The 55,456-nt window shown below is 65.3% G+C and carries 55 protein-coding genes and 1 tRNA gene (2 of these 56 cut by a window edge); 34 read left to right on the top strand and 22 right to left on the bottom strand.

Going from position 1 to position 55,456, the window contains the following annotated elements:
- The 7 genes from D5301_RS04555 to D5301_RS04525 form a co-directional block, all read right to left on the bottom strand.
- A protein-coding gene (locus D5301_RS04555; protein ID WP_032129732.1) for a DMT family transporter crosses the window boundary here: on the bottom strand, window positions 1-505 show its 5' portion. Its footprint begins 383 nt before the window's first position; only the first 505 of its 888 coding nucleotides appear in the window; its start codon is at window positions 503-505; its stop codon lies off the left edge, out of view.
- A gap of 32 nt (window positions 506-537) precedes the next feature.
- A complete protein-coding gene (gene murB, locus D5301_RS04550; RefSeq protein ID WP_153854962.1) occupies window positions 538-1,599 on the bottom strand; it encodes a UDP-N-acetylmuramate dehydrogenase in 1,062 nt (353 codons plus the stop codon).
- Window positions 1,600-1,607: 8 nt separating this feature from the next.
- Complete coding sequence (locus D5301_RS04545; RefSeq protein WP_153854961.1) at window positions 1,608-2,663, bottom strand: quinone-dependent dihydroorotate dehydrogenase; 1,056 nt, start codon at window positions 2,661-2,663, stop codon at window positions 1,608-1,610.
- Window positions 2,664-2,671: 8 nt separating this feature from the next.
- Window positions 2,672-3,442: a class I SAM-dependent methyltransferase gene (locus D5301_RS04540; RefSeq protein WP_153854960.1), complete on the bottom strand. Its 771-nt coding sequence runs from the start codon at window positions 3,440-3,442 to the stop codon at window positions 2,672-2,674.
- Window positions 3,443-3,447: 5 nt separating this feature from the next.
- Complete coding sequence (locus D5301_RS04535; RefSeq protein ID WP_010484694.1) at window positions 3,448-3,732, bottom strand: DUF4190 domain-containing protein; 285 nt, start codon at window positions 3,730-3,732, stop codon at window positions 3,448-3,450.
- Between the two features lie 179 nt (window positions 3,733-3,911).
- Window positions 3,912-4,697, bottom strand: coding sequence for an SDR family NAD(P)-dependent oxidoreductase (locus D5301_RS04530; RefSeq protein WP_153854959.1), 786 nt, complete (start codon window positions 4,695-4,697; stop codon window positions 3,912-3,914).
- A gap of 17 nt (window positions 4,698-4,714) precedes the next feature.
- Complete coding sequence (locus D5301_RS04525; RefSeq protein ID WP_153854958.1) at window positions 4,715-6,247, bottom strand: aldehyde dehydrogenase family protein; 1,533 nt, start codon at window positions 6,245-6,247, stop codon at window positions 4,715-4,717.
- A 422-nt stretch (window positions 6,248-6,669) separates the two neighbouring features.
- Here D5301_RS04525 and D5301_RS04520 point away from each other — a divergent pair, with 422 nt between their 5' ends.
- The 8 genes from D5301_RS04520 (at window position 6,670) to D5301_RS04485 (ending at window position 17,158) form a co-directional block, all read left to right on the top strand.
- Window positions 6,670-8,127, top strand: coding sequence for an undecaprenyl-phosphate glucose phosphotransferase (locus tag D5301_RS04520; protein WP_153854957.1), 1,458 nt, complete (start codon window positions 6,670-6,672; stop codon window positions 8,125-8,127).
- 152 nt (window positions 8,128-8,279) lie between these two features.
- Entirely contained in the window at window positions 8,280-8,714 is a 435-nt protein-coding gene (locus D5301_RS04515) for a low molecular weight protein-tyrosine-phosphatase (protein ID WP_324187264.1), read from the top strand.
- Between the two features lie 58 nt (window positions 8,715-8,772).
- Window positions 8,773-10,983 carry a polysaccharide biosynthesis tyrosine autokinase gene (locus D5301_RS04510; RefSeq protein WP_153854956.1) on the top strand — a complete coding sequence of 737 codons (2,211 nt, stop codon included), beginning with the start codon at window positions 8,773-8,775 and terminating at the stop codon, window positions 10,981-10,983.
- Between the two features lie 92 nt (window positions 10,984-11,075).
- Complete coding sequence (locus D5301_RS04505) at window positions 11,076-12,515, top strand: lipopolysaccharide biosynthesis protein (RefSeq protein ID WP_194936606.1); 1,440 nt, start codon at window positions 11,076-11,078, stop codon at window positions 12,513-12,515.
- Window positions 12,516-12,573: 58 nt separating this feature from the next.
- On the top strand, window positions 12,574-13,680 hold the full coding sequence (locus tag D5301_RS04500; protein ID WP_153854954.1) for a glycosyltransferase family 4 protein: 1,107 nt from the start codon (window positions 12,574-12,576) through the stop codon (window positions 13,678-13,680).
- A gap of 91 nt (window positions 13,681-13,771) precedes the next feature.
- On the top strand, window positions 13,772-15,151 hold the full coding sequence (locus D5301_RS04495) for an O-antigen ligase family protein (RefSeq protein ID WP_153854953.1): 1,380 nt from the start codon (window positions 13,772-13,774) through the stop codon (window positions 15,149-15,151).
- A 31-nt stretch (window positions 15,152-15,182) separates the two neighbouring features.
- Window positions 15,183-16,337 carry a DUF1972 domain-containing protein gene (locus D5301_RS04490; RefSeq protein WP_180854723.1) on the top strand — a complete coding sequence of 385 codons (1,155 nt, stop codon included), beginning with the start codon at window positions 15,183-15,185 and terminating at the stop codon, window positions 16,335-16,337.
- The gene (locus D5301_RS04485; RefSeq protein WP_153854952.1) at window positions 16,334-17,158 is read left to right on the top strand and encodes a hypothetical protein; all 825 of its coding nucleotides are present in this window, start codon (window positions 16,334-16,336) and stop codon (window positions 17,156-17,158) included. The genes D5301_RS04490 and D5301_RS04485 overlap by 4 nt, the downstream gene beginning before the upstream one ends.
- Window positions 17,159-17,278: 120 nt before the next feature.
- Here D5301_RS04485 and D5301_RS04480 read toward each other — a convergent pair whose 3' ends face one another.
- The 6 genes from D5301_RS04480 to D5301_RS04455 form a co-directional block, all read right to left on the bottom strand.
- The gene (locus D5301_RS04480) at window positions 17,279-19,456 is read right to left on the bottom strand and encodes a YjbH domain-containing protein (protein WP_283102592.1); all 2,178 of its coding nucleotides are present in this window, start codon (window positions 19,454-19,456) and stop codon (window positions 17,279-17,281) included.
- A complete protein-coding gene (locus D5301_RS04475; RefSeq protein WP_153854951.1) occupies window positions 19,453-20,214 on the bottom strand; it encodes a capsule biosynthesis GfcC family protein in 762 nt (253 codons plus the stop codon). The genes D5301_RS04480 and D5301_RS04475 overlap by 4 nt, the downstream gene beginning before the upstream one ends.
- A gap of 3 nt (window positions 20,215-20,217) precedes the next feature.
- The gene (locus tag D5301_RS04470; protein WP_180854722.1) at window positions 20,218-20,898 is read right to left on the bottom strand and encodes a YjbF family lipoprotein; all 681 of its coding nucleotides are present in this window, start codon (window positions 20,896-20,898) and stop codon (window positions 20,218-20,220) included.
- A gap of 19 nt (window positions 20,899-20,917) precedes the next feature.
- A complete protein-coding gene (locus D5301_RS04465) occupies window positions 20,918-22,024 on the bottom strand; it encodes a polysaccharide biosynthesis/export family protein (protein WP_153854949.1) in 1,107 nt (368 codons plus the stop codon).
- Between the two features lie 77 nt (window positions 22,025-22,101).
- Entirely contained in the window at window positions 22,102-22,425 is a 324-nt protein-coding gene (locus D5301_RS04460; RefSeq protein WP_153854948.1) for a hypothetical protein, read from the bottom strand.
- A gap of 109 nt (window positions 22,426-22,534) precedes the next feature.
- Window positions 22,535-23,125, bottom strand: a complete 591-nt coding sequence (locus D5301_RS04455; protein WP_153854947.1) for a phosphatase PAP2 family protein — start codon at window positions 23,123-23,125, stop codon at window positions 22,535-22,537.
- Window positions 23,126-23,234: 109 nt separating this feature from the next.
- Between D5301_RS04455 and D5301_RS04450 the strand changes: the two genes are divergently transcribed.
- A tRNA-Arg gene (locus tag D5301_RS04450) sits at window positions 23,235-23,311 on the top strand.
- A 161-nt stretch (window positions 23,312-23,472) separates the two neighbouring features.
- Window positions 23,473-24,675 (top strand): acyltransferase, encoded by a 1,203-nt coding sequence (locus D5301_RS04445; RefSeq protein WP_194936605.1) that lies wholly within the window; start codon window positions 23,473-23,475, stop codon window positions 24,673-24,675.
- Window positions 24,676-24,760: 85 nt separating this feature from the next.
- On the opposite strand, the gene D5301_RS04440 is transcribed toward D5301_RS04445, so the two are convergent.
- A complete protein-coding gene (locus D5301_RS04440; protein ID WP_153854945.1) occupies window positions 24,761-25,660 on the bottom strand; it encodes a dihydrodipicolinate synthase family protein in 900 nt (299 codons plus the stop codon).
- 117 nt (window positions 25,661-25,777) lie between these two features.
- On the opposite strand from D5301_RS04440, the gene D5301_RS04435 reads away from it, so the two are divergent.
- Window positions 25,778-26,242, top strand: a complete 465-nt coding sequence (locus tag D5301_RS04435) for a GNAT family N-acetyltransferase (protein ID WP_153855224.1) — start codon at window positions 25,778-25,780, stop codon at window positions 26,240-26,242.
- A gap of 7 nt (window positions 26,243-26,249) precedes the next feature.
- On the opposite strand, the gene D5301_RS04430 is transcribed toward D5301_RS04435, so the two are convergent.
- The gene (locus tag D5301_RS04430) at window positions 26,250-26,807 is read right to left on the bottom strand and encodes a GNAT family N-acetyltransferase (RefSeq protein WP_153854944.1); all 558 of its coding nucleotides are present in this window, start codon (window positions 26,805-26,807) and stop codon (window positions 26,250-26,252) included.
- 144 nt (window positions 26,808-26,951) lie between these two features.
- On the opposite strand from D5301_RS04430, the gene D5301_RS04425 reads away from it, so the two are divergent.
- Entirely contained in the window at window positions 26,952-27,845 is an 894-nt protein-coding gene (locus tag D5301_RS04425) for a helix-turn-helix domain-containing protein (protein ID WP_153854943.1), read from the top strand.
- Here the strand turns inward: D5301_RS04425 and D5301_RS04420 are convergent.
- Window positions 27,793-28,623, bottom strand: a complete 831-nt coding sequence (locus D5301_RS04420; protein WP_153854942.1) for a universal stress protein — start codon at window positions 28,621-28,623, stop codon at window positions 27,793-27,795. The two genes, D5301_RS04425 and D5301_RS04420, sit on opposite strands and share 53 nt — an antisense overlap.
- A gap of 171 nt (window positions 28,624-28,794) precedes the next feature.
- Here D5301_RS04420 and D5301_RS04415 point away from each other — a divergent pair, with 171 nt between their 5' ends.
- Window positions 28,795-29,361, top strand: coding sequence for a TetR/AcrR family transcriptional regulator (locus D5301_RS04415; RefSeq protein ID WP_153854941.1), 567 nt, complete (start codon window positions 28,795-28,797; stop codon window positions 29,359-29,361).
- Between the two features lie 31 nt (window positions 29,362-29,392).
- Here the strand turns inward: D5301_RS04415 and D5301_RS04410 are convergent, their stop codons facing one another.
- Window positions 29,393-29,752, bottom strand: a complete 360-nt coding sequence (locus D5301_RS04410) for a response regulator (RefSeq protein WP_057500964.1) — start codon at window positions 29,750-29,752, stop codon at window positions 29,393-29,395.
- On the bottom strand, window positions 29,742-30,878 hold the full coding sequence (locus D5301_RS04405; protein WP_324187263.1) for a PAS domain S-box protein: 1,137 nt from the start codon (window positions 30,876-30,878) through the stop codon (window positions 29,742-29,744). The genes D5301_RS04410 and D5301_RS04405 overlap by 11 nt, the downstream gene beginning before the upstream one ends.
- 177 nt (window positions 30,879-31,055) lie before the next feature.
- Between D5301_RS04405 and D5301_RS04400 the strand changes: the two genes are divergently transcribed.
- The 5 genes from D5301_RS04400 to D5301_RS04380 all read left to right on the top strand — a co-directional run bounded on the left by D5301_RS04400 (window position 31,056) and on the right by D5301_RS04380 (window position 37,204).
- Window positions 31,056-34,166 carry a response regulator gene (locus tag D5301_RS04400; protein ID WP_153854940.1) on the top strand — a complete coding sequence of 1,037 codons (3,111 nt, stop codon included), beginning with the start codon at window positions 31,056-31,058 and terminating at the stop codon, window positions 34,164-34,166.
- Window positions 34,163-34,987: a CheR family methyltransferase gene (locus D5301_RS04395; RefSeq protein WP_153854939.1), complete on the top strand. Its 825-nt coding sequence runs from the start codon at window positions 34,163-34,165 to the stop codon at window positions 34,985-34,987. Before D5301_RS04400 ends, D5301_RS04395 begins: the two co-directional genes overlap by 4 nt.
- Window positions 34,987-35,562, top strand: coding sequence for a chemotaxis protein CheB (locus D5301_RS04390; protein WP_153854938.1), 576 nt, complete (start codon window positions 34,987-34,989; stop codon window positions 35,560-35,562). The genes D5301_RS04395 and D5301_RS04390 overlap by 1 nt, the downstream gene beginning before the upstream one ends.
- Window positions 35,559-36,692: a hybrid sensor histidine kinase/response regulator gene (locus D5301_RS04385; protein WP_153854937.1), complete on the top strand. Its 1,134-nt coding sequence runs from the start codon at window positions 35,559-35,561 to the stop codon at window positions 36,690-36,692. Before D5301_RS04390 ends, D5301_RS04385 begins: the two co-directional genes overlap by 4 nt.
- Before the next feature lie 83 nt (window positions 36,693-36,775).
- A complete protein-coding gene (locus D5301_RS04380) occupies window positions 36,776-37,204 on the top strand; it encodes a BLUF domain-containing protein (RefSeq protein WP_153854936.1) in 429 nt (142 codons plus the stop codon).
- A gap of 3 nt (window positions 37,205-37,207) precedes the next feature.
- Here D5301_RS04380 and D5301_RS04375 read toward each other — a convergent pair whose 3' ends face one another.
- Window positions 37,208-37,528 (bottom strand): metalloregulator ArsR/SmtB family transcription factor, encoded by a 321-nt coding sequence (locus D5301_RS04375; protein ID WP_153854935.1) that lies wholly within the window; start codon window positions 37,526-37,528, stop codon window positions 37,208-37,210.
- Window positions 37,529-37,614: 86 nt separating this feature from the next.
- Here D5301_RS04375 and D5301_RS04370 point away from each other — a divergent pair, with 86 nt between their 5' ends.
- From D5301_RS04370 to D5301_RS04360, 3 genes are all read left to right on the top strand, one after another.
- Window positions 37,615-38,052 (top strand): YeeE/YedE thiosulfate transporter family protein, encoded by a 438-nt coding sequence (locus tag D5301_RS04370; protein ID WP_153854934.1) that lies wholly within the window; start codon window positions 37,615-37,617, stop codon window positions 38,050-38,052.
- Window positions 38,049-38,462 (top strand): DUF6691 family protein, encoded by a 414-nt coding sequence (locus D5301_RS04365; protein ID WP_032127422.1) that lies wholly within the window; start codon window positions 38,049-38,051, stop codon window positions 38,460-38,462. Before D5301_RS04370 ends, D5301_RS04365 begins: the two co-directional genes overlap by 4 nt.
- 67 nt (window positions 38,463-38,529) lie before the next feature.
- Window positions 38,530-39,582, top strand: coding sequence for a linear amide C-N hydrolase (locus tag D5301_RS04360; RefSeq protein ID WP_153854933.1), 1,053 nt, complete (start codon window positions 38,530-38,532; stop codon window positions 39,580-39,582).
- Here D5301_RS04360 and D5301_RS04355 read toward each other — a convergent pair.
- Complete coding sequence (locus D5301_RS04355) at window positions 39,579-40,358, bottom strand: DUF6491 family protein (protein ID WP_153854932.1); 780 nt, start codon at window positions 40,356-40,358, stop codon at window positions 39,579-39,581. The genes D5301_RS04360 and D5301_RS04355 overlap by 4 nt on opposite strands.
- An 81-nt stretch (window positions 40,359-40,439) precedes the next feature.
- Between D5301_RS04355 and D5301_RS04350 the strand changes: the two genes are divergently transcribed.
- Both D5301_RS04350 and D5301_RS04345 read left to right on the top strand, forming a co-directional pair.
- On the top strand, window positions 40,440-41,138 hold the full coding sequence (locus tag D5301_RS04350) for an AraC family transcriptional regulator (RefSeq protein WP_153854931.1): 699 nt from the start codon (window positions 40,440-40,442) through the stop codon (window positions 41,136-41,138).
- A gap of 209 nt (window positions 41,139-41,347) precedes the next feature.
- A complete protein-coding gene (locus D5301_RS04345; protein WP_153854930.1) occupies window positions 41,348-42,298 on the top strand; it encodes a DMT family transporter in 951 nt (316 codons plus the stop codon).
- Window positions 42,299-42,307: 9 nt separating this feature from the next.
- Here the strand turns inward: D5301_RS04345 and D5301_RS24005 are convergent, their stop codons facing one another.
- On the bottom strand, window positions 42,308-42,628 hold the full coding sequence (locus tag D5301_RS24005; RefSeq protein ID WP_180847209.1) for a hypothetical protein: 321 nt from the start codon (window positions 42,626-42,628) through the stop codon (window positions 42,308-42,310).
- A gap of 27 nt (window positions 42,629-42,655) precedes the next feature.
- Here D5301_RS24005 and thrA point away from each other — a divergent pair, with 27 nt between their 5' ends.
- The 3 genes from thrA to thrC are packed head-to-tail and all read left to right on the top strand — an operon-like array spanning window position 42,656 to window position 47,387.
- Window positions 42,656-45,160, top strand: a complete 2,505-nt coding sequence (thrA, locus tag D5301_RS04340; protein WP_153854929.1) for a bifunctional aspartate kinase/homoserine dehydrogenase I — start codon at window positions 42,656-42,658, stop codon at window positions 45,158-45,160.
- Window positions 45,157-46,071 carry a homoserine kinase gene (locus D5301_RS04335; RefSeq protein WP_324187262.1) on the top strand — a complete coding sequence of 305 codons (915 nt, stop codon included), beginning with the start codon at window positions 45,157-45,159 and terminating at the stop codon, window positions 46,069-46,071. Before thrA ends, D5301_RS04335 begins: the two co-directional genes overlap by 4 nt.
- Before the next feature lie 29 nt (window positions 46,072-46,100).
- Window positions 46,101-47,387: a threonine synthase gene (thrC, locus tag D5301_RS04330; RefSeq protein WP_153854928.1), complete on the top strand. Its 1,287-nt coding sequence runs from the start codon at window positions 46,101-46,103 to the stop codon at window positions 47,385-47,387.
- A gap of 100 nt (window positions 47,388-47,487) precedes the next feature.
- Here thrC and D5301_RS04325 read toward each other — a convergent pair whose 3' ends face one another.
- On the bottom strand, window positions 47,488-48,240 hold the full coding sequence (locus D5301_RS04325; RefSeq protein ID WP_032127414.1) for a helix-turn-helix domain-containing protein: 753 nt from the start codon (window positions 48,238-48,240) through the stop codon (window positions 47,488-47,490).
- Window positions 48,241-48,368: 128 nt separating this feature from the next.
- Here D5301_RS04325 and hisS point away from each other — a divergent pair, with 128 nt between their 5' ends.
- The 8 genes from hisS to hisH all read left to right on the top strand — a co-directional run.
- A complete protein-coding gene (hisS, locus tag D5301_RS04320) occupies window positions 48,369-49,766 on the top strand; it encodes a histidine--tRNA ligase (protein ID WP_324187261.1) in 1,398 nt (465 codons plus the stop codon).
- A gap of 20 nt (window positions 49,767-49,786) precedes the next feature.
- Complete coding sequence (locus D5301_RS04315; protein WP_228756315.1) at window positions 49,787-50,059, top strand: hypothetical protein; 273 nt, start codon at window positions 49,787-49,789, stop codon at window positions 50,057-50,059.
- 470 nt (window positions 50,060-50,529) lie between these two features.
- Window positions 50,530-50,856, top strand: a complete 327-nt coding sequence (locus D5301_RS04310; RefSeq protein ID WP_153854926.1) for a YerC/YecD family TrpR-related protein — start codon at window positions 50,530-50,532, stop codon at window positions 50,854-50,856.
- Between the two features lie 34 nt (window positions 50,857-50,890).
- On the top strand, window positions 50,891-51,802 hold the full coding sequence (hisG, locus tag D5301_RS04305; protein WP_010482592.1) for an ATP phosphoribosyltransferase: 912 nt from the start codon (window positions 50,891-50,893) through the stop codon (window positions 51,800-51,802).
- Entirely contained in the window at window positions 51,799-53,094 is a 1,296-nt protein-coding gene (gene hisD / locus D5301_RS04300; RefSeq protein ID WP_153854925.1) for a histidinol dehydrogenase, read from the top strand. The genes hisG and hisD overlap by 4 nt, the downstream gene beginning before the upstream one ends.
- Window positions 53,091-54,185 carry a histidinol-phosphate transaminase gene (hisC, locus tag D5301_RS04295; protein WP_153854924.1) on the top strand — a complete coding sequence of 365 codons (1,095 nt, stop codon included), beginning with the start codon at window positions 53,091-53,093 and terminating at the stop codon, window positions 54,183-54,185. Before hisD ends, hisC begins: the two co-directional genes overlap by 4 nt.
- Window positions 54,182-55,255 (top strand): bifunctional histidinol-phosphatase/imidazoleglycerol-phosphate dehydratase HisB, encoded by a 1,074-nt coding sequence (hisB, locus tag D5301_RS04290; RefSeq protein ID WP_153854923.1) that lies wholly within the window; start codon window positions 54,182-54,184, stop codon window positions 55,253-55,255. The genes hisC and hisB overlap by 4 nt, the downstream gene beginning before the upstream one ends.
- Window positions 55,252-55,456 carry the 5' end (the start) of an imidazole glycerol phosphate synthase subunit HisH gene (gene hisH / locus D5301_RS04285; RefSeq protein ID WP_008268504.1) on the top strand. 398 nt of this gene lie beyond the right edge of the window, so 205 of the gene's 603 nt are visible here — the first part of the coding sequence; its start codon is at window positions 55,252-55,254; the stop codon falls past the right edge of the window. The genes hisB and hisH overlap by 4 nt, the downstream gene beginning before the upstream one ends.

Here is a 55,456-nt window from a genome sequence, read left to right as displayed (position 1 = left end):
TGTCGATGCGGGTCAGCTGCTTGATCTGGATCGCCACCAGCGAACTCAGCACTGCAGCGGCCACCGCGACCAGACTGCCAGCGGTGAAACCGGCGGTGCCGGGACGCACGATCACCAGTACACCGATGAAGCCGACGACGACGGCGGCCCAGCGGCGCACGCGCACGGTCTCGCCCAGCCACAGCACGGCGGCAATGGTGACGAACAGCGGCGTGGAGTAGGAGAGCGACACCGCCTGCGCCAACGGCAGGTGGCCCAGGGCCCAGAACGCGCACAGCATCGATCCCAGGCCGATCGCACTACGTACGAAATAGCGTGGCAGCTGTTGGGTCTTCAGCGGCGCGTGGCCTGGCCGCAGCAGCATCGGCAGCAACGCCAGCAGGCCGAAGGCGTTGCGGAAGAACGCCACTTCCTGGGTGGGCACGTAGCGCGTGGCATAGCGGATCGCCACCGCCATCAGGCCGAATGCCATCGTGCTGCCGAGCATCAGCAGCGCCGCCCGCATCGGGGTGGCGCTGGGGGAGAGGGCGGGGGTGTTCACCACTGTGCGCCGAGCAGGCGGGGCTCCGGTTCGATTGGCACGCCGAACTTCTCCAGCACGGAAGCAGAGATGCGTCGCGCCAGCGCCAGCAGTTCAGCGCCGGTGGCGTTGCCGTGGTTGACCAGCACCAGTGCGTGGCTCGGCGCAACGCCGGCATCGCCTTCGCGGAAGCCCTTCCAGCCGCAGGACTCGATCATCCATGCCGCCGAGACCTTGCGCTTGCCGTCCTGGTCGGACGGGAACACCGGCAGCTCGGGGAAGTGCTGCAGCAGTACGTCGACCTGTTCCAGCGGCAGCACCGGGTTCTTGAAGAAGCTGCCGGCGTTGCCCAGTACATCCGGGTCGGGCAGCTTGCGGCGGCGGATCGCGATCACCGCATTGGCCACGTCCACCGCACTGGGCAATTCCACACCCTGCGCCTGCAGTTCCTCGCGGATGCCGGCGTAGTCCATGCGCAGGTCATGCAGCAGTGGCAGCTTCAGTTCGATGGCGGTGATCAGGTAGCGGTCCATCTGCTGCTTGAACACGCTGTCGCGGTAGGCGAAGCCACACTGTTCGTTGTCCAGCCGCACCCAGGCCTGCTCCTGGCAGTCCCAGGCTTCGACGGCCTGGATGAACTCGCCGACCTGCGCGCCGTAGGCGCCGATGTTCTGGATCGGCGCGGCACCGGCGGTGCCGGGAATCAGGGCCAGGTTTTCCAGGCCGGACAGGCCTTCCTGCAGCGACCACATCACCAGGCCGTGCCAGGGTACGCCGGCACCGGCGCGGATCACGGCATGGTCGGCGCGATGCTCGAGGAAGCTGATGTCACGGTTGCCGAACACCAGCACGGTGCCCGGCAGATCCTCGGCGATCAGCACGTTGCTGCCGGCACCCAGCACCAGCAGCGGGCCGCTGGCCACCTCGGGCAGTGCCAATACCTCCGGCAGCAGCGCGGGATCGTGCAGTTCCAGCAGCTGAGCGGCGCTGGCCTGCACATGGAAAGTGTTCAGGGCCTGCAGCGGCGCATTGCGGGTGAGCGTCCAGCGCAGCGGGGCGTTGCCGTCGACGGTATCCATGGGCGCGCTCACAGCGGCGCCACCGCGCCGCGGCTCGGCGCTTCGCGACGGCGACGGATCGCCTCCACGCATTCGGAAACCAGCGCCGGGCCACGGAAGATCAGGCCGCTGTAGCACTGCACCAGTGCCGCGCCTGCAGCCATCTTGGCCACGGCATCGGCGCCGGACAGGATGCCGCCGACGCCGATCAGCGGCACCGATTCGGGCAGGCGCGAGCGCAGGCGGCGCAGTACCAGGGTGGACTGCTCCAGCACCGGCGCGCCGGACAGGCCACCGGCTTCGTTGGCCAGCGGGTCGCCAGCCACCTTGCTGTGGTCGATGGTGGTGTTGGTGGCGATCACGCCGTCCACCTGCAGTTCGCCCAGTACGCGGGCGGCGGCATCGATGTCGCGCTCGCTGAGGTCGGGTGCCACCTTGACCAGCATCGGCACGCGGCGACCGTGGCGGGCCACGAGATCTTCCTGGCGGTCGCGCAGCTGGCTGACCAGCTGGCGCAGCGCGGTTTCTTCCTGCAGTTCACGCAGGCCGGCGGTGTTGGGCGAGGAAATGTTGACAGTGATGTAGTCGGCCAGCGGGTACACCTTGTCCAGGCAGGCGATGTAATCGTCCACGGCCTGTTCGTTCGGGGTGTCCTTGTTCTTGCCGATGTTGATGCCGAGCAGGCCGCGGCGGTTGCGCGCGCGCTCGACGTTGCGCACCAGCGCGTCCACGCCCGCGTTGTTGAAGCCCATGCGGTTGATGATCGCGTTGTGTTCCGGCAGGCGGAACAGGCGCGGCTGCGGATTGCCGGCCTGTGGGCGCGGGGTGATGGTGCCGATTTCGACGAAGCCGAAACCCAGCGCGAACAGCGCATCGATGTGCTCGCCATTCTTGTCCAGGCCGGCGGCCAGGCCGACCGGATTGGGGAAGGTCAGCCCGAACACCGTGCTGGGCATCGGCGCGATGCGTGCGGCCAGCAGCGGCGTGGTGCCGGTGCGATAGGCCAGGTCCAGTGCGGACAGGCCGAGGCCGTGGGCGCGCTCGGCGTCGAGCGAGAACAGGAAGGGGCGGGCAAGCGAATACATGCGTCGGTTCAGTCCAGCGTGCCGAGGAAGGCTCGGGTTCGATATTCAAAAGCGACCTGGCCGTCGACCGCGTGGGCGGCGAACAGGTCCTGCAGAGCGTCGATCATCGGCGCGTGGCGCGGATGACCGGCTTGCGGGGCATAGGAGGAGGACAGCAGGCGCCCGCGCAGGGCATCGAAGTCCAGATGCTGTACGTTCGGCAGCTCGACCATGCCGCGCAGGCCGGGGCCGAACCAGGCCTGCATGGTGGCATCGTCCTGGTAGCGCTCGGCCACGGCGGAGTAGTCGGTGCCGTAATCCAGCAGCAACTGTTCGTAGCCGACCAGGAACGGACTGGCATCGAGCAGGCGCGAATTCCAGTAGATCAGTGCCAGGCCACCCGGGCGCAGGATGCGCTGCCACTCGGCGCGCACCGCCACGGTGTCGAACCAGTGGAAGGCCTGCGCGACACTGACCAGATCGATGCTGGCGTCGTCCAGACCGGTGGCCTCGGCGCGGCCGTCCACCGCACGGAACTGCGGGTACTGCGGCGCCAGCCATTCCTCGGCCGCGCCCCGCATGGCGGCGTTGGGTTCAACCGCGACTACCGGATGGCCGCTGGCCAGGAACAGGCGACTGGAAATACCGGTCCCGGCGCCGATGTCGGCGACCAGCGCCTCGCGGCTGACGCCCATCGGGCCGTGCAGCCATTCCAGCAGTGCGGGTGGGTAATCGGGCCGGTAGCGGACGTAATCGGCGACGCGGCTGCTGAAGCGTTCAGTGCTGTCGGAGGCGGTCATGGCAGTCAGTTTGACATCGCAGCGAGCCAGGCCAGGCCGCCGAAGAACAGGATGAAGACCAGGATGGCGGCGATCACGGCGCCGACCATCACCCAGCCCAGTACCAGACCGGTGACGGCCAGGCCATCGCCTTCCAGTTCATGCGGGCGGCGGCGGATCTCGGCGCGGGCCATGTGGCCGGTGATGATGGCCACGATGCTGGCCACGAAGGGCAGGACGGTCCAGCTGGCGATGCCCATGACCAGGCTGACCACGGCCAGGGCGCTTGTCTGTCGGGGTGCCACGCTCATCGGGGTCCTCCTTGGCAGTGTGCACATGATAGTGCCTCTGCCCGGGCAATCCCATGCCCGGCGGATGCGATGGCAGGCGTCGACCTTGGTAGACGAAAGGCATTTCAGCCACGGTAGGCGTCGACCTTGGTCGACGAAAGGCATGCCAACCAAGGTTGGCAGCTACCGGAGTGCCGGTGTCAGCCCATCAACACCTGGCCACCATCCACGTTGAGCACATGGCCGGTGATCCAGCGCGCCAGCGGCGAGCACAGGAACAGGGCGGCATCGGCGATCTCACGCGGGTGGCCGAAGCGACCGAACGGAATCTTCGCCAGCGTGCCGTGGTACAGCGCGGGGTCTTCGGTGCGGCGGCGGTCCCAGAGGCCGTCATCGAACTCGATCGAGCCCGGCGCGATTGCGTTGACGCGGATCCGGTCCTTGGCCAACGCGAGGGCCTGCGAGGTGGTGTAGTGCGAAAGCGCGGCCTTGGCGGCGGCGTAGGGTGCGCCACCGGGGCGCGGCTGCTGCGCGGCGATCGAAGAGAGATTGAGAATGCAGGCGTCGCTGGACGCACGCAGCCACGGCAGTGCCAGGCGCGATGCACGCACGGCCGCCATCAAGTCGACCTGCAGGCTGGCGGCCCAGCCGTCCTCGTCGTCGGCCATGCCGTAGCCGGTGGCGTTGTTGACCAGCACATCGATGCCGCCGAGCGCGTCGGCGGCGGCCTGCAGCCACGCCTGGATCTGGCCGGGATCGGCCAGATCGGCGGAAAATGTGTGCAGTTCGAAGCCCTGCGCCCGTGCATCGGCGCGCAGGCCATCCAAGCCGGCCTGGCCGCGGGCGCAGGCCGAGACCTGCGCACCGGCGCCGGCAAACGCCAGCGCCATTTCACGGCCAATGCCCTTGCTGCCGCCGGCGATGAGTACGCGGCGGCCGCTGAAATCGAGGGTCGGAGCCCCTGCGGGGATCCGACCCGCGGACATGGTCGGGTCCATTGCCATCACAGATCGAACTTGATGCCCTGGGCCAGCGGCAGCGAGTCCGAATAGTTGATGGTGTTGGTCTGGCGGCGCATGTAGACCTTCCACGCATCCGAGCCGGACTCGCGGCCACCGCCGGTGTCCTTCTCGCCACCGAAGGCACCGCCGATCTCCGCACCGGACGTGCCGATGTTGATGTTGGCGATGCCGCAGTCGCTGCCGGCCGCCGACAGGAACTTCTCGGCGGTCTTCAGGTTCTGGGTGAAGATCGAGGACGACAGGCCCTGCGGCACGCCGTTCTGCATGTCGATGGCATCGTCGATGCTGTCGTACGGCATCACGTACAGGATAGGCGCGAAGGTCTCATGCTGGACCACGGCGTCGCTGTTCTTCAGGCCGGAGACGATCGCCGGCAGCACGAAGTTGCCGGCGCGGTCGATGCGGGTGCCACCGGTTTCGATGGTGCCGCCGGCGGCCTTGGCCTGGGCGATGGCATCGAGGAACTGCTGCACGGCGCCGTCGCTGTTCAGCGGGCCCATCAGGTTGGCGGCGTCGGTCGGGTCGCCGATCTTGCCTTCGACCTGCTTGTAGGCCTTGACCAGCGTGGCCAGCACGTCGGCATAGATCGAGCGGTGCACGATCAGGCGGCGGGTGGTGGTGCAGCGCTGGCCGGCGGTGCCGACGGCGCCGAACACGATGCCCGGCACGGCCAGCTTCAGGTCGGCGGTTTCGTCCAGGATGATGGCATTGTTGCCGCCCAGCTCCAGCAGGCAGCGGCCGAGGCGGCGCGCGACCTTCTCGTTGACGGTGCGGCCGACCTGGGTCGAGCCGGTGAAGCTGATCAACGGCACGCGGCGGTCATCGACCATCTTCTCCGACAGCGCGGTGCCGGCATCGTTGATCAGGAAGAAGATGTCCGGGAAGCCGGCCTCGCGCAGCGCGTCGTTGCAGATCTTCAGCGAGGCGATGGCGGTCAGCGGCGTTTTGTTGGACGGCTTCCAGATGCACACGTCGCCACAGATGGCGGCCAGGAACGAGTTCCAGCTCCACACCGCAACCGGGAAGTTGAAGGCCGAGATGATGCCGACCAGGCCCAGCGGGTGGTACTGCTCGTACATGCGGTGGCCGGGGCGCTCGGAATGCATGGTGTAGCCGTACAGCATGCGGCTCTGGCCGACGGCGAAATCGGCGATGTCGATCATCTCCTGCACTTCGCCATCGCCTTCCGGCTTGCTCTTGCCCATTTCCAGCGCAACCAGCGAGCCCAGGGCGTCCTTGTGCTTGCGCAGCGCTTCACCGCACAGGCGCACGGCTTCACCGCGGCGCGGGGCCGGCGTGGTGCGCCAGACCTTGAAGGCTTCCTGGGCGCGGGCGACGACGGTCTCGTACTCGGCCTCGGTGGTCGCGCGGACCTGTGCGATCGGCTCACCAGTGGTCGGGTTGACCGGGGTGATCAGCTCACCAGCGGTCGCGCTCGACCACTCCCCGTTGCCCAGGTACGTGCCAGCGTTGATCGCGTCCAGGCCAAGGGACTTGAGCAGCTCGGAAGACATGCAGACTCCTGTGTTTCGTTACGTTGTTTGGCGCCATCGCGGGCAGGTGGGGGACGCGATGAACAGAACCGCCGATGGTAGCAGAGGGAGGTAGCTGGGCTTTGGTGCGGTGCGGGGTGGAGTGGGACGTCAAAGAACCGACGTTGAGCCCGTTGGGAAGGTTCAAGCTTGACGTGAAATGACCCATTTTGATGCAGATTGACACATTTAAAATTCGTAATAGTTGCAATGACTTACATGCCGATAAGGTCGTACGGTCAGGTGCCTGCCCTGTCGAAATTCCTATCTTTTGGTCCAGACATCATTCACAATTCAGTCACGCCTGATTGACAAACCTTTGACAATCACGTGCTGGCTGGGGAGTCCATGCGCGTGAAGACGAACAATTCAGCGTTCGGTCGAGTCGTGAATGGAGAAGTGCTTTGCTACATGGATCAGTAGAAGACCTCCCCGCAGCGCGGGCCCGGGCAGGCCGCCGCCGCGTCGAAGCCCGGGCGGCCCTTGAGTTGGGGTTGCGCCTGGGCGATCTGTTGCTGCTGCCGGGCATGGCGGTGCTCTCCCACATCGTGTTGTATGGCGCGGCTGCGCCGGATTCTTCCCAGCGAATCGTGTTTGGCGCGGTGATTCTCAGCGCCATCGTCTGCTTCTCCGTTGCGCCGCTGTATCGGAACTGGCGGATGCGTGGGTTGCTTGCCGATCTCTGGCTGCTGCTGTTGGCGTGGTCTGCCACCTTCGCGTTGTTCTCGCTCTACGTCGTCCTGGTCGGACTTGCCGATGCGGTCCCCTCTACCTGGCTGATTGGCTGGTATGCCTTTGGCCTGGGCTCAATGGCTGCATTGCGCGTATTGCTGAGGGTGCAGTTGCACCGCCTGCGCTCGCGCGGGATGGACCATGAGCGGATCCTGCTGGTCGGACTGCGGGCCCCTGCTTTGAGGTTGCATCGCCTGCTGCGTGGAAAGCCAGAGCTTGGCAAGGACGTCATCGGCTATTTCGCCAGTGCGGGCGATATCGCCACCCGTCGCGGTGGGGACGCGCCGTGCCGGCTGGGGCGGCTGGAAGACGTTCCGCAGTACATGGATCAGCACCGCGGCGAATTCGACCAGGTCTGGGTGTCGATGCCGATGGGGCACGCGGCCGCGATCAAGGACATGCTCAAGCAGATCGAGCGATTTCCGGTGCCGGTGCGCCTGATTCCCGATACCACGGGTTTGGGGGCGCTTAATCCGGGCGTGCACCAGGTGGGTGATGTGCCGATGATCGGCGTACGTCAAGGCTTGGTGGATCATCGATTCCGCGTGTTCAAGCGGGTCGAGGACATTGTCGTCGCGGGTGCAGCGGTGATCCTGCTGGCGCCGTTGTTTGCCGTGCTGGCCATCGGCGTGAAGCTGAGTTCGCCGGGGCCGGTGCTTTTCCGGCAGAGGCGTCACGGACTGGGCGGCAAGGAATTCTGGATGCTCAAGTTCCGCTCCATGCGTGTGCATGCAGAGGGCGCGGGGCAGATCACCCAGGCAACGCGCGGTGATCCGCGCGTCACGCGGTTTGGCGCCTTCCTGCGCCGCAGCAGCCTGGACGAGCTGCCGCAGTTCTTCAATGTACTGGGTGGGAACATGTCCGTGGTGGGGCCGCGACCGCACGCGATCCAGCACAACAACCACTACGAGCGGGTGATCGAACGCTACATGCACCGCCACTACGTCAAGCCGGGAATCACAGGCTGGGCGCAGGTGCACGGATTGCGTGGCGAGACCCCGGAGCTGCGCTCGATGAAGAAGCGCGTCCAGTACGACATCGACTACATCCGACGCTGGAGCCCGACGCTGGACGTGCGGATCATCGTGCTGACGGCGTTGAAGGTGCTGGGGCAGAAGTCGGCGTACTAGGATGGTCGATTTCTGAAACTGCGACGTAATCCCATGAATCTGTTGGTGATTTCATCGCCTGTAATGCGTTTGTAAGGTATGCTGTGCGGCTGCCGCCGACTCCGGATGCTCTGGTCGCGTGCGCCGCAAGGAATGCCACAGGATCCAGATCAGTGTTCAAGAACGTTCTATTTGTATGTGTCGGCAACATCTGTCGCAGCCCCTCCGCAGAAGTGATGCTGCGCCAGGCGATCGAGGGCAAGGGGATCCAGGTGTCCTCCGCGGGTCTCGGTGCGCTGGTTGGGCATGGCATTGATGCCACGGCGCAGGAGCTGCTGGTCGAGCAGGGCATGGATGGCCTGGCCCATCGCGCGCGCCAGATCGATGACGCCATCCTGGGAGCCGCTGATCTGGTGCTGACCATGGAGCGCAAGCACGTGCGCCGCATCGCCGAGATCGCGCCGCAGGCGTCCGGGAAAACCTTCCTGCTGGGCAAATGGCAGCAGGATCGGGAGATTCCCGATCCATACCGCCAGCAACGCCCGGCGTTCGAGCATGTCTACAAGTTGATGGCCGAGGGTGTGGAGAGTTGGGCGCGTCATCTTTGATTGCTGCCTGCACCTGTATGTGTCGCCGTCCGGCAAATCGCATAACTGAATAGAAAGAATGAAAACCAATTCCCGCACCACCCAGGAAGACGGAAGCGACGAGCTCGATCTGCGACAGCTTCTGGGAACACTTCTCGATCATCGCTGGTGGATTCTGGCAAGCACGCTGCTGTTCTTTGCGGTGGCCGCAGCCTACGCCCTGCTTGCTGCTCCGATCTATCGGGCTGACGCGGTGATCCAGGTGGAATCGAAGATGCCGTCGATTCCAGGTTTGACCGATCTGAGCAAATCCCTGGGACTCGGATCCGGATCCGGCGAGGCCACTACTGAAATCGCCTTGATCAAGTCACGGGCGGTTGTCGGCAGTGCCGTCGATGCGCTGAAGCTGGATATCGAGATTGCTCCGAAGCGTTTTCCGTTGATTGGTGGATTTCTCGCACGTCGCGCAGAGGCGGTCGATCCTGCTGGCCTGGCGTCGCCGATTCTTGGGCTGAGCCGTTATGGTTGGGGTGGGGATACTCTTCAGATTCACCGTCTTGACGTGCCACGCGGACTGGTTGAAGAAGCGCTGACGCTGGTCGCCGGCGAAAAAGGTGCGTTCGAGCTGCTGGGCCCAGACGGTGAGAAGATCCTTGGCGGTCAGCTGGGACAGCCTGCAAAAGCAAGGGGAGTGACTCTGGAGGTCGCCGCACTGCGCGCTAACCCGGGAATGCGTTTCACGGTGATCAAGCGGCGCCAGCTGGCCGTCATCAATGAGTTGCAGGAGCGAATCGGTGTTGCCGAGATCGGCAAGGATTCGGGCATCCTGGGCCTCTTCTACGAGAATCGCGACCCTGTGGCGGCGGAGACATTCCTGCATCAGGTTGCGCTAGCCTATGTTCGCCAGAACGTAGAGCGGAATTCTGCCGAGGCATCGGCCCAGCTGAGCTTCGTGAAGGAGCAATTGCCCGGTATCCGGATGCAGGTGGAAACTTCGCAGAAAGCGTTGAGCGAGTTCCAGATGCGCGAGAACTCGGTGGACCTCTCTCTGCAGACGAAGGGTCTTCTTGATCAGGGGGTGGCCGTTGAGACCAGTATCCAGCAGTTGCGGCTGCAGCAGGCAGAGATGGATCGCAAGTTTACCCGTGACCATCCGGCCTATCAGGCGCTGATGCGTCAGATCGGTGACCTTGAGGCCAGGAAGAACGGCTTCCAAGGTGAAGTGAAACAGCTTCCCAAGGCACAGCAGGAGCTGTTGCGACTGACCCGAGATCTTACGGTTGCAAACGAGATGTACACCGTCATGTTGAGCCAGGCCCAGCAACTGGATGTGGCGCGGGCGGGCACGGTTGGCAATGTACGCATCGTAGATGCTGCACGTGTTGATGACAGCACGCCCGTCAAGCCGAAGAGGCAGGTAATCGCGTTGATCGGCGCATGCGCTGGTTTCCTGCTGGCTGTGCTTGCGATTCTGTTGCGCCAGATGATTAACCGTGGCATCGAGGATCCAGGCCTGATCGAGGAACTGGGCATCCCGGTGTACGCCTCTATCCCAGCGAGCGAGAACCAGGCCAAGGACTCTGTCCGTGGCAAGTTCAGGCAGGATGGCAATCTGCACCTACTGGCCGTAAAGGATCCTGCGGATCTGGCCATCGAAGCGCTGCGCAGCCTGCGGACGAGTCTCCACTTCGCGCGATTGGAAGCCAAGAACAACATCGTACTGATCTCAGGCGCGAGCCCGAATGCCGGCAAGACGTTCGTTTCTACGAACTTGGCCACGGTCGTTGCCCAGTCCGGTCAGCGCGTACTGATTATCGATGCCGACATGCGCAAGGGCACCATGCACAGGGCCTTCGGCGTCACTCAGACGCCAGGCCTGTCCGAGGTAATCGTCGGTGCGGCACAGATCAGCGATGCCATCCGCTCCTTTGGTCCTGTCGATGGTCTGGATTTCATCGCCCGCGGTGAGGTCCCACCCAATCCGTCCGAGTTGCTGATGCATCCGAACATGACGCGACTGCTGGAGGAAGTCTCCTCCCGCTATGACCTGGTCATCGTGGATACGCCGCCGATCCTGGCTGTCACCGACGCAGCCATCCTCGCCGCCCAGGCGGGAACGTCGCTGCTGGTGGCCCGATTTGGTCTGAACCAGCAGAAGGAAATCGCACTGGCCAGGAAGCGGTTCGAGCAGAACGGCGCGGTCATCCGTGGTGCGATCTTCAATGCGGTACAGAAGCGCGCAACCGGCTACTACAGCTACGGTTACTACGAGTACAAGTCGACCGAGTAACTGCCGGACCGGCAGGTGCCTGGACGCGCCTTGAGCCCATGATCTGCAATTGGCAGGAGGGCATAACCGAACACGCCCCGAACGATCTATCCATGAAGCTTGGTCACAATCTGAAGTGGACATCACTGGCGCAGATCTCCAAGCTCTGCGCACAGTTCGTTGTCGTCTTCATGCTCGCGCGGCTGCTTGAGCCGAGCGAGTACGGCGTTGTGGCCATGGCAACCGTGGTGGTCAATTTCTCGCTGATGTTCCGTGACATGGGGCTGGGCGCGGCGATCATCCAGAAGCAGGATCTTGGCCGCGGCGACATCGACGCTGCGTTCCGCGTCTCGCTCGTTGCCGGTAGTCTGGTGTGCCTGCTGGTGCTGCTCGCAGCCGTTCCGCTCGCTACGTATTTCTCTGCCCCAGGGCTGGCGCCATTGCTGGCGGTGCTGTCACTGAGCTTTCCCATTGCGGGCTGTGGAATCGTCCACCAGGCCTTGCTCGAGCGAGCAGGGCATTTCCGCAGGATTGCCCGCATCGAAGGAAGCAGCAACCTAGTGGGTGGGGCGCTCGGATTGGTGTCCGCGCTGGAGGGTGCAGGTGCCTGGAGTCTCGTTGTCCAGCTCGCGTTCGTTTCGATTGCAACCAGTGTCCAGCTTTGGCTTGCCTCGGAATGGCGGCCGACTGCCTCGCGCGGGCTCGGGTACCGCGGGTTGGCAGAGTTCGGCTCGGGCGTGCTCGGCTTCAATCTGGTCAACTACTTGTCGCGCAATCTGGACAGCATCCTTGTCGGGCGCTTCTATTCCTCGACCGTGCTGGGAAACTACTCGCTGGCCTATAGGCTGATGCTTTTCCCGTTGCAGAGCATCACGCTGGTGGTCTCGCGATCGCTTCTTCCGGTCCTTTCGCGTCTCCAGTCAGATCGCAGGGGCAGGGTTGAGGTCTATCAGATCGCGGTAGGCGGAATCACTCTGGTCGTCGCTCCCATGATGGTCGGGTTGTACGTACTACGCGAGCCGTTCATCAGGCTGGCTTTTGGCGAAGGCTGGGATCTGGCGGTGCAGCTGCTTGCCTGGTTCGCTCCCACCGCCCTGCTGCAGTCGGTCATGAGCGTCACAGGTGTGGTTCTGATGGCCGCGCGTCGCACCAGGACACTGCTTCACCTTGGAGTGATCGGCGCAATGCTGCAGGTAGGCGCCTTCGCGTTGGGCATCACGCACGGTGTCGTGGTGATGGCCGCACTGTATCTGCTGGCCAACCTGCTCAACTTCATTCCCGTCATGCTGGTCTGCGCGCGGGTGCTGGGGGCCCGCCCGTCTGAGGTGACTCAGCCGATGATCCCACCACTCATTGCGGCGCTGATCATGGGAGGCACGCTCGAACTGTACATGCGGTACGGAGATTTCGCGCAGGACGCGGTCTCGCTGACACTCGCCATCATGGCATCGGCAGCATGGTACGTAGTTCTGGCGCTTGCATTCTCCCGGGAGTGGCGGCGACGGGCGCTCTCCGCATTGAGTGTCTTCAGGCGCGCCACGAAGGCGGCCTAGCGGGCAGCATGTTGCTGCCGATGCGATCTCACTACATGGACGTTCCTGGACCACACTCATGAAGATTGTCTGCGTACACCAGAGTGCCGAGTTGTACGGCTCTGACCGGAGCTTCCTGGCCGCCGTCGAGGCGATTGTCCAACACGCGCCGACGCCTGCGGAGGTTGAAGTCATTCTTCCCGAGCATGGGCCGTTGGCGGCTCGTATTTCAGAGGCCGGTGGCTCGGTGCACTTCGAATCCGAAGGTTACCTGAGAAGAAGCCTGCTGCGCAGGCCTTTCTCGTTCGCTGCGGGGCTGCTGGCTGCCACACGGCGCCTTCTGCATCGCTTCCGTGGCGCCGATGTGATCTATGTGAACACCCTGGTCTGTGCGTCTGCCCTGCTGGCATGCGCGCTGTCCACGCGCCGCGCACGCCGCATTCTGCATGTCCGGGAAATCCCCGGGCGCAAGGAGCTTGCCTTCTTTCGCGTGTTGATCAGGCTGTCTGGTGTGGAGGTCGTGTACAACTCGCAGGCAACCCGGCTCGCCATTGGCCTGCCCGGCACTGTCGTCTACAACGGCGTTCCTGGTCCTGCGGCATGCATGCAGGAGCTTGGCGGGAATGATGGGGTGCGGTTGCTGATGATCGGCCGCATCAATGCCTGGAAGGGACAGAAGTTCCTTCTCGAGGCCTTGCTGCGCAGTCAGAGGCGCATCCGGCTGAGAATCGTCGGGTCGGCGATCGATGCGCAGGTACACCTGGTGGAAGAGCTCCATCACATCGCCCGTTCGCTGCCGGATGGCGTGACCTGCGAGTTCTTCGGCTTCTGCGAGGACCCCTCGGAGCACTATCGCTGGTGCCATTACGTGGTCGTTCCCTCCACCAGTCCCGAGCCTTTCGGGCGGGTGGCAATCGAGGGGTTCTCGTATGGTAAGCCGGTGATTGCGGCCGCGCATGGGGGCCTGACTGAAATTGTGCAGCATGGACAGGATGGATTCCTGTTCGAACCTGCCAGTCAGGTCGCGCTTGCACAAACGATCGAGGGCCTTCCCCATGCCCTTTCACCTGGCCACCTGGCACTGGGCAGGCGTGCCTTCGACGCGTTCTCCTCGCGCTTCTCGGTGGAGAACTACGCAGAGCGGATTTCACGATTGGTGTTTGCTTCATCTGGACCTACGACATGATTGACTCCCAACCAGGGCATTGCAACGGAACCGCCGCAGCTACCGTTCGGACAGCGGTCCGTCACTCCGCATCTGGCATGGCGGCATTCGCATGATCTTCCTGTTGGCATGTATCGGCGCGTTGCTGATCATCCTCTACTTCCGAAAAGCCGTGCTCCTGATGCCGGCCTGGATGATGCTCACGCCCAAGGCGCTGCTGCTGGTCGATGTGCCCGGCATTCCGGTGCTCAGTCTCTATCGCTTTCTGATGGCGATGGTAATGGTCATGTATCTGATGACGCTGGCGCTTGCGCGCAAGGGCTCGGTCAGGAAGGGGCCATTCTTCACTGGTTTGATGTTGTTCCTGGGCATGGCGGCCGTTTCGGTCTTGATGAACATAGGCAGCGCCTCCGCCGGGCTGCTTACCTGGATTGCGCTGTGCCTGGAAGTGGGTGTTCCGGTCCTGGCCTTCAGTCACTTTGCCGGCGGATTGGGCCTGGCAGAGGCCAAGCGCCTGCTCAGGATCTACGTGATGTTCTTCAGTCTGCTGGCGGTGTATGCCATCGCGGCTTATCTGGTGAACTGGAATCCCTATATCGACTTCATCAATTCGACGACCCAGACCGGCCGCGTGATGGCGAGAACGTATGCCGACACGCTGCGGGGCATGCGCGCGCAGGGAACCACATCGCATCCGATCACCTACGGCGCGCTGGTCGCGATCATGCTTCTGACGTACTACGTCGCCCGGCTCTGCGGTCAGGTGCGGATGCGCGACATGCTGGCAATGGCTGCTGTCTCGGGGTGCATCATCATTTCGATGCTTTTCACCAACTCACGCAGCCCACTGATGCTTTACTTCTTTGCCCTGCTGGTGTTCGGCGTATCGGTAGGCATCGTCAGGTCGCTGAAGTACTCGCTGCTGGGCGGCATGGCGTTTGTGATCGCGTTGGCAACGTCGAATGTGTTCCTCGAGAAAGTTCTTTCCGTGGTCAACATCTTCGATGCCTCGGTAGGTACCGAGCAGAACGGTTCTGACCTCGCCATGCGGGCAGGGCAGTTCGCCGTCTCGCTCTCCTACTTCTGGCAGTCCCCCATCTGGGGCTTGGGTCTGGACGCGACTCGCGAACTGGTGGCCGGCGGCGCAGCGGCCGATCTCTACGATGCCGAAAGCGTTGTTTTCAAGCTATTGATTGACCAGGGTGTACTTGGGTTCATTGGCTACATTGCGCTGTTCGTTCTTGTCCATCGTGGCGTGGGTAGCCAGCTCCCGACCGTCAAGTCCAGGAGAATGTTCACAGGCCTGGTTCTTGGGTATGTGCTCTTTACGCTTGCGACGGGCGTGATGGATACCCTGCAGCTCTTCCTCCTGCTCGCACTGTTCATTGCTGCTTATGGTCGAGCAATGGGGGGCTCAAGTCCATCTCCTGCCATAGTAGGAGCTCCTGAGTCGCGAGCAGGGGGCGATGTACTTCGGAGTGCCCGGGAATGATTCGTTTGTCTGAGTTCAAAGGTGTAGCGCTGTGAACAAGAAAGTTCTGAGAATTCTGGGAATAAGAGGTGTTCCCGCCGCGCACGGTGGCTTTGAAACCTTCGCCGAGTACCTTGCTCTTCACCTTGTGTCCCGGGGATGGCAAGTGATTGTCTACTGCCAAGAGGACGGCAAGGGTGACAGGTGGGAGGACGAATGGAATGGAGTCAGACGGATTCACATTCCCGTGGCAGTTCCGGGCGCCGCAGGCACAATCCTGTTTGACTGGAAGTCGAATTGTGATGCTTCCGTTGCTGGCGATCTTTGCCTGACCTTGGGCTACAACACTGCAATCTTCTCAGGTCTTCTACGGGCGAGGGATGTCACCAATGTCATCAATATGGATGGCATTGAATGGGCACGTGCGAAATGGGGACCCGTCGCCAAGCTTTGGTTCTGGATCAATGAACGTCTTGGTTGCTGGCTGGGCGATCATCTTGTTGCAGATCATCCCCGCATCAAGGACCACCTGGCGACGCGGGTGAGGCGTGCAAAGATTACAACCATCGCGTATGGCGCTGAGTGTGTGAAGTCGGCTGATTGCTCCCTGGTTGAGCGATATGGGCTGACGCCTCGCCAGTACCTTACCGTCATTGCGCGGCCGGAGCCCGAGAACTCCTTGCTGGAGATTGTGCAAGGCTTCTCGGCTCGCCCTCGCAGCCAGAAGCTAGCGATTCTGGGGAGGTATGAGCGTAGCAATGCGTATCATCGGAAAGTAATCGAGGCGGCGAGTGATGATGTTGTCTTCCTTGGGCCGATCTATGACAAGGCTGCGGTGAAGGCGCTTCGATTGCACAGCCTTGCATACGTACATGGCCATCAGGTGGGGGGGACCAATCCTTCGCTTGTCGAAGCTCTTGGCGCTGCCAATCCAGTCATCGCGCATGACAATCCGTTCAACAGGTGGGTGGCAGGGGATTCGGCACGCTACTTCACAGACGCCGATTCGTTTGCCTCTTTGATGGACGGATTCGGGGCGCGCGAAGGCGAGCTGCAGTCACTGTCCTGCGCGGCCGCATCGCGTCATGCGGAGGCCTTTACCTGGGAGCGGGTACTTGCACAGTACGAGCAGCTTCTGTCTGCGTTCTCGCATGGGCGTGAACATGGCGATGATGCGGCTCGGAAGATGGATCTGGATCTGCAATGAGCTCAGCAGCCACCCTCGTCATCCTGGTCGTGCTCTATCGGATGGATCCAGCTAGCTCGCCCACATTACAGTCTCTGAGCGAAGCGCTGCGCAGGCCGGGTGGATTCGGCGGCCGTGTGGTGGTCTGGGACAACAGTCCTGTGTCCTTCGGTGCTGATTCAATTGCGGGCCTGGATCTGTCAGGGTTCGATCGGAGCTACGTTCCTTGTCCGGAGAATGCCGGCCTGGCCACGGTCTACAACTCGGTCAGTGCGACCATGAAGGGTGATCTTCTTCTGATTCTTGATCAGGACTCAAAGCTGCCGGCTGGATTTCTGGAGACGCTGAGCCTGGAGGTTTCAGCCAATCCAGCAAGCAACCTGTTTCTACCCGTTGTGGAATCCAATGGCAGATGTGTTAGCCCGGGGCGTCTTCAGGTGTTCAAGGGAAAGCACGTGAGCGCTCCAGCAATGGGGCGCCAGTCTCCCAGGAACGTCCTGGCCATCTCCAGCGGAATGGTGATCCGTTCCGGATATCTGCAGCAGCCCCGATTTGATGAGCGCCTGACTCTGTATGGAATTGATACGCGCTTCATGATCGACTTTGCCGAGTCTGAGCGGCAGGTGGTGGTCATGCCCGTGGTGATTGGCCACGATACGGCGCTCTGGTCGGATATGGCCGCAGATGGCATGTTGTGGCGGATCCGCTCGCTGGTACATTCCTGGCCCATTGTGTTCGAGCAGCGGCCGATTGCCCGCACGCTCTCTTGGCTGTACGCGCGCTATGTTCTGGTCAAGCTTGCGGTGAAGTACCGTGATCCCAGATTCCTCTCGGTCTTCTGATGATGGGGGCTCGGGCTCCCTTGCGGTTGCGAGCCCCGCGGATGATGGCGACCCCGCAGGTCGCCCTGGCTGAGCTCGGGGTCGAATGGCCTGGTTGGCAGGACGTCGGTCGAGGAGCCTTCAGTCAGCAATGCCCTGTATATTCTCGTAGAAGAAGCGCTCATCTCGCTCGCCAGTGAGGTTGTAGAGTGGGTACTTCCTAGCCAACATGGCGCCACCGTCGCGGATCAGCGGGTTCCAGGTAAGCGTAGCCCTGGCCGGAGTCGATCGAGGCAACAGGGTGTCAAACGGGATGCTGAAGTAGATGCCTTTGTCGAAGCTGCCTTCGCCGAACTCGGCGGAGCTGACGTTGGTCTTGGTGGCGTAGGCGCCCATGGTCACGCCATTGCGGAAGACGCGTGCCACATTGGCGGTCGCGCCATAGTCCCCTGCCAGGTATCGGCCTGCACTCAGCGAAGCGATGACCCGCTGCTGGTTGCCGAAGGCATAGTAGAGGGTCGCATGGCCTGTCGTGGTTGAGTAGTCACGCAGCCCGAAACCTTGGTTGAAGTCACGCTGCTTGACCCAGTTGATGTTGGCGCTGATCGCCCAGGGCTGATCCATCGGCCGGTACAGGACTTCGCTGCCGGCGCCGGCATACATCCACTCTAGGTAGCCTGCATACGCAATGGCGTAGACGTCGCGGGACAACCGTCGCGACAGATTCAGCTGAAGATTCGGAATCGTCAAATCCGAGGTGCGCGTGTATTTGCGCAGGTCGGTGCGGACGCGCGGCAGATTGCTCGGTGCGTCATACCTGAACTTGTCGTAGTTGTTGAGCAGATTCTGACTGGCGCTGCCGGTCAGCCAGACGTTCTTGCCGAAGAAGTAGCTGGCGCTGTAGTTGGCCGACACCTGGTAGAGAATGAAGCCATCCGGGCCGCCCAGGTTCTGCCGGTACCCGAAGCTGAAACCGCCGCCGAAAGGCGAGCGCTTGGCACGGAACAGCTCATGCCCGTTGTTCGTACCGGGTGCGCTGAGCTCGCTGCTCCTCTTGAGGGTGTCCTCATCAACGCCGCCGCTCAGATAGCCTTCAAACGCTTCGCGCTTGACCGACATGTCAACGATTGGCATGCCCAGGCGTTCGCTGCGCAACGTGTACCAGTCGTACCGGTCGCCCAGGTGATGGGAGAGGATGCGCGACGAACGACCTAGGCCTTTGGCCGGGTTGAAGTAGCGCGATTGCGATCCGGTCAGGAACAGCTCTTTCCCCTGTGCGGACACCCGCTCCAGGTTGAATCCGGCGTTGGTTCTCAGATCCGATGCAATCAACTTCCAGTCCTGCTGTGTCGGTGCCTCTCTCGTTTCGAGCGTGCTCTGTTCTCCTGCCTCGCGGTGGTCGCCGGTAAGTGGGACGGGAGGCGGGTCCAGCGGTTTGGGCGCACTGCGTGTACCGCCGGGGTTGCCACGGAGCGTCAGAGAGAACATGGCGGCGTCGCCGCGCTCCCAGGCGGCCGTCAGCTCAACCACCTTGCTGGGGCGATAGACCAGGCCGACGTTGATGGGGGTCGATTGGGGCAGGTTGTTGCCGCGAGGTTCGCGGCGGTAGTCATTGCCGTCGTACTCGACCTTGATCACAAGTTGCTCCAGCGGCGTCTGGTAGGCGATGCCACCAAATACACCGACCGGTCCGCGGAACATGGCGTTGCCTCCGAACTTGCCGGCGTTGACGATCGCGCTGGTCGGAATTGGCCGGTCCTTGAATCGATCGTCGAGGACGCCCAGAGGGTTGGAGAAATCACCGCGATTACCGATGTAGCCGGTTGCCAGGCCAAGTGATGCATCAAACCGCCCGTAGCGTTTGCTGGCGACGAGGTATTCACTCGAGAACAGGCCAGTGCCGCCCAGATCACGAACACCGAATGCGACTTCCGGAATCCAGTGGGATTCCTCAATGAGTCGAATCTTGAAATCGATCGATTTGTCTTTGTAGTTCTGGTTCCCGCTGAACGATGCGGGGCCGTACCGAAGGTTGGAGACGTTGATGTACCGGAACGAACCCTCCAGCCAGGGCAGCGGTTGCATAGTCACGTTGTAGCGGCTGTACGGCGAGTTGTGCGAAGCGGTGATCGCGATGTCGCCGTCGTCGGCCATGCGCGCGGTCGGTGTCTGCAGCAGGCCGATGCCACCCCATTCGCTGGAGGTCGGTGGTGGCGCTTCCTGCGCATGCAGGGCGGCACAGACGGACATGGATAGCAGGGACAAGGCCAGCGTGGCACGCACCTTGCGGCCCGCAGTGTTGCGGAGACTATGGATCACGGGGTGGCGGCCTGGGTCGCAATGAGAGCAGCAAGGTCTGCGTTGAATTCGGCATCCACCGATCGGATGTACTTGGGCGCGAACGGCACCAGCACCACCCCGCCCGGCGATACCGGTTGCGGGTCAGCGCGGTTCCAGGCAGCGGCGCCCAGCGTCTGCACGGTGCCGTCGACCTGGATGACCAGCACGGTGTCGGCATCAGCAAAGGTCGTTGCGGCGCAGTCCTTCACGTAGTCCAACGCGCTGCGCAATGGTCGATGGGGGAGGGTGCAGTGCTCGGCAACCGCTCCGACCACCTGGATGGTCGAGGGCCGCTGGAACAGGCGCACTGAATCGCCTGCCTGGATCGGCGGGTTCCATCGGGGTTGCAGCTGCATGAGGCGGGGGTCGGCCGACAGCGGGACACGTCCGGTGACCGGCATGTTCTCGATCCAGCGCGCCAGGCGTTCAGAGAGCTGGCGGAGCGCGTCGTCGCCACCCTCGCTCAGTGTCTGCAGATCATGCAGCACGCCAGCCTTCAGTCGAACCTGCGCCAGCCGGGCGCTCTGCCGGGCAAACAGTGTTGCCGGCAGGAACGCATCGGGCGCGGGTCGAGCAGCAAGAAGCGCGGCTGCGAGGCGTCCGCCGTCGTCGCCACGGTGCATTCCAGGCTGCTGCACGGCGCCGCTGAACAGCGCAGCGTCTGCGCCGAAACTGTTCGCCGAGGGAATCGCGATTGCCGCCAGCAATGCGGCAATTCGCAGGGTGAATCTGTACATGGATCAGCGTCCTGCCGGCCGATAGGGCTTTAGATGGATCAGGTCGACCGGATAGCCCGGGGCGAGGAACTGCCGGCTCTTCCAGATGAAGCCGTCGGCAGGGTCGACCCAATAGCTGTTGGTCGCGCGCATGTCGCCCCCGCTGAGCTGCTCGTCGAAGCGCAGCAGTGTGCGACGCTTGTCGAGGAGGGTGACTGTGTCTTCGCCCTTCGCGCGGATCGTGCCGACAACCTCGACGCCCATCGCGTAGCCGGGTGTGCGGTCGTAGTGCCGCACGACGCTGGCGCCATCGGCGGCGCTGCGAAGGTCGACGAACAGTGCTTCGTCTTCGACGGTGGTGGCGTACTGTGCGCCCTGTCTACTGAGGGACAGGAGCACGCCGGCCGCCGAGATGCGTAGCACGGCATGCTTGCCCGCCATCCAGACCTGCTGGCCATCGTCCAGGTAGCCCAGCACTACCAGGCCACGGATGTCCGGGGTCTGCACATCCGCCTGCGGATAGGGCGTGCGCAGCACCTGTTGCGTCGTATAGGACGGCTGGCGATGCACCAGCTGCATGATGCTGTCAGCGGTCGCCCGGCTCGCAGTCGTGCAACCGGACAGCAGCACTGCCAGTGCCGGAGGCGCGAGCCAGAAGGCGCGCGCCCAGGTGCCGTTCCTTGGCAGGCGGCCAGCAGCGGCCACCGACGTCATCCATCGCATATCAGTTGCTCAGATCGTTGCGTGCGCTTGCAGCATTGCTCAGGATCGAGGTGAACGGCAGCAGCTGGTTCACGAAGCGGCTCCAGCGCGTCACGCCGGCCGCGCCGACAAACACCACGTCGCCAGGAACCAGGTGGAACTGGCTGCCGACAGCGAATGCGGCCGGTGACTGCGCGTCAAGCTGGTAGACCACCGAGGGCTGCTCCAGCAGATTGCGCGATCCGCGGATGACGTAGACGGACTTACCGTTGGCGGTGGTCTGGCTGAGTCCGCGCGCACGGCCGATGGCTTGGTTCAGTGTCACGTCGCCTGTGCGGAAGCTGAAGGCGCCGGGCTGCCCGACTTCGCCGACAACGAAGATCTCCTTGCGATCCAAGAAGGGCACGTAGATCGAGTCCCCGTCCTTCAGGTAGATCTGACGACCGCCATAGCGGGATGCCAGTGCTTCAAGATCGATCGTGTAACTGGCACCGTCACGGCTGAGCTGCACGCCGGACAGGTCGGCTCCGGCCGAACTGAGGCCGGCCTGGCTGATCGCATCGGACAGGGTCAGTGGTGCCGTGCCGAGCGTCACCGGCGTTGACTGCTGCGCTGCACCGGTTACCCATACACGCTTGCTGGCGTAGGTCAGCACCGAGACGTCCACTTGCGGCGATTCGATGTACTTGGCCAGGCGGCGTGCTACTTCTTCGCGGACCTGGCTGGGGGTCTTGCCATCGGCCTCGACCACGCCGATGTAGGGATAGAAGAACGAGCCGTCGCTCTGCACGGTGCGCCCGGCCAGATTCGGCGTCTGTTGGGGGCCCGCCGGCACGGTCAGTTCCGGGTGATCCCATACGGTGATGTACAGGGAGTCGCCGATGCCGATGCGGTACTGGCCGGGGACATAATTCAGAAGGGCTTCGGGCAGTGACTGCTCACTTTCGGACGCGGCATCCATCGCGATGAGCTTGGCAGTGATCGGCACCAACTGCAGCTGACCGTCGTCGCTGGTCTGGGAGCGGATCAGTTCGGAGCTGCGCAGATGTTGCCCGGGGGACCACATGCAGGCGGGCAGGACTGAGGCCGCCAGCAGCGCGGCAGCGATTCGAAAGTGCTTCTTGGTCATGGCCATATCGAGAGAAATTCGGGCATAAAAAACCCTCGCCGGAGCCCGGCGAGGGCTTGGGGCAGGCTCGGCCTGGATCAGCCGCCGGTGCCGCCGGTGCCACCCGTACCGCCGGTGCCACCGGTACCGCCAGTGCCACCCGTACCGCCAGTGCCATCGTTCCCGCCGTTGTCGCGCTCGCCGCTGGAGCTGTCGCCAGCCACGCTGTAGAGCACTGCGCCAGCTGCCACAGCGATGACGCTGGTGCCGACGATGGCGGCGGTGGAAATGCCTGCGGCCTCGGCGCCGGCGGCGGTGGTCGCAACCGCCCCCTCCGTCGAGGCCTCCGCAGCCGGGACTTCCTGAGCAAACACCGGCGAGGACAGGCCCAGCAGGGCCAGGGCAGCAATCATCTTCTTCATCTACGGGGTCTCCTACTCCGTGAGGGAAATTTTTCCACCGCTATGTTGGCTGCTATTCATTTGCCCTGTCAAGGAACGTGAAGGAAATGTGGAGTCATGTTGGCGATTCTCAGAAGTGCTGGAAGATCTCAGACCTGCCGGAGATGAACTTCGCCAGTGCGATCACGAGCTGATGGGTATGAAGGTCGGGCAGGGTGAAGGGTAGGACCGTCCCCGCAACTACGGCAGCGACAACAGCCATCGCAGGCGGGCGACCGATGGGTGATGCGGTGCGCAGTGCCAATGTGCTGCAGCTCAGCCCAAGTGCCAGCCCGGCAACGACTTCCGACAGGCTATGTGCATGCAGCGGGATTCGTGACCAGGCAATGGCGGTGGCCAGCAGCACACCGATGACCACGCCGAACGTCCGAGCGCGCTTGCCGGGGCCGGCAAGCAGTACACCAACGACCGGATAGATGACACTGGACATCGCGGCATGCCCGGAGAAACCGGTGAAGTGCACGCTCTTGATGCCAATTCCCCAGCCCATGAAGGCCAGCTTTGAGGCAAGCGTGACGCCGGCGGTGACGGCGATGGCCAGCAGCCATCGCCATTTCAGGCTTACATCTGCGCGGGGTAGGGTGATCAGCAGCACCAAGGCCATCGGCAGCAGCCAGCGGCTGTCGCCGAGGGCGGAGAGGGTTCGCCAGGCGTCGGACATCCAGTTCACAACGGGTCGCGGCGGGCCAGCATATCGAGTCCGAGCGCTTCGCAGCACGACGCGCGCTTGGTCCATTCAGCTGAACGCGGTATCCTGTGCCGCTGCCAATGGCCCCGTAGCTCAGCTGGATAGAGCGTCCCCCTCCTAAGGGGAAGGTCGCCCGTTCGAATCGGGCCGGGGTCACCAGCCAGGCCGGGTAACTTGGGGGAGTTTGCCGTTCAGATCCTGGAATGGGGTGGGGGCAGCGGAATGGCTGCCATTGCCTGCATGTGTTTGCGGTCGGATATGGATTTTCGAGGGCGCTTGCTCCGGCCCATGCATTCTTTTGTTTGCTTCTGGGTGGCTTGGTGTCGATCGATCTTTATTCGCCTTTCGTGCCGGCTGGAATTGCCCTGCTCGCACTGCTGTGTGCTTTGCCACTGGGGAGGTTCGTGCCGCTACCGGACTCCAAGGGACGTGCTACTTCAATCGATGGGCTCAGGGGGCTGCTTGCCCTAGGTGTGTTCGTCCACCACTCATCCATCTGGTATGTCTACGCGAGGAGTGGGGAGTGGAAGGCTCCCGCCTCCGCCTTGTACGCGCAACTTGGCGAGGCCGCAGTTGCCCTCTTCTTCATGATTTCGGCCTATCTCTTTTATCGACAAATTGCCAGTGGCGTCACTGATTGGACGAGGCTGTACGTCGGCAGAGTCCTGCGTATGTTGCCGCTTTACGCGATCTGCGTTGTGCTGTTGCTGCTTCTGGTCTTGATCGAGAGTGACTTCCACCTTGTCGACCCGTTGTTCCGGTTTGGGGTGGGTGTGATCCAATGGTTCTCGTTCACTGTTCTCGGGGCGCCTGATATCAATGGTGTTGTTGGAACCCGCTACATCATGGCCGGAGTCGTTTGGTCGCTTCCCTATGAATGGGTTTGGTATTCGGTATTGCCACTGTTGGCGTATTTCATGCGTCAGCGTGTCCGGCGCGGATTGCTGCTGCTGTCGGCACTTGGTCTGGCGTATGCGGCTGTCCGATTGAGCTGGGTGCTGATGTTGCCCTTTGTCGGTGGTGTCGCCGCGTACTACGCAACAACTCGAATGGCCGTTGTGAGCTTTCTTCGTGGGAAGTGGGGCTCGATTCTAGCGGCTTCGTGCATGATCCTGTCGGTTGCCTGTTTCGATTCAGCTCGGCATCCAGCGGCAGTCGTCTTGTGGTCGGTTTTCTTTGCGGCGATTGCCTGCGGTAACACCTTGTTCGGATTGCTTACACTTCGGGTTTCAGCCATTTTGGGTGAGCTGTCCTATGGCATCTATCTCCTGCACGGATTTGTACTCTTTCTTGCCTACAAGGGTTTAGGTGCGGTTGCCTTTGCAGATCTCTCGCCCGCCTCGCACTGGGCTTTGACTGCAACTTTGTTGCTTCCACTGCTCATCGCTTGCCTTGTCAGTTATCGATGCATTGAACTTCCTGCGATGCTGTCGCGTAGAAGTGTCCTCGAAAAAATACAGGTTGTGAGCGAAGTCCTTATTGCCAGATGGCGTATTTTACTTAGACCTGAGCGAGTGGACTGAAGGTTATTCCGGGGGCTAGCAGCGGCGATTTCGTCAGTGCTTGGGTCAGTTGGGGGCGTCTGCCACCGGAGGTGGCAAGATTTGACTAGTTGTTGGACAACAACCCCAAACCACCCAGCACCGCCGCCACCTCCTCGCGCTCGCCACCATGCAGCCCCTGCAACGGCAACGGCAGGCAGTCCTCGCCGCACAACCCCAGCAGGGCCGCCGTGCAGGCCATGACGCGAATCCCGCCAAAGCGGTCATACAGCGACCACAGCGGCGCCAGTCGTACGGACTGGGCAATCGCACCCTTCTCATCGCCGTTTCCCGCGGCCCGCACGATCTGCAGCGCAACCTCTGGGAACATCCCTGCTGTCACCGAGTACCAGCCATCACATCCCGCCAGCAGACCACGCACCGCCGAGGCGTCGCCACTGACGCCCAGCGTCACATGCGAAGGGACGCTGGCGCGCAATGCCGCGACACGTGTGGCAGCCTCAACCGGATCATCAGCAAGGCGCGGAATCTTGATCGAAGCGATGTTGGGCAGCGCGGCAATCCGGCCATGCAGTGCATCGGTGAAGCGGAAGTGCGTGGTGCCCGGGTTGTCGTAGACGCAGATCGGCGTGCGCACCGCCGCACAAACCGTCTCAAACAGCGCCTGCACCTCATGGTCCTTCAGGGGCTGGTAGGACACGGGCGCGAGCAGCAGGCCCGCTACACCGGCATCTTCGGCATCCAGGGCCAGCTCCAGCACATCCCGGGTGCGTAATGCACCGATGCCGGCGATGACCGGTACGCCTCCGGCGTGTGTCAGGGCTTCGCGCAACACGCGCTTGCGTTCATGCGTCTGCAGATAGGCATAGCTGCCGGTGGAACCAAGGACGCCCATCGAATCAACACCGGAATCGACCAGGCGCTCGACCAGGCCGGTAAACGCGCGAAAGTCGATACCTGCTTCAGAGAGTGGGGTCAGTGGAAACGCGCTGAGGCCTTTGAACATGGAATCTCCCGAGAGGGGAATGGGCTGGACGCCTGGCATTGTTTATTGTCCTATGACAAAACTCAAGTGCCGTCCTGCAGCGTGTCTGCCCAGTGCAAATGGCGCACCATGAGCGTCATGGAACCGAACCTTTACGCTGTCCAGCCTTCGCACTACGCCAGCATCGCCGGCTGGCTTGATTCCGCCGTGGCCACCCAGCGCTGGGCGGGCCCCGGCGTGCCGTTTCCCTTGCCGCCGGAACGGTTCGCGCAGGTGCTCGAACTCGGGTCGCGGCCGGGCTGGGCACTGCTGGACGAGCAGGGCCAGTGCCTTGGCTTTGGCCAGTACTGGATGACCGGCGCCGGCACCGCGCACCTGGGTCGCATCATTGTTTCCCCGCTGGCACGCGGGCGCGGCCTTGGCCGGCTGCTCATGCAGGCCTTGAGTGCACAGGCCATGCGCGGAGCCGGTGTGCAGCGCCTCACGCTGCGCGTCTATCGTGACAACACAGCCGCCGCGGCCCTGTACCGTGACCTTGGTTTCCAGCAAGTGGAGGCGTCCTCGACGCAAGAACTTCTGTTCATGCAGCGCACGTTGGCCTGAACTCTGCTCAGGCCGGCAAGGCGGCCTGCAGGGCACACCATTGTTCTCGGGTGATGCGGCTGATGTGCTCGGTTCGGTAGTCGCCGAGGAAGCTGTTGAACTTGTTGATTTCGGTGTGGTGATGCTGGAAACCGCATTTGCTCTGCGCGGCCAGCGATTGCAGGTTGTCGGCGAAGTAGCCGCACCACAGCGCGTCCAGCTCCAGGTCCATGAAGGCGTGCCGCATCACTTCGCGCACCGCTTCGGGCACCAGCCCGCGGCCCCAGTACGGAACGCCGATCCAGTAGGCGATCTCACCCTCTCGATCGCTGATCTCGAAGTTGCTGTCGGTGCCGATCAGGATGCCGACACAGCCGATCGCGTGGCCGTCCTCGCGGCTCTGCAGCGCGTAGACCTCTGGCCGGTTGAAGACGGTGCGGATGATTTCGGTACTTTCCTCGACGCTGGTGTGCACCGGCCAGCCAGCGATCGGTCCTACCCGCGGGTCGCGGGCGTACTCGTACAGATCAGCAGCGTCGGTGTCGCGCCAGGGGCGAAGAATCAAGCGTTCGGTGTACAGCTGCATGGCAGTTCCAGAAGCAGAAAGGACGTTCAGACTAGGCCCCGAAGCATCGCGGGCACAGAGCGGGACCTTGATGATTTCGGTACTTTTCACAACATGGCACGAAGGCCCGCTATGCTGTGTCCCGGAATCCAGTAGGAACGGCCCATGGACCGCATACCCCAGCTTCTGGATCAGGACGAATCCATGCGCCTGGAGGTCAGCACACTGGCCGAAGGGCAGGGCATACCACTGTCATTCGGGCATGCCTACCTGGCGGTGCTGGTGTGCGTGTCCGGACGAGCGCGCTTTGCACTGAACTTCCGCGAGGTGGCGGTGCAACGGCACGATGTGCTGGTGCTGGCCGAGGACACGCTGGCGTTGCTGCGGCAGCGCTCACGCGGCTTCGTGGTGATGGTCTGCCTGATGCCGAAGGCGCTGGCATCGGAGGTGGCCTATGTGCTTCCCAATGCACTGTTCAAGTTCCTGCACGATCAGCCCCACTGCGTGCCGTCGCCGCTGGACGTGCCGCTGCTGCAGGGCTGGCTGCAGCAGTTGATGGATGCGCAGCACAATGGCGGCCGCTATCGTCACGTGATGCTGCGCAACCTGCTGCAGACGTTCTTCCTCAAATTCGCAACGCTGTTGCCGGCGCGCAGTGTGGCCGTGGCGCAGGTCAGCCGACGCGAGCGCTTGGCCTGGAATTTCTGGGAACTGGTCGGTGAGCGCAGCACGCGCCAGCGCGACGTGCAGTCCTATGCCGACGCGCTGTGCATCACCCCGTTCTATCTTTCGCAGCTGACCCGCGAGTGCTTCGACGAAACGCCAAAGGCGTTGATTGATCGCCAGGTGGTGCTGGAAATCAAGGCGCTGCTGACCTACAGCGAATTGCCGATCGGTCGCATCGCCGAGCGCCTGTGCTTCGAGGATGCATCCTACCTGTGCCGCTACTTCCGGCGGCACACCGGGCAGTCGCTGACCGGCTATCGCCGGGCAGGGCAGGGCGGTACTAGTGCGACACGAACAAGGGCGCCGGTACTTCGGCCAGCAGATCCTCGGTGACCCCGCCGAGCACACGCTCGACCACCCGGCTGCGGCTGTAGGGGCCCAGCACCAGCAGGTCGGCGTCGGCATCGAGCACGTGCTGGCGGATGGTCGCGGCAACGCCGCCCTGGCTTGAACTGATCGCCTGGATCTCCACTTCAACGCCATGCCGCGACAGATGCTGGGCCATCTCGGCGCCGGGTGCGGCCTCGGCCTTGGGCGTGTCGACCATCAGCAGGTGCACCGCCTGTGCGCGCGCCAGCAACGGTAGTGCGTCGGCCACCGCACGACGTGCCTGCTTGCTGGCGTTCCAGGCCACCACGATGCGACGGCCGACCTGGTCGCCATGCCAATGCGGTGGCACCAGCAGCATCGGCACGCCGGTCTGGCGCAGCGTTCCCAGCGGGTGCCAGCCAGAAGGGGCGCCGGGAGTGCGCGGATAGCCGGCGATGATCAGGTCGCAGTACAGCGACTGCAGGGCCAGGTCGGCGCCGCCCAGATAGTCCGAGACGATGCGCAGTTCGTTGCTGATCTGCAGCGGCTCGGATACGGCACGCAGGTTCTGCATCAGTTGTGCGGTGCAGGCGGCATCCGCGCGCGCCTCGTGGTCGAGAGCGGCGGCGATGCCGGCACCGCGCGCGAAGCCGTTGGCAATGTCGGTGGGATGCTGTGCGGTGGAGACCGCAACCAGATGAGCCTGCTGTACCTGCGCAAGGTGCGCGGCGATGTTCAGAACGCGGTGCCCGGTGTCGCTGGCATCGAACAGCACAGCGATGTCGCGTAGTGGATGCAGCATGGCGTTGTCTCCTTCGATGCCTGTGACGCGTTCCCTGCCGTGCACCGACCCGGGTGCACCGGACGCATTCCCGTTTTAGCGCATCAGTGATCCGAATGAATCATCTTTGATTCAGTCTATTAATTGGTGATTCATGCTAGCGTGAGGGCGAACCCACTCCTCAGCGCTTTCATGCGACCTGCCGCAGCACGTACCCGCCGCGACCTGCCCCACGCGCTGGCGGCCACCCTGGTCAGCCATCCACGCTGCACCCTCAACGAACTGGCGCGGGGGGCGGGTATCAGTCGCGCGACCCTGTACCGGTTTGCGCCCACCCGGGAGGCGATCGACGAGGCATTGTTCGCGGCCGGCTTCGAGCGCGTGGAAGCGGCGGCGGTCTGGTTCGACGATGGTGCGGATGCACGGCAGGTACTGCAGCAGGTCACCGCCACGCTGCTGGCGGACTGGGAGCTGGTGACGCTGCTGTTCGCGCGGATGATGGAAGAGCAGCAGCGCCAGGGTGACCTGCATCTGCTGCCGGAGCGCTGGGCGCCGATCGGTGAGCGTTTCGAGGCGTTTTTCCTGCGCGGCCAGAAGGCCGGCGTGTTCAACGTCGAGTTCAGTGCGGTGTGGTTGGCCGATTTCTACTGGACCTGCTTCTACGGCATCACCTGGTCACTCGCACGCGGTCGGCTGGCCCCGGCCATGGCCGCCTCCACGCTGCTGGCGTCGTTCCAGCAGGGGGCGATGAAGGGATGAGCCTCCCGCTAGCTCTTGGATGCAGGTGCGCTTATGCCTGCTTCAGCAGCTGCACCAGCTGGCGCAGGCGATACGGCTTGGGCAGGAACTCGACCTGCTCGGGCAGCGGAGGCAGCTGCGAGCGGGCGTAGCCGGACGACAGGATCATCCGTGCCTGCGGCTGCTCGCGTGCCACGTGCTCGCTCAGCTCGATGCCGGACATGCCGTTGGGCATGCTGACGTCGCTGAACACCACGTCGAAGCGCGCTTCGCCCTTGAGCAGTTCCGCCGCCTCGTGACCATCGGCAGTGGTGGCCACCTCGATGCCGAGATCGCGCAGGGCCAGGCCGATCATCTCGCGAAGATCGGTCTGGTCTTCGACCATCAGAACGCGGATCGGGTCATCGGTCATGGAGTGATTCCTCTGTTGCGGGTAGCAGCAGGCTGACCGTGGTGCCGACACCGGGCGTGGTGGACACGTCGACGAAGCCGCCGCTTTGGGTGGTGAATCCGAACACCTGGCTCAGGCCCAGGCCGCTGCCCTTGCCGATGTCCTTGGTGGTGAAGAACGGCTCGGTCGCCCGTTCGGCGATGTCGGCGGCCATCCCGTGGCCCTCATCGCAGACGCTGAGGGTGACATAGCCACGTTGCAGCGTGGAGTCCGCATCCGGATCGAGACGATGCTCCAGTGCAGTGCCGATCAGGATGCGGCCGCCTTCAAGGGTAGCATCCGCGGCATTGGCGACCAGATTGGCCAGCGCCGTCTGCAGCTGCAGCGCATCGGTGTTGATCGCAGGCAGGCCGGGCGCCAGCTGGGCATCCAGCACCACCGTGGGCGGGCAGGCGCGTTGCAGGTCCGGCAGCCACTGCCGTATCAGCGCATTGATATCCAGTGGTTCGCGGATCAGGGTCTGGCCGGTGCTGAAGGCCAGCAGCTGGCGGGTCAGCAGCGCACCACGATCGGTCGCGGTCTGCGCCGCATCAAGCAGCTCGGCGGCGCGTGCATCGTCACCGTTCACGCGCAGGGACAGCAGGTCCAGGGCGTTGCCGATGGTGGTCAACAGATTGTTGAACTCGTGCGACAGCCCGCGGCTGAGGCGGCCGACGGTCTCGAACTGTTGGGTATTGCGCAGCGCACGCTGGGCATCACGCAGCAGCCGCTGTGCCTGCCACTGCTCGGTGATGTCGCGGGTGATCTTGACGAAGCCGAGCAGCTCGCCTGCTTCGACGACCGGCTCGATGACCACGCTGGCACGGAAAGACGAGCCATCGCGGCGCACCCGCCAGCCTTCACTGGCAACGTGGCCCTGCTGCGCTGCGAGGCGGAGCAGGCGCTGCGGTTCGCCGGCTTCGCGATCGGCAGCCAGATAGAAACGGCCAAAGTGCGTGCCGACCACTTCATCGGCTGAATAGCCCTTGATGCGCTCGGCGCCCGGGTTCCAGCTGCAGACGATGCCTTCGGGATCAAGCAGGTACAGCGCATGGTCGCGCACGCTGTCGATCAGCAGTCGCAGTTGTCGGGAAGGGTCCGTCAGCACGGACGTCGTAGAAGCGGCAGCGTCCACGTGGAAATAAGTGTTACCCCTGAGAGGGACGTGAAGCTAGGCAGTGCAGCGTGAAGGATGCGTGCACGACGAGCACGTGCCATAGGTCCTGTGCGGCTGAATGCGACACGGAGTACCATCACCCACCCTTTGCCTCTGGAACCGACCTGCATGCGTCCTGGTGCGACCACGCGTGACCGCTGGATCTGGATGACCTCCGCCGTACTGCTGGCGGCGACCATCGCGCTGGAGCTGGTGGTGCCGTTGGGCTACGCGGTGTGGCTGGCCTATTTCCTGGCCGTGGGCGTGACGGTGTTCCAGCGCAGTGCGCGGGCGCCGTTCATCGTAGCTATCGTCGCCTGCATTCTTCTGATCGTTGGCTACAACGTTGCACCGGCCAGCTCCAATTCGGCGTTCTCGTTCGTCAATCGCAGCATCGGTGGCTGCGCCTTCCTGATGATCGCGCTGATCGTTTCCCGTGCCATCCAGGCACGGCGTGAGGCAATGCGTGCACTGTGGCTGCAGGAAGCCGAGAACGCGGTGGCGATGAGCCTGCGGGGCGACCTGGGCCCGGAGCAGATCGCCGAGGCGGCCGCGACCAGCCTGGGCGCACAGCTGGAGGCTGAGGTCGGTGCCATCTACCGCCTGGAAGGGGGGCGGCTGCAGCTGACCGGCGGTCTGGCGTTGCCAGCCGGCATGCCGGCGTCGCTGGCGTTGCAGGAGGGGTTGGCCGGGCAGGTGGCCCGTGATGAACGCGTGCGTCACCTGCACGGGGATGATGCAGTGATGCTTGAACTGCAGACCAGCCTGGGCCGGCTGCCGGTGCGCGAACGTATCCTGGCGCCGATCAGCAGTGATGGCGCCGTGGTTGGTGTGATTGAACTGGGCCGTGCGCGGGTGGGCGAGCAGCGCGAGCTGGATCGTGAGTTGCTGGAGCGTTGCGCCGAGACCATCGGCATGGCCCTGAGGGCCTCGTTGCTGCGTGCACAGCTGGTGGTGCTGCTGGAGGAATCGCAGCGCCAGGGCGAGGAGCTGCAGGCCCAGCAGGAAGAGCTGCGCGTGGCCAACGAGGAGCTGGAAGAGCAGAGCCGCAGCCTGCAGCACTCGCAGGCCCATCTGGAAGAACAGCAGGCCGAGCTGGAACAGAGCAACGTCCAGCTGGAGGAGCGTACCCACGAGCTGGAGGCGCAGAAGCAGGCGCTGCTGGTCGCGCAGGGCCAGTTGGTGCGCAACAGCAACGAACTGGCCGCCACCTCGCGCTACAAGTCCGAGTTCCTGGCCAACATGTCGCATGAACTGCGCACGCCGCTGAACAGCTCGCTGATCCTGGCCAAGCTGCTGGCCGACAACAAGGACGGCACGCTCACCGAAGAACAGGTGAAGTATGCGCGCGCGATCCTGTCGTCCAACAACGATCTGCTGGCGCTGATCAACGACATCCTGGACCTTTCGCGCATCGAGGCCGGCCACGTCGAGCTGGCGGACGAAGTGGTGGTGGTGGACAGCGTGCTGCAACGCCTGCGTGAGACGTTCGAACCGATGGCGCGCCAGAAGGGCCTGGCCCTGCAGATCGAGGCCGATGCGCTGGCGCCGAGCCAGCTGGTGGTCGACAGCCAGCGCCTGCAGCAGATCCTGAAGAACCTGCTGGCCAATGCGGTGAAGTTCACCGAGCATGGCAAGGTCAGCCTGCACGTGCGTGCGGGCGGTCAAGGACGCATCCGTTTCGAGGTCTGCGACAGCGGTATCGGCATTGCCCGCGAGCAGCTGCAGGTCATCTTCGAAGCCTTCCGCCAGGCCGATGGCAGCACCCGCCGCCGCTACGGTGGCACCGGCCTGGGCCTGTCGATCTCGCGCGACCTCGCCGAGCGCATGGGTGGCAGCATCCAGGTCGACAGTGAACCGGGTCGTGGCAGCTGCTTCATGCTGGAACTGCCGTTGCAGGGCGCGCCGGTTTCGGAACCGGGCGAAGTGCCTGCCGCCGCCTCAATAGCGCCTGCGCCGCAGCCTGCGCCGCCGATCGCTGCGCGCGCCGCTGTCGCACCGACCGTTGCATCCGTGGCGCCGGTCACCGCCAACGTGGCCGATGACCGTGGCCGCCGCCAGCGTGCCGGGCGCCTGATCCTGGCAGTGGAAGACGACGCCACGTTCGCCGAAGCGCTGGTGGCCCTGGCGCATGAACTGGATTTCGACTGCGTGGTGGCCGGGACCGCCGAAGAGGCACTGACCCTGGCCAGCGAGCTGCGCCCGAACGGCATCCTGTTGGATATCGGCCTGCCCGACGTGTCCGGCCTGAGCGTGCTGGAGCGCCTGAAGCGCAACCCCGATACCCGGCATATCCCGGTGCACGTGGTTTCGGCGATGGATCGCAGCCAGGTGGCGCGCGAGCTGGGCGCGATTGGTTTTGCGATCAAGCCGACCACGCGCGAGCGGCTGGTGACGGCCATCGAGCAGCTGGAACAGACCAGCCAGCGCGACGTGCGGCGCCTGCTGATCGTCGAGGACGACAGCGAGCTGCGCCACAACCTGGAACTGCTGCTGGGCCGCGAGCAGCTGCAGATCGTCGCAGTGGGCACCCTGGCCGGTGCGCTGGAACAGCTCAGTACGGTCACCTTCGACTGCATGGTGATGGACCTGTCGCTGCCGGATGGCAGTGGCTACGACCTGCTCGAGCACATGGCCGGCAACGATGACGTCGGCTTCCCGCCGGTGATCGTCTACACCGGCCGCGCGCTCAGCCGCGAGGAAGAACAGCGCCTGCGCCGCTACTCCAAGAGCATCATCATCAAGGGCGCGCGCTCGCCCGAGCGCCTGCTGGATGAGGTCACCCTGTTCCTGCACAGCGTGGAAGCCAGCCTGCCCACCGACCAGCAGCGCCTGCTGCGCGAGGCCCGCCGTCGCGACACCGTGCTCGACGGCCGGACTGTGCTGCTGGCCGAGGACGATGTGCGCAACATCTTCGCGTTGTCCAGCGTGCTTGAGCCGCTGGGCGTGACCCTGGAGATCGCACGCAACGGCCAGGAAGCGGTGGATCGCCTGACCGAACGCGAGGTCGACCTGGTGCTGATGGACATCATGATGCCGGAGAAGGATGGCCTGGCGGCGATGCGTGAGATCCGTGCGCAGCGCCATCTGCAGGACCTGCCGATCATCGCGTTGACCGCCAAGGCGATGCCGGACGACCGTGAGCGTTGCCTGCAGGCCGGCGCCAACGACTACATCGCCAAGCCCATCGACGTCGACAAACTGGTTTCGCTGTGCCGGGTCTGGTGCTCGCGGCAATGAATGAACAGGCGCTGTTCGACCTGGAACTGAAGGTCCTGCTGGAGGCGCTGTACCAGCGCTACCACTACGACTTCCGCAGCTATGCGGTGTCGTCGCTGCGGCGACGCATCCACCAGGCCATGCAGCGCTACGAGTGCGAGCGCCTGGTCGACCTGCAGCATCGCCTGCTGCACGAGCCGGAGCTGTTCGCGCAGGCGATGCAGTTCTTCACCGTGCAGGTCTCGGAGATGTTCCGTGACCCCGCGTACTTCCGTGAGCTGCGCGAGCAGGTGGTACCGGTGCTGCGCACCTATCCATCGGTGAAACTGTGGGTGGCTGGCTGCAGCACCGGCGAAGAAGTGTGGTCGCTGGCGATCCTGCTGCACGAGGAGGGCTTGCTTGAACGCAGCATCCTCTATGCCACCGACATCAACCCGGCGGCGCTGGCCACTGCCGAAGCAGGGGCCTACGGCATCGATCGGATGGCGCAGTTCAGCCGCAACTATCTGGCGGCCGGTGGCACGGCGTCACTGTCCGACTATTACGCCACGGCCTACGACGGCGCGGTGTTCGACCGTCAGCTGCGCCGCAACGTGGTGTTCGCCGACCACAGCCTCGCCACCGATACCGTGTTCTCCGAAGTGCACCTGGTGTCGTGCCGCAACGTGCTGATCTATTTCAACCGCGACCTGCAGGACCGCGCGGTCGGCCTGTTCCGTGAGGCGCTGGTGCATCGAGGCTTCCTCGGTCTTGGCAGCAAGGAATCGCTGCAGTTCGGATGCCACCATGACGCCTTCGAGGTCTGCTCGCGCGAGCACCGCCTGTACCGGAAGATTTCCTGATGGCGGTGCAGTCTCGCCCTGCGGTGGTGGTGGTCGGCGCCTCCGCAGGAGGTGTTGCCGCGCTGCAGGCGGTGCTGGGTGCACTTCCGGCCCGGCTGCCGGCGCCGGTGCTGGCCGTGCTGCACCTGCCGCGTGATCGCACCAGCCGCATTGCCGAGGTGCTGGCGCCGTACTGCGCGCTGCCGGTGCGCGAGGCGGAGGACAAGCAACCGCTGCAGCCGGGCATGGTGACGTTCGCGCCTCCGGATTACCACCTGCTGGTGGAGGATGCCGGCTCGGTGGCGCTCTCGGTGGATGCGCCGGTGCTGTTCTCGCGCCCGGCCATCGACCCGCTGTTCGAATCGGCCGCCGCGGTGTTCGGTGCGCAGGTACTGGCGCTGCTGCTGACCGGTGCCAGCAGCGATGGCAGTGAAGGCGTGGCCGCGGTACGCGCCGCCGGTGGCCGTGCCTGGCTGCAATGTCCCGAGGAGGCCGAGGCATCGATGATGCCGGCCTCCGCCCTGCAGCGCGCCGGTGCCGATGCCGTGCTGCCCCTTGAACTGATGTGTCGTCGCCTGAAGGAGTTGTTTGCATGAACCTGTTGCCACCGGACCCTGCGCAGTCGCAGTCCCCGGTCAACCTGCTGATCGTCGATGACGTGCCGCAGAACCTGGTGGCCATGCAGGCGCTGCTGCAGCGCGAGGGCGTGAATCTGCTGCTGGCCGGTTCCGGCGCGCAGGCGCTTGAGCTGCTGCTCGAGCACGAGGTTGCACTGGCCCTGCTGGACGTGCACATGCCGGAGATCGATGGCTTCACCCTGGCCGAGCTGATGCGCGGTTCGCATCGCAGCCGCACGGTACCGATCATCTTCCTGACCGCCTCGCCGGACGATCCGCTGCGTGCGTTCAAGGGTTACGAAACCGGCGCGGTCGACTTCCTGCACAAGCCGGTGGCGCCGCAGGTGATCCTGAGCAAGGTCAATGTCTTCATCGAGCTGTACCAGCAGCGGCAGCTGCTGAAGGCGCGCAACGAGGCGCTGGAACGCGCGCTCAAGCTCAACGAGACGATGGCCGCCGTGCTGACCCACGACCTGCGTACGCCGCTGTCGGCCATCCTGCTGTGTGCGGACAAGCTGGCGCTGGAGCTGCCGGAGGACAATACGGGGGCACAGCAGACGCTGCAGTTCCTGGAGGCCAGCACCCTGCGCATGGCGCGGATGGTGGAGCAGTTGCTGGACTTCTCGCGTATCCGCAGCGGCGGCCTGCGACTGCAGGCGACCGCCTGTGACCTGCGCGAGGTCACTCACGCGGTGATCGCCGAAGCGGGCAGCGCCCATGGCCATGAGCGCATCCGCCTGGACGTCGTCGGCGATACCCGGCTGCAGGGCGATATGGATCGCCTGGGCCAGATCGCGGCCAACCTGGTGGGCAACGCGTTGACCCATGGCAGCGAGGCGCAGGTGCAGCTGGATGGAAATGACGCCCGCACCGTCGTGCTGCGGGTAAGCAATGCCGGCCACATCGATGACGCGCTGCTGCCGCGGCTGTTCGAGCCGTTCAAGGCCAGCTTCCACCAGAGCAAGGGCCTGGGTCTCGGCCTGTACATCGTGGATCAGTTCGTCCGCGCCCATGGCGGTCGTATCGGCGCACGCAACGAGGCCGGGCAGGTGGTGTTCGAGGCGGTCCTGCCGCGTCGATGGGATGGAGCCGGCGCGGTCGCAACCTGAATTCTTCAGGAAGTGCGCGGGTGTATTGAGACGGGCTCGTCCGCAACTGCTACCGTGGGTGTACATCTTGTCAAGGAAGCACCATGCCACTGCGTGCCATCGCCTACGTCAGCCAGGCGCTGCCGGAGCTCTCCGTCGAACGGCTGCAGGCGCTGGTCGAAGACGCGGCACGCTTCAACAAGATGGCGGGCGTGACCGGTGTGCTGCTGCATGACGGCGGGCGATTCCTGCAGTACATCGAGGGGCCGCCGGACGGTATCGACTCGGTGTACGAGCGCATCCTGCAGGCCGGCAGCCATGTCGACATCATCGAGCTGGCGCGCGGCCGCCTGGGCCAGCGCCAGTTTCCGTACTGGTCGATGCGCGCGTTGCCGGTGGATGCAACGCTGCTGCGCCAGCTGTCTTCCAGCGACTGGTCGGGGTTCACCCGTGCCCTGCAGGGCGACCGATCGGCCCCCACGCCGGTGGACCTGCTCGACCAGGTGGTGCAGCCGGCGCTGAATGCCGGTTGAGATTCAGCGCGAGGCACTGCCGCAGTAGGCGGCATGCAGCGCCTGCAGCACGCCCAGTGCGGGCCCTTCAATCACGCGGTAGTGGATTGCCTGCGCTTCGCGACGCGTCGCGACGATATCCAGTTGGCGCAGCACCGCCAGATGCTGTGACAGCGCTGATGCGCTGAGGCCGGTCAGTGCCTGCAGTTCCGGCACCGGTGCCTCACCTTCGACCAGGCGGCACAGCACGCGCAGCCGCGCAGGATGGGCCAGGCTCTTGAGCAGCGTTGCAGCCTCGGCGGCGTGTTCGGCCATGGCGGCGCTGTCGAGCGGGGTGCGGGCCATGGTTGACCTTTTTGTTTAGAAGTGTCTAATTTAGATAAATCTAAATCAAAGGGCAATCCCATGAGCGGCGCAAAAGAGGGCAGGGCATGAACCTGCCATGGACTGCGGTGGCTGGCGGTGCGCTGATCGGCGCCGCCGCGGTGTTGCTGCTCGCCACTGTCGGGCGCGTGGCGGGTATCAGCGGGATCGCTGCGGGCAGCCTGCGTGCAGCGAAAGGTGAGCGCGGCTGGCGCTGGGCATTCCTGCTGGGTCTCCTCGCAGCAGCGGGGATGGCGCTATGGTGGCAGTCGCTGCCCGAAGCCTCGCCACGCGTGCTGCTACGCGATGCCTTGCCCGCCTGGCAGTTGATCGGCGCCGGCCTGCTGGTGGGCTTCGGCACGCGCCTGGGCAGTGGTTGTACCAGTGGGCATGGTGTCTGTGGCATGGCCCGCGGCTCGAAGCGCTCGCTGCTGGCAGTGCTGGTGTTCATGGCCTGCGCGATGCTGACCACGTTCCTGGTCCGTCACGGCGGAGGCCTGGCATGAGCCGCGCGGTCGTGGCCGCCGCGGTGGCAGGTGCGCTGTTTGGCGCGGGGCTTGCGCTCTCGGGGATGACCGACGCGCGTCGGGTACTCGGCTTCCTCGATGTGGCCGGTGATTTTGATCCGACGTTGATGTGGGTGCTGGGCTCGGCACTGCTGGTCAGTGCCGTCGGGCAGCGCTGGGTACTGCGACGCGCGCAGCCGTGGTTCGCGCTGCGCTTCCAGCTACCCAGTGCACGTGATGTCGATGCTCGCCTGCTGCTGGGTGCTGCACTGTTCGGTATCGGCTGGGGATGGGCTGGTTACTGCCCCGGACCGGCCATCGCCGGGCTGGCTGTCGCATCGCGTGAAGCGCTGTGGTTCGTGCCTGCCATGGTGGTGGGCTTCTGGTTGCACGATCGCTTCGTGCGCTGAGACTTCACCCCTGTGTCACCATGGATCGGGTCAGATCGACGGATCACGGGGAAAGGAGCGTAACGACATGGCACGGATGAAGTGGAAGGGAAAGGCAATGCTGGCCATGGCGCTGGCATCTGCGATCACGCCGGCACTGGCCTGCACGCGTGCGGTGTATCGGGGCGACAACGGCGATGTGATCACCGCGCGCTCGATGGACTGGAAGGTCGATGTGGCGACCAACCTCTACGTGTTGCCGCGTGGCATCGCACGCACCGGCCTGGCCGGTCCGAAGTCGCTGGCCTGGACTGCGCGCTACGGCAGCGTGGTGGCTACCGGCTACGACGTGTCGACCACCGATGGCATGAACGAAAAGGGCCTGGTGGCCAACCTGCTGTGGCTGGTGGAATCGGAGTATCCGCAGCAGCGAGGCAACAAGCCGGGACTGGCGATCTCGCTGTGGGCGCAGTATGTGCTGGACAATTTCGCCACCGTGGATGAGGCGGTCGCGGCGCTCAAGCGTGAACCGTACTCGATCGTCACCGACAAGGTGCCGGGCGAAGACCGCCAGGCGACGCTGCACCTGTCGCTGTCCGATGCCACCGGCGACAGCGCCATCGTCGAGTACATCGGCGGTCGCCAGGTGATCCACCATGACCGGCGCTATCAGGTGATGACCAACTCGCCGATCTTCGAGCAGCAGCTGGCCCTCAACAGTTACTGGCAGCAGATCGGTGGCACGGTGATGCTGCCGGGCACCAATCGCTCCGCCGATCGTTTCGCGCGCGCCTCGTTCTACATCAACGCCATTCCCAAGGCCGAAGACCCGGTGGAGGCCCTGGCCAGTGTGTTCAGCGTGATCCGCAACGCGTCGGTGCCGTATGGCATCACCACGCCGGGTGAGCCGAACATCTCATCCACGCGCTGGCGCACCGTGGCCGACCACAAGCGGCGGCTGTACTTCTTCGAGTCGGCGTTGACCCCGAACACCTTCTGGGTCGATCTGAACAAGGTCGATTTCGGCGGCCAGGTGCTCAAGCTCGACCTTGGCAAGGACCAGCGCAACACCTTTGCAGGCGATGCGCTGGGTCACTTCGTGCCCAGTGCACCGTTCACCTTCCTGGGCGTCGACGGTTAGTTCGACGTCTGGCTGGAGGCCGGGTAGACCGCCTGGATCGCGCAGCTGCCGCGGGTGTACTGCGGCAGCGGGGCGATGCTTTCACCGCGCAGATCGTCTGTCTCGAACTCGGCAGTCATGATCCGATCGCCGGGATTGCCACAGATCAGGCCGTTCTGCAGGCCCGAGTGGAAGCTCAGCTGCGGCGCACGGTCGAGCTGGCGGCAGTGGCTGCCGAGTTCGACCCGGTAGTAGCGGTGGCCGCCATTGCGGCGCGGATTGGTCTCCACCAGCACGCCCTGCGGGTCGGACGACCACGCGCGGACGTTGCGGGTGGCGAAGCAGTACGACGGCGAGCCGCCGAAGCTGCGGCGGATTTCCTTGCGCTCGCGGATGGTCACGGCGGGCAGGGTGGCCGTGCGCAGGCGGTCGCTGTCGCGGGCGACGCTGGCGTAGTCGCGATCCTGCAGCGGGGTGACCGCGCTGATGCCGCAGCGGCGGCCGTCGACCACGACGCGTTCGCTGGGGCGACCACAGGCCCAGCCGGCAGGTGCTTCCAGCTTCAGCGTGGTGGCAGTGCGGACGCCGGGGCAATCCTCGCTGAAGTCGATGCGATAGGCCTGGCCGGAGGCCGCGCGTAGCGCGATCGAGCGGGGTGAGGCCTGTTCCACTTCCTGCACGCCAACCGCGTCCATGCAGTGTGGGGCGGGAGGGGTGCGTTCCTGTGCCAGGGCTGGAACAGCAAGCGCCAGGCCGAGGCTGCTGGCGAGCACCAGTGACACCTGCCGATGGGTCATGTCCTGCACTCCCTGCGTTGGATGACGGATCGACTATAGCAGCGGTTTGCACGGCCGTTGTTACACGCGCACACTGCCCGGATGGGCGCCATCTTCCACCTGCGGCACTACGGCCAGGCCACCGGCCTGGACCGCCATGACTACGCGCAGTGGGTGCTGCCGCTGCAGGGCGAACTGCACTTCGAGATGGAAGGCCGCGGTGGTCGCCTCGACCTGCTGCAGGGGGTTTTCGTCGCGGCCGGCGAAGCGCATGACCAGATGGCCGATGGCCCGAACGGTTTCGTGATCGTCGATTGTCCTCCCGGCGTGCTTGATGACGGCACGCAGGAGCATCTGTGCCGGCAGCGCTGGCTGCACCTGCCGCATGCGCTGCGACAACGCCTGGCGGGCGTGCAGGACGGGCAGCCGATGCCGGCCCTGCTGCCGCAGCTGCTGCAGGTGTTTGCACCGGCCGGCAGTGGCGCGCGCATGCAGGGACTGTGTGCGGCAGTGCAGGCCGATCCGGGCCAGGCGTGGCCGGTGGCGCGCATGGCCGCGTCTGTCGGGGTCAGCGAGAGCCGGTTGCACGCGCTGTTCCAGCGTGAGTTCGGGCTCAGCCCCCAGGCATGGCTCAGTACATGCCGGTTGCGCTGGGCCAAGCACCAGCTGCGCACCAGCACGGCGCCGATCAGTGATATCGCGCTGGCCGCAGGCTATTCCGAGCAGAGCGCACTGACCCGCGCGCTGCGCCGTGAGTGTGGGCAGACCCCCGCCGCGTGGCGCAGGAGCGCCGGACTGTAGCGTCGAGCCAGGCTCGAGTGCTTCTGCACCGACCACCTCGCGAACGGCAGTCGAGCATGGCTCGACGCTACAAAAGCCGGTGTCCTGTAGAGCCGAGCCCATGCTCGGCTTCCCATAGGCGCGGCCGGCCAGGGCAGTAGCCTCGGTCAAGAGCGCCCAGCGGCCAGCGCTTACACTGCGCGGCCTGTTCTCCCCCCCGAAGAACCCGAATGCGCAACAACCCGATGGCCTTGGGCATCGCCAATGGCGTTGCCGCTGGCGCACTGTGGGGCGTGGTTTTCCTCGCGCCCGCCGTACTGCAGTCGTTCAATGCCCTGCAACTGTCCGCCGGTCGCTATCTGGTCTACGGCCTGATCGCCGTAGCCCTGCTGCTGCCACGCTGGAAGCGGTTGGCGCCACGGCTCGGCCGCGCCGAGTGGATCGGCCTGCTGTGGCTGAGCCTGGCCGGGAACCTGGTGTATTTCCTGCTGCTGGCGACGGCGGTGCAGTGGGCCGGCGGTGCGGCGGCGTCTTTGATCGTCGGCTTGATTCCGGTAGTGGTGACCCTGGTCGGTGTGCGCGAGCAGGGCGCTGTACCGCTGAAGCAGCTGCTGCCGGCACTGGGGCTGTGCGTGCTGGGCGTGGCACTGGTTGGCTGGGAAGCACTGATGTCCGAGCATCTGGCAACCCCGTGGCGGCAGCGCCTGATCGGCCTGCTGTGCGCATTCGGCGCGCTGTTCTCGTGGGCGTTGTACTCGATCGGCAACAGCCGCTGGCTGGCGCGCCGACCGGACTTGTCCAGCCACGACTGGTCGCTGCTGACTGGCGTCACCACCGGCGGCCTGGCTCTGCTGTTGGTGCCGATGGCCTTCATCGGCCACGCCGGCGGGCACACGGCGACGCAGTGGAGTGGTTTCTGGGCGATCAGTGCGGGTGTAGCGGTGGTCGCCTCGATCCTTGGCAATGCGTTCTGGAACCGTGCCAGCCGCCTGCTGCCCCTGACCCTGACCGGCCAGATGATCGTATTCGAGACCCTGTTCGCGTTGCTCTACGCATTCGCCTGGCAGCAGCGGTGGCCCTCGCTGCTGGAAGCGCTGGCGATCGTGTTCCTGGTGGCCGGCGTGATGCTGTGCGCGCATGCGCATCGCACGCCCCGTGCGATCGCCGAACATGCCGGCTGAATGCGGCCGTCAAGCATGCTGATGGCCGCTTGGTCTCAGATGCAACCAAATGCCGGCACGTTGGCCGATGATCGCGGCAACGATTTTTTGCATCGCAGCACTTGACAGCGGCCCGGCGCACGGTGTTTTCTGTGCGTCATGGTTCTTGATGCCGCCCATGCCAGCCTGATCGCCCCCGCCACTGCGGGCCGTTCGACTGCGCCGGTCGCCACCACCACCATTACCACCACCACCGTCACCACTGCCCTGGTGCGGCCCGTCGTCTTCGTGTAACTCCCGAAAACCACGGCCCCGCACCATACAGGTGGCGGGGAAACTCGACACCTGCATGCGACGGGGCCTCCTACCGAGGTCTGCATGTCTTCCCACGCCCCCGCTCATCCCGTTGCCCCGGCCGATCTGGCTGCACCGTCCATCGTCGTGCACAAGTTCGGTGGCACCTCGGTGGCCGATGCCGAACGCTACCGCCATGTTGCCGGCCTGCTGCTGGCCCGCCCCGAATCGCTGCAGGTCACTGTCGTCTCGGCGATGAAGGGCGTCACCGACGCACTGATCGATCTGGCCCAGCTGGCAGCCAAGGGGGACGACGGCTGGCGCGAGGCCTGGCATGCGCTGCGCGCGCGCCATCGTGGCGCCGCCGTGGCCCTGCTGGGCGAGCAGGTGGGCGAGACCGTCGAATGGATCGACGCCCGCTTCGATCAACTGGCCGAAGTGCTGGCGGCGTTGGCGGTGATCGGCGAGCTGCCACGCGAAGTACTCGACCGCGTGCAGGGCCTGGGCGAAGTGTTCTCCGCGCAGCTGCTCGGCACGCACCTGCAGGCGCTGGGCGCAGACTGTGCAGTGCTGGATGCGCGCGACGTGCTGGTGGTGGGGCATGGCGAACTGGGTGTCGATGTCGACTGGGAAGCCAGCGCCGACCGCCTCGCCAAGTGGCGGCTGCAGCATCCGCAGCCGCGCCTGGTTGCCACCGGCTTCGTCGCACGTGATCGCGATGACCGCATCACCACGCTCGGCCGCAACGGCAGCGACTACTCCGGTGCGATCTTCGCCGCGCTGTTCAACGCCGATGAACTGCACATCTGGACCGATGTCGACGGCGTGCTGTCGGCCGACCCGCGGCTGGTGCCCGAGGCGGTGCAGCTGGAGTCGCTGAGCTACGACGAGGCCTGCGAGCTGGCTTATTTCGGCGCCAAGGTGGTGCACCCGCAGACGATGTCGCCGGCGATCCGCCTCGGCCTGCCGATCTTCATCCGCAATACCTTCCAGCCGACGCATCCGGGGACGCGCATCAGCGCCGAGCGCTCGCCGCGCGGGCCGGTGAAGGGCCTGACCCTGAGCCCCGGCTTGGCCCTGTTGAACCTGGAAGGCACCGGTCTGATCGGCGTGCCGGGCACTGCAGAGCGCGTATTCGCCGCCCTGCGCCAGGCGCAGGTGTCGGTGGTGATGATCTCGCAGGGGTCGTCGGAACATTCGATCTGCTGCGTGGTGCGTGCTGCTGAAGCCGGCCGTGGCCGCGAGGCACTGCTGCACGCGTTCGCGCATGAGCTGTCGGTGGGCCAGGTGCAGCGCGTGCAGGTCAGCGAAGGGGTCAGTGTGCTGGCCGCGGTCGGTGACGGCATGGCCGGCCAGCCCGGCGTGGCCGCACGTCTGTTCGAGGCGCTGGGCCGTGCGCAGGTGAACATCCTGGCGATCGCGCAGGGCTCGTCCGAGCGCAACATTTCAGTGGCGGTGGACAGTGCCGATGCCACCCGCGCCTTGCGCGCCGCGCATGCCGGCTTCTGGCTGTCGCCGCAGACGTTTGCGGTCGGTGTGATCGGGCCGGGCAACGTCGGTGCCGCACTGCTGGACCAGTTGCTGGCCGCACGCCCGCAGCTGCTGGCCAAGGCCAATGTGGATCTGCGCCTGCGCGCGCTGGCCTCGCGTTCGCGCATGCGCCTGGAAGTGGATGGCCTGCACGCCGACTGGCGGGAGGCCTTGCGCGAAGCGGGCGAGTCCAGCGATCTGGATCGTTTCACCGAACACCTGCTGGCCGCGCACCTGCCGCATGCGGTGGTGATCGACTGCAGTGGCAGTGCCGAGGTGGCCGAGCGCTATGAGGGCTGGCTGGCGGCCGGCATCCACGTGGTCACCCCCAACAAACAGGCTGGTGCCGGGCCGCTGCCGCGCTACCAGCGCATCCGCGCCGCTGCGGCGGCCAGTGGTGCGCGCTTCCGCTACGAGGCCACGGTCGGCGCGGGCCTGCCGGTGATCACCACGCTGCGTGATCTGGTCGATACCGGTGACGAGGTGCTGGCGATTGAAGGCATCTTCTCCGGCACGTTGGCCTGGCTGTTCAACCGCTTCGATGGCAGCCAGCCGTTCTCGCAGCTGGTCGCGCAGGCGCGGTCGATGGGCTACACCGAGCCGGACCCGCGCGATGATCTTTCGGGTGTGGATGTGGCGCGCAAGCTGGTGATCCTCGCCCGCGAAGCCGGCCACGCGCTCAGCCTGGAACAGGTACAGGTAGAAAGCCTTGTGCCGGCGCTGCTGCGCGACGGCAGCGTGGATGAGTTCATGGCGCGGCTGGGTGAGTCTGATGCCAGCCTGCTGCAGCGCCTGCAGGACGCGCGGGCGCGGGGGGCGGTGCTGCGCTATGTGGCACAGCTGGGTGCCGATGGCGCCTCGGTCGGTCTGCAGGAGCTGCCGGCCGATCACGCCTTCGCCAACCTGCGGCTGACCGACAACGTGGTGCAGTTCCGCACCCGCCGTTACTGCGACAACCCGCTGGTGGTGCAGGGGCCGGGTGCTGGACCGGAAGTCACGGCGGCCGGCGTGTTCGCTGACCTGCTGCGGGTGGCCGCCGGCGAAGGAGCGCGGCTGTGATTGCACGTGCGTTCGCGCCCGCCTCGGTGGCCAACGTAGCGGTGGGCTTCGACATTCTCGGCCATGCCATTGCCGGTGTTGGCGATACGGTGAGCGTGCGCCGCATCGACGAGCCGGTGGTGCGCATCGAGGCGATCCGCGGCAGCGTCGTCGAGCTGCCACTGGATGCGGCCGGAAACACGGCAGGTGCTGCGTTGATGTCGCTGCGCGCAGGGCTGGGCCTGGACTTCGGTTTCGCGGTGGAAATCGACAAGGGCATTCCGTTCGGTTCCGGCATGGGCGGTTCGGCAGCGTCATGCGTTGCTGCGTTGGTTGCTGCCAACGCGCTGCTGGATGCACCGCTGTCGCGTGAGGCGCTGTACCCGTTTGCGCTGGATGGCGAGGCAGTGGCCAGTGGTGGCCGTCACGGTGACAACGTCGGCCCGCTGCTGCTGGGTGGCCTGGCGTTGTGTACGGCTGATCGCCTGTTGCCGATCCCGGTGCCGGCCAGCTGGCACAGCCTGCTGGTGCATCCGCACGCGGTGCTGGAAACACGCCGCGCACGCCAGGCCCTGCAGGGCAGCTATGCGCTGGGCGAGTTCGTGGCACAGAGCGCGAACCTCGCACTGGTGCTCAGTGGTTGCCATCGCAGCGATGCCGCACTGGTGCGCGCGGGATTGCGCGACGTGCTGGTGGAGCCGCGCCGGGCCGGATTGATTGCCGGCTTCGAAGCTGCCCGTGATGCGGCGCTGTCGGCCCATGCAATGGGCGCAGGCATCTCCGGTGCCGGACCCAGCGTGTTTGCCTGGTTCGAGGATGCCGACCAGGCACTTGCCGCCGCCACATCGGTGCAGGCCGCATTTGCGGCCGCAGGTTTCGACAGCGATGCTTGGGTGTCACCGCTGGATGCACCGGGAGCTCGCTTGTGCTGAATCCTTCCCCTTTACTGGATACCCAACCCATGCAATTTGTTTCGACCCGCGGCCAGTCTCCGGCCGTTGGCCTCAGCGCGGCGATCGCCGCCGGATTGGCGCCCGATGGTGGGCTGTATGTCCCCGCGCTTCTGCCGGCCGTCCGCGAACTGCAGGCCGGGCCGACCCTGGCCGATACCGCCGCCGATCTGCTGGCACCGTTCTTTGCTGGCGACGCACTTGAGACCGCGCTTCCGGCGATCTGCCGCGAGGCGTTCGACTTCCCAGTGCCGCTGCGTGCGCTCGGCGATGGCGACCACGTGCTGGAGCTGTTCCATGGGCCGACGGCGGCGTTCAAGGACATCGGCGCGCGCTTCCTGGCCGGTACGCTTTCGCGGCTGCAGGCCGGCAAGGGCCGCGATCTGACGATCGTGGTCGCCACGTCCGGCGATACCGGTGCCGCCGTTGCGGCGGCCTTCCATCGCCAGCCGGGCGTGCGCGTGGTGGTGCTGTATCCGGATGGCCGCGTATCTCCGCGCCAGGCGCACCAGCTCGGTTGTTTCGGCGACAACATCCAGGCGCTGCGTGTGGCGGGCGCATTCGACGATTGCCAGGCGATGGTCAAGCAGGCGCTGGCTGACCGCGAACTGCAGGCGCAGGTGCCGTTGAGCTCGGCCAACAGCATCAGCCTCGGCCGACTGCTGCCGCAGATGAGCTATTACGCACATGCAGCGTTGACCCACTACGCGGCGCATCGTCGCCGGCTCAACCTGGTGGTGCCGACCGGCAATCTTGGCAACGCGATGGCGGCCGTGCTGGCGCGAGCGCTGGGCGTGCCGATCGGGCAGATCGTGCTGGCCACCAATGCCAATGCCGTGCTGCCGGCGTACTTCAATGGTGGCGACTACCAGCCGCAGGCCAGTGTGGCGACGGTGGCCAATGCAATGGATGTGGGGGCGCCGAGCAACTTCGAGCGACTGCGCTGGCTCTACCGCGGCGACGACGCGGAACTGCGTGCTGCGTTCCGCGCGTTCGCGGTGGATGACGTGACCATCCGCGCGACGATTGCGGCAGCGCATGCCAGCCGCGGCGAGCTGTTCTGCCCGCACACGGCGACGGCGGTGAAGGTGCTGCAGGACCTGCGTGCGCGCGGTGCCAAGGGCGACTGGGCGGTGGTGGCCACGGCGCATCCGGCCAAGTTCGAGGCCGTGGTCGAGCCGCTGATCGGCGAAGCGGTGGCGGTGCCGCCTGTGCTGGATGCGTTGCTGCAGCGGCCGGCGCACGCCGAACCGTTGGCGGCCGATTACACGGCGTTGCGTGAGGTGTTGCTGCGCTGACCGGCGATGGACGCGGTTGCCGGCCAGCGGCCGGCACTACCAGGGAAATGCATTCGGGTAGTGCCGGCCGCTGGCCGCCAACCCCACGGACCGCATGCGGTCAGATCAACCCTTCACCGGCCAGCGTGCGCAGCCCGTCCTCGTCGAGGATCTCCACCACGTTCAGGTGGGGCAGGGCGATCAGCCCTTGCTGGCGCAGCTTGGTGAAAGTGCGGCTGACCGTTTCCATGGTCAGGCCCAGATGGTCGGCGATATCGCCGCGGCCCATCGGCAGCGATACGCGCAGGCCGTCGCCACCCAGCTTGGCCTCGCGTGCGGCCAGGCGCAGCAGGAAATCGGCCAGCTTCTCGGCCGGCTGCAGGCGTGCCAGCGCCAGCGCGGCGTCCTGCGCGGCATCCAGTTCCTGGCACGCGCGCTGCAGCAGCTTGCGCTCCAGGTGCGGGAAACGGCTGCGCAGGGCCTTCATCTGTGGCAGCGCGACGCGGCATACACGGCTGTCGGCGATGGCCTCGATGTCGTAGCGGTGGTGGTCGCTGCCGCTCAGGCCCAGGTAGTCGCCGGGCAGCACGAAGCCGTTGATCTGGCGGCGGCCGTCGGCCAGGGTGCGCACCAGGCGCAGTGCGCCGCCGGTCAATGTATAGACATGGTCGCGCTCTTCACCGGTGCGGGCCAGCGTGCTGCCCATGCTGACCTGCTGCGAGACGGTGACCTGCTCCAGCGCCTGCACTTCATCGGGCGACAGCGCCGAGCACACCGCAAGGTGGCGAACCGAGCAGTGCAGGCAGTCCAGCGTGGTGCAGGACGGCGAGGCGGGATCGTTGGTGGCGGGCGGAGCGCCGGAAGGCCGTGACATGTTGCGGGGGGGCGTATCGCGGGCGGGGAGGGCCTTATGATACTTCAAGCGGCCGTTCGACCCTGCCCGTGGCGGGGGCGCTAGAATGTCGCCCCCTCCCACGTCCCGTTCCAGCAGGAGTTCCGCCCGTGATCAAGCCCCGTACCCCGCCCGGCACCCTTGAACTGCTGCCGCGCGAGCAGATTGCGTTCCAGCGCATGCTGGACGTCATCCGCCGCAACTACGAGCGCTTCGGGTTCCTGCCGGTGGAGACGCCGGTGTTCGAGCTGTCCGACGTGCTGCTGACCAAGTCCGGTGGCGAGACTGAGCGCCAGGTGTACTTCGTGCAGTCCACCGGCGCGCTGGCCAACGCGGCCGAATCGGGTGACCGCTCGCTGCCGGAAATGGCGCTGCGCTTCGACCTGACCGTGCCGCTGGCACGCTACGTGGCCGAGCACGAACACGAACTGACCTTCCCGTTCCGCCGCTACCAGATGCAGCGCGTCTACCGCGGCGAGCGCGCCCAGCGCGGTCGTTTCCGCGAGTTCTACCAGTGCGACATCGATGTGATCGGCAAGGACAGCCTGAGCGTGCGTTACGACGCCGAGGTGCTGGCGGTCATCCATGCGGTGTTCTCGGAACTGCGCATCGGTGATTTCAGCATCCAGCTGAACAACCGCAAGCTGATGCGCGGCTTCTTCGAGAGCCTGGGCGTGGCCGAAGGCGAGCGCCAGCTGGCGGTGCTGCGCGAAGTGGACAAGCTGGACAAGCGCGGCGCCGATTACGTGCGCGAGACGCTGGTGGGCGAGGGCTTCGACATTCCGGCCGAGCAGGTCGAGAAGATCCTGTCGATCGTGGCCGTGCGTTCGCAGGGCCATGCCGATGCGCTGGCGCAGCTGGCAACGCTGGAAGCCGACGCCGGTTCTTCGGAGATCCTGCGTACCGGCATCGCCGAACTGCGCGAAGTGCTGCAGCTGGTGCAGGCGCTGGGCGTGCCGGAAACCGCGTATTGCCTGAACTTCTCCATTGCGCGCGGCCTGGACTACTACACCGGTACCGTCTACGAGACCACGCTGACCGACCACCCGCAGATCGGCTCGATCTGCTCGGGCGGCCGTTACGAAGACCTGGCCAGCCACTACAGCAAGTCGAAGCTGCCGGGCGTGGGTATCTCCATTGGCCTGTCGCGTCTGTTCTGGCAGCTGCGCGAGGCGGGCCTGATCGACGGCATCGAAGCCAGCAGCGTGCAGGCGCTGGTGGCGCTGATGGACGAGCAGGGCATGCCGCAGTCGCTGGACATTGCCCGCCGCCTGCGTGCCGGTGGCATCAACACCGAAGTGCAGATGGAGCCGAAGAAGATCGGCAAGCAGTTCCAGTACGCGGCCAAGGCCGGCATCCGCTTCGTGGTGCTGGTCGGTGAGGATGAACTGGCGCGCGGCGTGGTGGCAGTGAAGGACCTGCTGCGCGAGCAGCAGTTCGAAGTCTCCCGCGACGAGCTGGCCAGCACCCTGCTGGTGGAGCTGGAGCAGTCGAAGGCGATGGTGTGATGCGGGCCGCGGCAGGAGGGTTGATCGTCCTCCTGCTGGCGGGCTGCCAGAGCGACCCGGCGCTGCACAGTGCACGGATCGGTCCGGCGCAGTATCGGCTGGTGGTTGATCGCTGCCATGCGATCGACCGCGCACAGCTGGAGGACGACCTTCAGGCCCTGGCCTCGCGCAAGTGTCCCGCGGGTGTGGGGTCATTGGAGAACATCCAGCCCCTGCCGAGCCGGCAGGGCAGCCTGTTTGGCGAATGCCTGCGGCGCGGCGCGCTGCAGGCGGAGGTGCGCTGTCTGCCCTGAGTCGGGCCAGGTTGTTGATTTGAAAGCAGAACGCCCGCCCCTTGGTGGGCGTTTTGCGTTTCTGGACGAAGCGCAGTCGAGCATGGCTCGACTCTACAAAAGCCTTTCTCGATCACTTTCCCAGCGAGATCCAGCAGATCGCGGCCAACCGTCGAAGGTGGGGTGGGTCCGGTTGAGGGGGCGTGAGCCGCATGGGCCCGAGGCATGCCTCGGGCGGGTTGGGCAGGACGCCCAACCCCGGCCTTGCCGTGTGCGCAGGATTGCGCACACGAGCAAGCGGCGACCGAGCTTACATGGACGTACTTGCAGCGTCCCCCTCGACCGGACCCACCCCGCCATCCCAAGGAATGCCCGCTGTTGCTCTGGCTCTTGCCTCTGCGGGTGCAGGGCAGCAGCCCTGCGGCCCCCTCAATCCTCGATTTGACGCACTGCGCAAGAATGCGCTAATGTACTAACGCGCTATTACATTGATGCATGGATACGACCCCGTGAAAGCCCGCCCCGAGATTGCCGCCAAAGACCCGAAGGCCGACCTGGAAGCCCTGGCCCAAGCCTTTGCCGCCCTGCGCGAGCCGGAACAGGTCGAGGCCTTCCTGCGTGACCTGTGCACCCCGGCCGAGCTGGAAGCCATGGCCGACCGCTGGAAAGTGGTGCCGCTGCTGCAGCAGGGCGTGCCGTACCGCGAGATCCACGAGCGCACCGGCGTCAGCGTGACCACCACCGGACGGGTGGCACGCACGCTCGAGCATGGCCATCAAGGCTATGCCGCCGCCATCGACCGCCTTGTCTCGCGCTGATCCGCGCCCCGTTCCGAACTTCGAGACCTCCCCCATGAGTGCAACCCAGGCAGCACCGGCACGCGACCGGCTGCGCATTGCCATCCAGAAGAGTGGCCGGCTGGCCGAGCCCGCCCGCAACCTGCTCAGCGCCTGCGGCCTGAGCTGGCGCGAGAGCCGCGACAAGCTGTTCTGCTACGGCGAATCGCTGCCGGTCGACCTGCTGCTGGTGCGCGACGACGACATCCCCGGCCTGATCGCCGACGGCGTCTGCGACCTCGGCATCGTCGGCCGCAACGAGCTGGACGAACAGGCCGCGGCACGCCGTCAGATCGGCCTGCCGGACGCCTATCAGGCGCTGCGCGGGTTGGGCTTCGGCCAGTGCCGGTTGATGCTGGCGGTGCCCGAGGAATGGCAGTGGCAGGGTCCGGCGCAGCTGGCCGGCACCCGCATCGCCACCAGTTACCCGGCCATCCTCAAGCAGTGGCTGGCCGAGCAGGGCGTGGACGCACAGGTGGTCGAGCTGTCCGGTTCGGTGGAAATCGCTCCGCGCCTGGGCACCGCCGACCTCATCTGCGATCTGGTGTCCAGCGGCGCCACCCTGCGCGCGAATCAGCTGACCCCGGTGCACAATCTGCTCGACAGCGAGGCAGTGCTGGCCGGTGCGGTGCGCGTGCCGGATGATGCACGTGCATCGCTGCGCGCGATGCTGCTGCGCCGCCTCGACGGTGTGGTGCAGCGCCAGGACCGCAAGCTGCTGATGTTCCGTGCCAGCGAGGACCGCGTCGACGCGCTGGCGCAGCTGCTGGCCGATGCCGAGCCGCTGGTGCGGTTGCCGGCCGATGGCGGCGCGCTGCGCCTGCAGACCATGTGCCCCGGCCCACTGAGCTGGCAGCGCATGGAGGAACTCGAGCGCGCGGGTGCGCAGGGCCTGATGGTACTGAGCGTGGAGCGGTCGCTGGCATGAACCGTCTGATCTGGTCCCGACTTGATGAGGCCGCGCGCAGCGCGGCACTGACCCGCCCGGTGCAGACCGTGGCGCAGCAGACCCGCGATGCCGTGGCCGCGCTGATCGCACAGGTGCGCGCACAGGGCGACGACGCGCTGCGTGCGATCACCGCGCGCTTCGATGGTGTCGAGTTGCCAGCCTTTGAAGTGAGCGAAGCCGAGTTCGCTGCGGCCGAAGCCGCCGTCCCGGCCGAACTGCGCCAGGCCATGGTGGAAGCCGCCGAACGCATCGCCCGTTTCCACGCCGCCGGCATGGGTACGGGGTATGCGGTGGAAACCGCACCGGGCGTGGTCTGCGAACGCATGCTGCGTCCGATCGGCCGGGTGGGTCTGTATGTGCCGGCCGGCAGCGCGCCGCTGCCGTCCACCGCGCTGATGCTGGGCGTTCCGGCGCAGCTGGCCGGCTGCCCGCAGGTGGTGCTGTGCACGCCTCCGCGCGCCGACGGCAGTGCCGATCCTGCGGTTCTGGTAGCCGCGCGGCTGATCGGCGTGCAGCGCGTATTCAAGCTGGGCGGCGCGCAGGCGATCGCCGCGATGGCCTATGGCACGATCAGCATTCCGGCCTGCGACAAGCTGTTCGGGCCCGGCAACAGCTTCGTCACCGAAGCCAAGCAGCAGGTCGCACAGGATGGCGCTGCCGCCATCGATATGCCGGCTGGTCCCTCCGAAGTACTGGTGATCGCCGATGCCGGCGCCAATCCGGCGTTCGTTGCCGCCGACCTGCTGTCGCAGGCCGAGCACGGTCCGGATTCGCAGGTACTGCTGTTGACCGATGATGCCGCGATGCTGGCGGCGGTCGAGGCTGAGGTGGAGCGCCAGGTGGCCCTGCTGCCGCGCCAGCAGATCGCGCGCCAGGCGCTGTCGGCGTCGCGCCTGATCCAGGTCGATTCGCTGGCCGAGGCGTTCGCGATCAGCAACCGCTACGCGCCCGAGCACCTGATCCTGGCCCTGCGCGATCCGCGCGCGTGGCTGGGAGAGGTGCAGGCAGCCGGCTCGGTGTTCCTCGGCGACTACACGCCCGAGGCACTGGGTGACTATTGCAGCGGCACCAACCACGTGCTGCCCACCGCCGGTGCCGCACGTGCCTACAGCGGTGTCAGCGTGGCCAGCTTCCAGAACCTGATCAGCGTGCAGAGCGCCAGCGCCGCCGGCCTGGCAGCAATCGGCGGCTGCGCACGCATCATCGCCAGCGCCGAAGGCCTGGATGCGCACGAGCGTGCAGTGGCCCTGCGCATGGAGGCAGCGGCATGAACGTGTCTATCGATGAGGTGCTGGCGCTGGTGCGCCCGGACCTGCAGGCCTTCGCTGGCTACAGTTCGGCGCGCAGTGCAGCGGTGCAGGGCGAGGTCTGGTTGAATGCCAACGAATCGGCCTGGGCGAATCCGGCCGACAGCGCCGGCAGCAGCCGTCGCTACCCCGAGCCGCAGCCGCTGGCCCTGCGCGAGGGCCTGGCTGGGCTGTATGGAGTAACGCCGCAGCAGCTGCTGATCGGCCGCGGTAGCGACGAAGCCATTGATCTGCTGGTGCGTGCCCTGTGCGTGCCGGGCCGCGATGGCGTGCTGGTCACGCCGCCAGTGTTCGGCATGTACGCGGTCTGCGCACGCCTGCAGGGCGCCGCACTGATTGAAGTGCCGCTGGTGGATACCGAAGACGGCTTGCGTGCCGATCTGGATGCTGTGATCGATACAGCCAAGGCGCGCAACGCCAAGCTGGTCTTCCTGTGCGCACCGTCCAACCCGGCCGGCAGTGACATCGCCCTGGACGAGATCGAGCGCGTCGCCACTGCTCTGCGTGGGCAGGCCCTGGTGGTGGTGGACGAGGCCTATGTCGAGTATGCGCAGCGCCCGTCGGCGACCACGTTGCTGGCCGCGCACGCCAATCTGGCGGTGCTGCGCACGCTGTCGAAGGCGCATGCACTTGCGGCCGCGCGCATCGGCACCCTGATCGCCGCGCCGGAACTGATTGCCGTACTGCGCCGCTGCCAGGCGCCGTACCCGGTGCCGACCCCGTGCGCCGAGCTGGCCGTGCAGGCGCTGCAGCCGGCCGCACTGGCACGTACCGCCGAGCGCGTGGCCACGGTCATCGCCGAGCGCGAACGCCTGTTCGCTGCGCTGCCGGGCCTGCCTGGCGTTCGTCGCGTGCACCGCTCGGCCGGCAACTACCTGCTGGTCCGCTTCGCTGATGCGCAGGCAGCGTTCGACACCTTGCTGGATGCCGGTGTGGTGGTGCGCGACCAGCGCGCCGCGCCGCAGCTGGGTGATGCGCTGCGTATCAGCATCGGCAGCCTCGAAGAGAATGGCCGCGTGCTTGCGGCCCTGTCGGCGCGGAGGGCCGCAGCATGACCCCGATCCTGTTCATCGACCGCGATGGCACCCTCATCGAGGAGCCGTCCGATTTCCAGATCGACGCCTACGAGAAGCTGCGCTTCGTGCCGCAGGTGATCCCGGCGCTGCTGAAGCTGCGGGATGCCGGCTACCAGTTCGTGATCGTCACCAATCAGGATGGCCTCGGCAGCGACAGCTACCCGCGCGCCAGCTTCGATGGCCCCAACGACCTGATGCTGCAGATCTTCGAGAGCCAGGGGGTCACCTTCCGTGACGTGCTGATCGACTGCAGCTGGCCGCAGGACAAGGCGCCCACCCGCAAGCCGGGCATCGGCCTGATGACCGCTTACCTGCAGGACCGCAGCATCGACTGGGCGCGTTCGGGCATGGTCGGCGACCGTATCACCGACCTGCAGTTCGCCGACAACCTCAACATCCGTGGCTTCCAGCTGCGCACCGAGCAGTTCGGTGGCGAGTGGGACTGGCCGGGCATCGCCCACGCGCTGGCCGATGCGCCGCGCATCGCCGTGGTCCAACGCAACACCAAGGAGACGAGGATCCGCGTTGAACTGGATCTGGACCGTGCCGGTGATGCGCGCATCGCCACCGGACTGCCGTTCTTCGACCACATGCTGGAACAGATCGGCAAGCACGGCGGGTTCGCGCTGGACATCCAGGCCGAGGGCGACCTGCACATCGACGAGCACCACACCATCGAGGACACCGGGCTGGCGCTGGGTCAGGCCCTGCGCGAGGCGCTGGGCGACAAGCGCGGCATCGGCCGCTACGGCTTCACCCTGCCGATGGACGAGACCCTGGCCAGCGCTGCGCTGGATTTCAGCGGCCGCCCCTATTTCGTGTTCGAGGGCGAGTTCAAGCGTGAGCGCGTGGGCGATATGCCGACCGAGCTGGTGCCGCACTTCTTCCGTTCGCTGTGCGACGCCAGCGGCCTGAACCTCAACCTGCAGGTGCGCGGCGACAACGACCACCACAAGGTCGAGGCCTGCTTCAAGGCACTGGCGCGCGCGCTGCGCCCGGCATTGGCCCGCCAGGGCACGGCACTGCCGAGCACCAAGGGGGCGCTGTGAGCGACGTTGCGCTGATCGACGCCGGCGGTGCCAACCTGGGCTCGGTGCGCTACGCATTGGAGCGCCTGGGCGCGACGGTGCGGCTGGTGCGCGATGCGGACGGTCTGGTCGGTGCGCAGCGGGTGATCCTGCCCGGCGTCGGCGCCGCTGGTCCCGGCATGCAGCGCCTGCATGCGCAGGGCCTGGTGGAACCGCTGCAGC

Origin of the sequence: Stenotrophomonas sp. MH181796 (assembly GCF_009659995.1) — a bacterium.
GTDB classification, from domain to species: Bacteria; Pseudomonadota; Gammaproteobacteria; order Xanthomonadales; family Xanthomonadaceae; genus Stenotrophomonas; species Stenotrophomonas riyadhensis.
This window is presented reverse-complemented; position numbering and strand designations above follow the sequence as displayed.

Excerpts from the sequence above, each read along its gene's own strand:
- murB (WP_153854962.1), bottom strand. The coding sequence starts at position 1,599 with ATGGATACCGTCGACGGCAACGCCCCGCTGCGCTGGACGCTCACCCGC.
- D5301_RS04545 (WP_153854961.1), bottom strand. The coding sequence starts at position 2,663 with ATGTATTCGCTTGCCCGCCCCTTCCTGTTCTCGCTCGACGCCGAGCGC.
- D5301_RS04540 (WP_153854960.1), bottom strand. The coding sequence starts at position 3,442 with ATGACCGCCTCCGACAGCACTGAACGCTTCAGCAGCCGCGTCGCCGAT.
- D5301_RS04535 (WP_010484694.1), bottom strand. The coding sequence starts at position 3,732 with ATGAGCGTGGCACCCCGACAGACAAGCGCCCTGGCCGTGGTCAGCCTG.
- D5301_RS04530 (WP_153854959.1), bottom strand. The coding sequence starts at position 4,697 with ATGTCCGCGGGTCGGATCCCCGCAGGGGCTCCGACCCTCGATTTCAGC.
- D5301_RS04525 (WP_153854958.1), bottom strand. The coding sequence starts at position 6,247 with ATGTCTTCCGAGCTGCTCAAGTCCCTTGGCCTGGACGCGATCAACGCT.
- D5301_RS04510 (WP_153854956.1), top strand. The coding sequence starts at position 8,773 with ATGAAAACCAATTCCCGCACCACCCAGGAAGACGGAAGCGACGAGCTC.
- D5301_RS04505 (WP_194936606.1), top strand. The coding sequence starts at position 11,076 with ATGAAGCTTGGTCACAATCTGAAGTGGACATCACTGGCGCAGATCTCC.
- D5301_RS04500 (WP_153854954.1), top strand. The coding sequence starts at position 12,574 with ATGAAGATTGTCTGCGTACACCAGAGTGCCGAGTTGTACGGCTCTGAC.
- D5301_RS04495 (WP_153854953.1), top strand. The coding sequence starts at position 13,772 with ATGATCTTCCTGTTGGCATGTATCGGCGCGTTGCTGATCATCCTCTAC.
- D5301_RS04485 (WP_153854952.1), top strand. The coding sequence starts at position 16,334 with ATGAGCTCAGCAGCCACCCTCGTCATCCTGGTCGTGCTCTATCGGATG.
- D5301_RS04475 (WP_153854951.1), bottom strand. The coding sequence starts at position 20,214 with ATGTACAGATTCACCCTGCGAATTGCCGCATTGCTGGCGGCAATCGCG.
- D5301_RS04465 (WP_153854949.1), bottom strand. The coding sequence starts at position 22,024 with ATGACCAAGAAGCACTTTCGAATCGCTGCCGCGCTGCTGGCGGCCTCA.
- D5301_RS04460 (WP_153854948.1), bottom strand. The coding sequence starts at position 22,425 with ATGAAGAAGATGATTGCTGCCCTGGCCCTGCTGGGCCTGTCCTCGCCG.
- D5301_RS04455 (WP_153854947.1), bottom strand. The coding sequence starts at position 23,125 with ATGTCCGACGCCTGGCGAACCCTCTCCGCCCTCGGCGACAGCCGCTGG.
- D5301_RS04440 (WP_153854945.1), bottom strand. The coding sequence starts at position 25,660 with ATGTTCAAAGGCCTCAGCGCGTTTCCACTGACCCCACTCTCTGAAGCA.
- D5301_RS04435 (WP_153855224.1), top strand. The coding sequence starts at position 25,778 with ATGGAACCGAACCTTTACGCTGTCCAGCCTTCGCACTACGCCAGCATC.
- D5301_RS04430 (WP_153854944.1), bottom strand. The coding sequence starts at position 26,807 with ATGCAGCTGTACACCGAACGCTTGATTCTTCGCCCCTGGCGCGACACC.
- D5301_RS04425 (WP_153854943.1), top strand. The coding sequence starts at position 26,952 with ATGGACCGCATACCCCAGCTTCTGGATCAGGACGAATCCATGCGCCTG.
- D5301_RS04420 (WP_153854942.1), bottom strand. The coding sequence starts at position 28,623 with ATGCTGCATCCACTACGCGACATCGCTGTGCTGTTCGATGCCAGCGAC.
- D5301_RS04415 (WP_153854941.1), top strand. The coding sequence starts at position 28,795 with ATGCGACCTGCCGCAGCACGTACCCGCCGCGACCTGCCCCACGCGCTG.
- D5301_RS04410 (WP_057500964.1), bottom strand. The coding sequence starts at position 29,752 with ATGACCGATGACCCGATCCGCGTTCTGATGGTCGAAGACCAGACCGAT.
- D5301_RS04400 (WP_153854940.1), top strand. The coding sequence starts at position 31,056 with ATGCGTCCTGGTGCGACCACGCGTGACCGCTGGATCTGGATGACCTCC.
- D5301_RS04395 (WP_153854939.1), top strand. The coding sequence starts at position 34,163 with ATGAATGAACAGGCGCTGTTCGACCTGGAACTGAAGGTCCTGCTGGAG.
- D5301_RS04390 (WP_153854938.1), top strand. The coding sequence starts at position 34,987 with ATGGCGGTGCAGTCTCGCCCTGCGGTGGTGGTGGTCGGCGCCTCCGCA.
- D5301_RS04385 (WP_153854937.1), top strand. The coding sequence starts at position 35,559 with ATGAACCTGTTGCCACCGGACCCTGCGCAGTCGCAGTCCCCGGTCAAC.
- D5301_RS04380 (WP_153854936.1), top strand. The coding sequence starts at position 36,776 with ATGCCACTGCGTGCCATCGCCTACGTCAGCCAGGCGCTGCCGGAGCTC.
- D5301_RS04375 (WP_153854935.1), bottom strand. The coding sequence starts at position 37,528 with ATGGCCCGCACCCCGCTCGACAGCGCCGCCATGGCCGAACACGCCGCC.
- D5301_RS04370 (WP_153854934.1), top strand. The coding sequence starts at position 37,615 with ATGAACCTGCCATGGACTGCGGTGGCTGGCGGTGCGCTGATCGGCGCC.
- D5301_RS04365 (WP_032127422.1), top strand. The coding sequence starts at position 38,049 with ATGAGCCGCGCGGTCGTGGCCGCCGCGGTGGCAGGTGCGCTGTTTGGC.
- D5301_RS04360 (WP_153854933.1), top strand. The coding sequence starts at position 38,530 with ATGGCACGGATGAAGTGGAAGGGAAAGGCAATGCTGGCCATGGCGCTG.
- D5301_RS04355 (WP_153854932.1), bottom strand. The coding sequence starts at position 40,358 with ATGACCCATCGGCAGGTGTCACTGGTGCTCGCCAGCAGCCTCGGCCTG.
- D5301_RS04350 (WP_153854931.1), top strand. The coding sequence starts at position 40,440 with ATGGGCGCCATCTTCCACCTGCGGCACTACGGCCAGGCCACCGGCCTG.
- D5301_RS04345 (WP_153854930.1), top strand. The coding sequence starts at position 41,348 with ATGCGCAACAACCCGATGGCCTTGGGCATCGCCAATGGCGTTGCCGCT.
- D5301_RS24005 (WP_180847209.1), bottom strand. The coding sequence starts at position 42,628 with ATGCAGGTGTCGAGTTTCCCCGCCACCTGTATGGTGCGGGGCCGTGGT.
- thrA (WP_153854929.1), top strand. The coding sequence starts at position 42,656 with ATGTCTTCCCACGCCCCCGCTCATCCCGTTGCCCCGGCCGATCTGGCT.
- thrC (WP_153854928.1), top strand. The coding sequence starts at position 46,101 with ATGCAATTTGTTTCGACCCGCGGCCAGTCTCCGGCCGTTGGCCTCAGC.
- D5301_RS04325 (WP_032127414.1), bottom strand. The coding sequence starts at position 48,240 with ATGTCACGGCCTTCCGGCGCTCCGCCCGCCACCAACGATCCCGCCTCG.
- D5301_RS04310 (WP_153854926.1), top strand. The coding sequence starts at position 50,530 with ATGCATGGATACGACCCCGTGAAAGCCCGCCCCGAGATTGCCGCCAAA.
- hisG (WP_010482592.1), top strand. The coding sequence starts at position 50,891 with ATGAGTGCAACCCAGGCAGCACCGGCACGCGACCGGCTGCGCATTGCC.
- hisD (WP_153854925.1), top strand. The coding sequence starts at position 51,799 with ATGAACCGTCTGATCTGGTCCCGACTTGATGAGGCCGCGCGCAGCGCG.
- hisC (WP_153854924.1), top strand. The coding sequence starts at position 53,091 with ATGAACGTGTCTATCGATGAGGTGCTGGCGCTGGTGCGCCCGGACCTG.
- hisB (WP_153854923.1), top strand. The coding sequence starts at position 54,182 with ATGACCCCGATCCTGTTCATCGACCGCGATGGCACCCTCATCGAGGAG.